The sequence below is a fragment of the Actinomycetota bacterium genome (genome assembly GCA_019347575.1).
GTDB lineage: Bacteria > Actinomycetota > Nitriliruptoria > Nitriliruptorales > Nitriliruptoraceae > JAHWKY01.
Genome location: JAHWKY010000008.1, coordinates 1 through 57,671 on the forward strand (window position 1 = coordinate 1; position 57,671 = coordinate 57,671).

Sequence of the window (57,671 nt, forward strand, 5' to 3'; positions counted from 1 at the left end):
CATCTGGTTCAGCCCGCTGGCGACCTCGCCGATCTCGTCACCACTGACGATCGGGACCCGGGCGGTCAGGTCACCCGACCCGAGGCGCTTGTTGGCCTCCACCAGCGGCCGGACCTGGCGCAGGATCGCGCGCGACACCAGCGCCCCGACCGCGACGATGCCGACGAGCGCGAGCAGCAGGACCAGGGTCAGACGCAGGCCCGTGCCCCGGAGGTCGGCGAAGGCCGACTCGGCGGACAGCGTCACGGCCACCGTCCCGCGGACCTCGCCCTGCAGGCCGTACGGGGCGTAGAGGGTGTGCACCTCGGACCCGTCGATCTCGCCGACGACACGGACGAGGCGGTCCGGTTCGGGTCCGGTGTCCGCTGCCACCTCCGGCGTCGTGCCGGTCGCGGCCAGCGGTCGCCCCGACTCCTCGAACAGCGCCAGGCCGCCACCGTCGAGACGTGCCGCGAGGTCGCCCGCCGCCAGTCCTTCCAGGACGCCGCTGATGTCCTGCGCGACGACGGCTGCGCCGACCGGGGCGCACGGGTCGGTGCCGGAGCAGATCGGGGCGGCGATCGCCAGCAACGCGGACGCGTCGGTGGCGACGAACCCGGCGTGCTTGTTCCCGTCCTCGCTCGCCAGTGCCGCGGCGATGAACGTGGTGCCCGCATCGAACGTGATGCCGCTGGGTGTACCGGCCGATCCCAGCGACGCGAGCGGTCTCCCGTCCGTGTCGAGGACCGCGACCGCGTCGAGCTCGCCCTTCAGAGCGACCACGGACCGGAGCAGGTCCGCCGACGCCGCGGGGTCGCCTTCGGTGACGGCGGCCGCCATCCCCTCGAGGTTGGCGGCGAGGTTGGCCGACTCCAGCAGGTACAGCTCGCGCTGCTGCAGCGTGCTGCGAACCTGGAGGGAAGCCTCCTGGAGGTCGCGGTTGAGGGCCGACTGCGCCCGCGACGCCTGATCGCGGATCATGACGAACGCCCCGAACGCTCCGACGATCACCAACAGGGTCGCGAACGGGATGAGCAGCTTCCAGAACAGCCGCAGCTCACGGAACCGGCGGGTCGGGTTCACGGCTCTCTCCTCTCGGGGGCGCTCACAGCGGCACCCAGAAGTCGTGCAGGAACAGGTCGTAGCCGAACAGGCCGTTGTGGTCGTTCTCGTCGAGGTTGTCGGCCTGGCTGGAGAACACCACGGTGCTGCCATCGGACGAGATGAACGACCACCTCGTGCAGCCGTTCGCTGCCTCGCCGGAGGTCGCCACCGACACCCGGGTGGTGGTCCCGGCGACGCGGTCGCGCACGAACGCGTCGGTACCCGGCGCGCAGTTGACGTTGCCCGTCTCCGGGTGGTGCTCACCGGGCGACTCGGGCGCCAGGTTGGAGGCGGCGGACTCGAACGTGACGTAGCGCCCGTCCGCGGAGATCGAGCTGCGGATCTGGTTGAAGTAGATCCGCTGCTCGATCTGCTGGTCGGCCACCTGCGGCTCCCCCGCGGAGTTGACGGTGGCCATCTCCATCACCCCGGTCTCGAGGTCGTAGACGAACACGTCGGCGACGCTGTTGACGTCGCGGGGCCAGAGGTTGGTCGCCTGCGACGAGAACGCGACGAAGCGGCCGTCGTCGGACACGATCGGCACGTACGTCGCCCCGTTGGCGGGCTGGCCGTCGTAGCCCAGGCTCGCGTGGACGGTCTCGCCGGTGCGCAGGTCGCGTGCGTACACCTGCGGTGCCTGGAGGAATCCGGAGTTGTACTGCGGGCCGCCATCGATCGGCTGGATCTCCCCACCGTCCCACGCGCGGTAGACCACGACGTTGCCGTCGGCGGAGATGCTCGGCATGTTCGCGTCGGCGTGCTCCGGCAGCGACGCCAGCATGGTCTCTCCGGTCCAGCGGTCGTGGCGGTACACCGCGGTGACGCTGCGGCTGTCCAACCCGGTGGGTCCCCATCCATCGGGTTCCTCGACCAGGCCACGCATCCAGCTCCAGAACACCACGTAGCGGCCGTCCGGGGTCATGTCGAACTCGCGCAGGAAGTAGCAGGAGTCCCGGACCGGCGGGCCGTCACGACCGCCGAAGCGCTCGCAGATCGCCGCTTCGACGAGCAGCAACGTCTCGGGCGGGGGCGGGGTCCCTTGCTCGCCGTGGCTCGACACCGACACCCGGGTGGTCTGGCCGGTGTGCCGGTCGCGGACGAACAGGTCCCACTCGTCGTTGGTGTCGTTGGGCACCAGGTTGGTCGCGGCGGACCAGAACGCGACGTAGCGGCCGTCGGCCGAGACCGCGTTGCGGACCGCCGAGCCGCTGCGCTCGTTGCCGGGTTCCCCGTCGGAGTTCACCGAGACCTGCTCGGTCACCCCGGTCACCCGGTCGTAGAGGAACACGTCCTGGTACTCGTCATCTCCCAGCGGGACCTGGCTCTCGGCACAGCGGTACGGCCAGGTCGCGGAGTGGTACGACTCGTACACCACGTAGCGGCCGTCGGCGCTCATCGCCGGGTATTTCGCCGGATGCGGGATCGGGAAGTACGGGTGCACGTCGACCGGCAGGCACGACGCCTCCGACCACGTCGCGTCGCCGAGGTGGGGCACACGCGTGGTGGTGCCGAGCGGGTCGAGAGCGAACCGGATCTCACGCGCCCCGAGCGGGGCGCTGACCTGGAAGAAGTAGGTCGTTCCCGCCTCCGCCGGGAACCGCACCCCCGACGCTCCCGACAGCGTGTCGTCGCAGCCGAGCACGTCGAGATCGTCCAGCGACGCCCCGACGAACACCCCCAGGGCCGTGGCGCTGCCGCGGGCCGCGACATGAGCCGTCAGCCCCACGGTCCGCTCGGTCGTGTAGCGGTACCACAGGGTCGGGCCGGCACGAGCACACGAGTCCGGCTCCCCGGGCTGCCGAGAGGCGCTGGACGCGTCCGTCGTCGCGGTGAACGGCACCGATGGGACCTCGTACGCCTCGTCGAAGGTGTCGTTGTCGGGGGGGTGGGTGACCTCGACGCGCGCCGCCGGAACCACCGGCGGATCAGCCTCGGCCGCCAGCGCCGGCGCGCCCGCCGCCGGTCCCGGCGGAGGGGACACAGCGTCAGCATCCGCCGCCGACGGTGCGGCCAGCCCCAGCACCTCGGCGATGAACGCCTCGGTGAGCTGCGCGATCGTCCCCCGCAACGCGGAGTAATCGAGGGCGACGCCCCCCGACGCCCCGCTCAACAGCTCCCGGTCCGGGGTCGACAGCCCCACCTGCACCGCCCCGAACAGCACCAGCCACGCCGCCAACCCCGCACCGACGAGACGCGACGTGGCGAGCGTCCCGAGGCGACGCGCACCCGCAGCGCGGCGAAGTCGTGGAAGGAGGACGATCACGGCAGCACCGCGAAGTCGTGGAAGAACAGGTCGCCGCCCCAGTCGCCGTTGATGTCGTCCTCAACGAGGTTGTCGGCAGCGCTGAAGTAGACAACGGTGCCACCGTCGGCGGAGATGAACGGGGCGGCCGAGCAGCGGTTGCCCGGCTCGCCGGAGCTCGACACCGAGACGAGCAGGGTCGTACCCGCCACGCGGTCGCGGACGAAGACGTCGCTGCCGGCGGGGCAGTTGCCGGCGGCCGTGTCGGGGCCCTGATCACGCCCCGAGTCCGAGTCGAGGTTGCTCGCGGTGGACTCGAAGGCGATGTAACGGCCGTCAGCGGAGATCGAGGGGAAGTGGTCGGCGTACGCGGTCCGCTCGTCGTCGATCTGCTGCTCCTCGGCGGAGTTGACGCTGACGAGCTCGAGTTCCCCACTCCCGAGGTCGGCGACGAACACGTCCGCGACGCCGTTGCGGTCGTGCGGCACGAGGTTGGTCGCCGACGAGGTGAAGGCAACGTAGCGACCATCGTCGGAGATCTTCGGCGGGCCCATGGAGGCGTCGGCGAGCCGGCCGTCGTGCCCGCGGGTCAGCATCCGCGTCTCGCCGGTGGTCAGGTCGCGCACGAACACCTGCGCCCACCACCGGTCGGGGAGCGGTGGTGGGTAGTCCTCGCGGCCCGGCAGCGGCGGATCGTCCTCCCCGCCCGGCAGGGGCTGGAACTGGTCGTGGACGGCGATGTAGGCGATCCGCGTGCCGTCGCTGGAGATGGTGGGGAAGGCTGCGTCCGCCTGGCTGAGTAGCGAGACCTTGATCGTCTCGCCCGTAACGCGGTCGTTGCGGTAGACGGGCTTGCGATCACGGGGCGCGTCGGCGTCCTCGACGAGACCGACGAGGTCGCTGCCGAACACCACGTAGCGACCGTCGGGGGTCATGTCGACGGTCCGGCGCCAGTGACAGCGGTCACGGACGGGGGGGCCGTCCTTGCCCCCGAAGGTCTCGCACCGGCGGTAGTGAAAGTCGTACCAGGGGTCCAACGGCGGAGGCCGGCCCTCCGCCCCGTCGCTCGACAGCGAGACGCGGGTGGTCTCGCCCGCCACCCGGTCGCGCACGAAGAGATCCCACGTACCGTTGGTGTCGTCGGGGACGAGGTTGGAGGCGTTGGACCAGAACGCGACGAAGCGACCGTCGGCCGAGATCGCCGCGCGATATATGCCGCTGCGCTCGTTGCCGGGTTCCTCCTCCGACGAGACCGACACCATCTCGGTGACGCCGGTGACGCGGTCGTACACGAACACGTCGAGGTAGTCATCCGACCCCAGCGGCACGCGGTGCTCGGGACAGTGGTGGGTGAAGGTCTCCGAGTAGTGGTTCGCGAAGACCGCGAACCGGCCGTCGTCGCTCAGCACCGGCGGCTGCGGTGACATGGGAGCCGGGTACGGCCCGAACTCGACGGGTTCGCAGGACGCGTCCGCGAACGTCTCGTCGCTCTGAGACGGCATGCGCGTGGTCGTCCCCAGCGCGTCGAGGCCGAACCGGACCTGGTTCGCGCCGAGCGGCGCAGCGACCTGGAAGCGGTAGGTCGTACCCGCCTCGGCGAGGAAGCGCACCACGGCCGGTCCCGACGCGCTGCCGTCGCAGCCGAGAGCCTCGAGCCGATCGAGGTCGACCCCGACGAAGACCGCGACCGCGGCGGCGCTGCCACGGGCGACCGAGTGGGCCGTCAGGGCGGCGGTGCGGTCGGCCGTGTAGCGGTACCACAGCGTCGGCCCCGTCGCCGCGCACGAGGACGGCTCCCCGCCCTGCCGTGAGGCCGACGACGGGTCCGTCCGCGCCGCGAACGGCACCGACGACACGGGGTACGCGTCGCCGAAGGCGTCGTTGTCCGGCGCATGCACGACCTCGACTTGGCCGGCAGGTGCCACGACGTCCGGTGCCGTGGTCGGTGCGGCTACCGCACCCGGCGCCGGCTGGGGTGCCGGACCGGAGGGTTCCCTCCCGCCGCTCGTCGCGTCGGCCAGTCCGAGCACCTCGGCGATGAACGCCTCGGTGAGCTGCGCGATGGTCCCCCGCAGCGCGCTGTAGTCCAGGGCGGCGCCGGCCGACGCCCCGCTCAGCAGCTCCCGGTCGGGGGTCGACAGCCCGACCTGCACCGCCCCGAACAGCACCAGCCACGCGGCCATGCCGGCACCGAAGAGACGCGAGGTGGCGAGCGCCCCGAGGTGACGCGCACCCGCGACCCCCGGGCTCCGCTCGGTCCGCTGCGACGCTGCCATGCGATGCTCTCGTACCTCCCCCGGGGCGGTTCGACGCGGGCGCGCCCGGAACCTGCCTCAGCGGGTCACGTGGACCCTCCACGTAGCATCGTTCCATCGCGTGGAACACCCGGTCGTGCCCGGGAACAGGGCCCGCCGCGACGGCGCGAGTTCAGGGCCGCAGCGACGATGCGTCGAGCTCGAGGTCCAGGACCGAGGCGACCCGTGCGATGTCCGCGTCGTGCGCGAGCAGCGTGGCGCCGTGCCGGTCAGCGACCGCCACGATCATGCAGTCGACCATCCCCCGTGGGGTGATCCTCGCCCTACGACAGCCGCGGTAGATCCGAACCGCCCCGTCGAAGTCGGTGACCGCATCGAAGCGCAGCAGATCGAAGCGCTTCAGGAGCCGCCGCAGGTCCGCCTCACGGGCGTCATCGCGTGCGCCGGCGAGGACCTCCATCACCACGGGCTCGGTGACCGCGACGGCGCCATCCTCCGCGATCAGCTCGGCGAGGCGGAGGTCGGCCCGACTGCCGGTGGCGCGGTCGTACTCCACCCACGCCGAGGTGTCGACGAGGATCACGACCCGTCGGGCGGTGGCACGTCCTCGGGTGCTTCGGCGATGGCGTGTGCCCCGCGCATCGCCCTCGCCTCATCGCGCGTCATCGGTTGCCCGGCCAGACGCCGCAGCGCCAGGTCGACCGCCTCGGTCTTGGTGCGCAGCCCGTAGCGGCGCATGATCGCCTCGACGTACGCGTCCTCGATCTCGATGTTGGTCCGGGTCCTCGCCATACACCTATCGTACACGTGAGGTGCACGACAGGTGTACGGCGTACGGTGTGCGGCCGCGGTCGCCGCGCTGAGGTCAGTCCAGCCAGAACGCGTTCGGGGCGCGGCGCCCCGTGAAGTCGGAGACCGGCCGGCCCTCGATCCTGTAGGGGACGCTGCCCATCGTCAGCGGGTCGTAGGTGCCCTGCCCGATCGAGGAGCGGTCGGCGGAGCCGTCGAACACCTCGGCGGTCAGCCGCTCGGCCGCGGTCCGATCACGCTGGAGGTGCAGATCGAACCAGGCTAGCCCTCCTCGGCGATGCGCTGCAGCAGCGACCAGTACCCCGGCACCGCTCCAGCCGCGCCATAGCCAGGTGTGAAGACCAGCCCGGGGTAGTTGCCGCGTTCGAGGGGTGCGAACAGCCGCACCTCGAGTGTCGCGCCGTAGCGGTTGTCGAACGTCGTCTCGAGCATGCGCCCGCGCGTGCCATCCCAGTCGTGGCGGTACACGTCGAGCCAGTAGCGCCAGCCCTCCTCGGTCCCCAGAGCGGCGCCGATCCCGGGCTCCCGCAGCCGCATCATGTAGTCGGGGTTGAGCATCTGGTCGCGCGCGGTGGCCCCGATGTTCTGGGGCGCCATCAACCGCTCGGGCTCGACCGGGGGTGCCGCCTGGAACGCCAGCAGCAGCGCGGCGAGCAGAGCCATTGTGGATCCGTGGCGGTAGCGCATGTCGTCTCCCCTCGTGGAGGTGTGCTACCGGCGGGGCGTGCCCTCACCTGGAACGGCTGGGCTCCACTCGGAACGGTCTGCTGGCACCCGGTCGGGACGGATCAGAACGGCGTAGCAGCAGTCCGCAGCGGCGGGCGGGAAGCTCGACCCCGACGGGTGACGTCACGACAGCTCCCAGTCGACCGGCACCTCCGGGTCGTAGCAGCAGAACGTCCCGGTGCGGACCGAGCGGTCGAGGTGGCGGCCGAGCTCGGGGTGCACCTCCTCGATGCGCCTGACCGCACGCCGGATCCCGCGTGTGACCGAGATGCGGGCCCGCTCGACGTCCGAGGAGACGGGGCGGTCGCGACCCCCCAGCCCGACCGCCCCGGCCAGCTGCTCGGTAAGCAACTGGAGCTCCTCGCGAGCCCTCGCCGCTCGCTCCTGGTCACCGAACTCCTCCGCCTCCTCGATGTCGTCCTGCAGCGCCTCCATGCGGTCGCGATACGCCCGCTTGGCGGCACCGTCAAGGGCCGGCCCTGTACCCGTGCCCGCCTGCGCCTGTAGACCTTCCTGAGCAGCTGCCGCAGATGTGACCTCGGGGCGGTGGCCCGCACGCGCGGCGACGAGCTCCGCCGCGAGCACCTCACGCCCCGGCGCCGCCAGCAGCTCGGCTAGATCGGCGAGGCCCTTTAGGTCGGCGACGTGCGCCGTCCGGCCCTCGAAATCGAGCTTCCAGAACTCCCCGGACCGACTGAACGTGCCCGACGCGACGCCCTCACTGTCGCTCGCGGCTCGTGAGTCGGACGGCGCGCTTCCGGGCCCACGGATCTGCGACAGCAGCACCTCGGCCAGGTGCGGCGGGAACACCAGCTCGCCCGCAGCGACACGACGGATCGCGTCGGCCACCTCCGGTGCACCGGCCGTCTTCAGCAGGTAGCCGGAGGCGCCGGCCTCGACCGCGCCGACCACCTTGGCGCGGTCGTCGAAGGACGACAGGAACAGCACCCTGACCGTCGGGAGCTCGGCGACGATGCGCCGCGTCGCGGCTACCCCGTCGATGCCAGGCAGGTCGACGTCCATCACGACGACGTCAGGTGCCGCGCCGGTGATCGCCTCCACAGCCGACTCACCGTCGTCAGCCTCGGCGATGACCTGACCGGCCCCCTGGCGCTCGATGACCTTCCGCAACGTCTCTCGCCAGAGCGGGTGATCGTCCACGAGCATGACGGTGGGGACCCCGCTGCTGGGGTTCTCGGCTCCGCGTGACGGTTGCATGTGGCCGGCACCTTCCCCCTTGCCGGTTCGACATCGTTCCCACGCGCTCCTGCGTGGCGTCGATCCGGGACGGTCTCTCAGGCCATCGTTCCATCGCGTGGAACGGGCCGCCAGTACGGGGAACGCCTCGAACGTGACGGAGCCGTTCGTTCGAGTCGGCGATCACCTCTCGGGCGGTGGTGGCGAGTAGGTCCTGATCGTCGGGTAGGCGAACTGGACCCGCGGCTCGAGGTGGAACGCGTCGAGGATGGCGCGCCAGATCTGCTGCTCGACGCCCCGACGGGTCCTCACCTCGACGAGGACCCGGCCCGTGAGCAGCACACCCGACGTCTCGACCCGCACGTACACCGTCGGCTCGAGGTGGCGGTAGCGGATCTTGTAGGCCGAGGCGGCCTCGCGGATCTGTCGGCCAGCGGCCTCGCTGACGTCCGGGGAGTGCGCGTTCATCGCCTCGAGGATCAGCTCCTCGGCGCGATGCCAGTCGGACTCGAACGTGACGAGCACCGGCAGCTCGTGCCAGACGTAGCTGAACCCCTCGGTGTAGGACCCGATGGGCTCGGTGAACACCTTGCCGTTCGGGACGTGCACGATGCGGCCGGTGGACTGGTCGGCGTCGACCCAGTTCCCGATCTCGAGCAGCGAGAAGCGGAACATGCGCACGTCGACGACGTCGCCCTTGTGCCCCGCGATCTCGATGCGGTCGTCGACGCGGAGGGGACGACGCAGCACGATGTAGACCCATCCCGCGAAGTTCTTGAGCACGTCCGACAGCGCGATGGCGATACCGGCCGCGGTCAGACCGAGGAACGTGCCGAGACCGCCGAGCGCCTCGAACCAGATCGCGACGACCGCGATGACGCCGACGAGGACGGCGACGTAGGTCGTGCCCTTGCGTGTGCGGTAGAGGATCTCGATGTCGTCCGGTGAGCGTCGGATCAACGCTCGGGCGACGATCGTCCGCCCCAGGATCAGCACGAGGATCACGACCCCCGTGAGGATGAGCTTGGTGTGGGTCGTGGACGACAGCCCGAGCCACTCGGTCAGACCCTCCACGCACCGCCTCCGGAACCGCCGCGTCCGGCGCCTACGGTAGTGCGCTCACGCCGCTGGCTCCGTCAGGGGCGTACGACGTCGCAGACGGAGGTGATCGTGCCGGACGGTGAGGAGGCGAGGCCACCGCTGCTGCTCATCTTCGCCATCACCGCGACGGGGATCACCGGCAACACCCTGGTCGCACCCGTGATCCCCGATCTGGTCGACGGGCTGGGTGCGTCGCGGTCACTGGCGGGACTCGTGCTGTCGGCCGCCACCCTGCCCGGCATCGCACTCGCCCCGGTCATCGGGCTGCTGGCCGACCGGTTCGGTCGCCGCGAGGTGCTCGCCCCGTGCCTCGCGTTGTTCGGAGTCGCCGGGGCGCTCGCCGGCCTCGCTCCGAACTTCTGGGTGCTCATCGTCGCTCGCTTCCTCCAGGGCGCCGGCTCGGCCGGGTTGGTCAACCTCGCGGTGGTCCTCATCGGCGACAACTGGGACGGCACCGAGCGGGCCACGGTGATGGGCCGCAACTCCGCAGTGCTGACCGTCGGTGTCGCGGTCCTGCCCCCGTTGGGAGGTGGCCTCGCCGAGCTCGGCGGGTTCCGCGCCCCGTTCGTGATCTACCCCGTCTCGCTCATCACCGCGTGGGCGGTCCTGCGCTACCTGCCGCGCACGCCACGCAGCGACGTCCGCATCGCCGAGCGCTTCCGTGGTGCGCTGCCCTACCTGCGCGAACCCGGCGCGCTCGCGCTGTTCGCCACCGCCGCGATCCTGTTCGTAACGATCTTCGGTGTGCTGCTGACCGTGCTGCCGCTGTACCTGCAGGACACGTTCGGGATGGGCGCAGGGCTGCGGGGCGTGCTGCTCGGCCTGCCCGCGATCACGGCCACCGTCGTGGCCTTGAACCTCGGCCGCATCACCGCACGTCGGGGGCGGAGAGGCGTCGTGCGGGCATCGCTGGTCGTGTACGCGGTCGCGTTGGCGGCGCTCACGGCCGGCGCGAGCCTGATCGTGATCGTCCCGGCGCTCCTGGTGTTCGGGGCGGGTGAGGGGCTGCTGCTGCCGACCCTGCAGGACGCGGCCGCCGGTCACGCCCCGACCGAGTCACGCGGGACGGTCGTCGCGACCTTCGTCAGCGCGGCGAGGTTCGGTCAGACGGTCGGGCCGATCGGGGCGAGCGCGATGTACGACGACGTCGGGGCGCGGGCGACCTTCGCCGCCGGAGGCGTGCTCCTGACCGCGGCGCTCGCGACCATCGCGCCCCGCGCGGTCTCGCAGCCCGACGCCTCCGTCGAGCCCCGGGTCCCGCAGCGATGACGACGAGGTTGAAGAGTTGGGTACGCGTACACGTACTCAACGCTTCAACGCCGATCAGGTGGGGAGGTAGCGCTTGAGCTCGCGCTTGGCCAGCGACATCTCGTGGACCTCATCGGGTCCGTCGGCCATGCGCAGCGTCCGCGCGTGCACCCACATCATCGCGAGCGGCGTGTCGTCGGTGAACCCCATCGCCCCGTGCGCCTGGATGGCCTTGTCGATGACCCACTCGGCCATGGACGGGGCGACGATCTTGATCGCGCTGACCTCGACGCGCGCACCCTTGACGCCGACGGTGTCCATCAGCCAGGCGGTCTTCATGACGAGCAGGCGCGCCTGCTCGATGCGGACCCGTGCCTGCGCGATCCACTGCTGGATGACGCCCTGCCGGGCGAGCGGCTTGCCGAACGCCTCGCGCGCGATGACGCGTTCGCACATCAGGTCGAAGGCTCGCTCGGCCATCCCGATGAGCCGCATGCAGTGGTGGATGCGCCCCGGTCCGAGCCGAGCCTGCGCCAGGCCGAAGCCGCCTCCCTCCTCACCGATGAGGTTGGACACCGGGACGCGGACGTCCTCGAAAGCCAGCTCGGGATGGCCCCCCTTGGGGTCGAGCGCCCCGTAGACCGGCAGCTCACGCACGATGCGGACACCGGGGGTCTCCATCGGCACGAGCACGAAGCTCTGCTGGTGGTAGGGGTCGGCGTCGGGGTCGGTCTTGCCCATGAAGATGCAGATGGCGGCGTCGGCGTGGCCTGCTCCTGACGTGAACCACTTGCGCCCGTTGATGACGTAGTCGTCGCCGTCGCGCTCGATGCGGCTCTGGATGTTGGTCGCGTCGGAGCTGGCGACGTCGGGCTCGGTCATCGCGAAGCAGGAGCGGATCTCGCCCTCGAGCAGCGGCACGAGCCAGCGCTCCTGCTGCTCCGGCGTGCCGAACTCGGCGAGGATCTCCATGTTGCCGGTGTCGGGCGCGGAGCAGTTGCACGCCTCCGGTGCCAGCATCGGCGAGCGGCCCATGATCTCGCACAGCGGGGCGTACTCGCGGTTGGTCAGCCCGGCGCCCCACTTCTCGTTGGGCAGGAAGAGGTTCCACAGCCCGCGCTTGCGCGCCTCGAGCTTGAGCTCTGCCAGGATCGGCGGCGTCGCGTGCCGGTCACCGCTGGCCTCGAGCTGCTCGCGGTAGACGGGCTCAGCGGGGTAGACGCTCGCGTCCATGAAGTCCGCCAGCTCCTCCTGGAGCTGCTTCGTGCGGTCGGACAGCTCGAACTCCACGGGGCGCCTCCGGGTATGGCGGATGGACCCCGACGCTAGCGCCCGGAAGGCAACAGAAGGGTCCCCCGACGATGCACAGCCGCCGACACCGCGCTGTCGGCGGCGGGTAACAACGAAGCCCGGATCGACGACGCGGAGCGGCGTCGCCAGAGGAAGGACCGCGCTCTCGGCTGCGGGGGGATGGCGAGGGCCGGATCGACGACGCGGAGCGGCGTCGCCAATAAATGGTGTCGCCCCGGTCGACGTCCCCCCCTCTCGGGGGTTCTGCCTACCGGGGCAACGCGGGGGACAGTAGGCGCTCGGTCGACCCTTGGCAAGAGGAGATCCGGACGTGACCGCGGGGCGCACGGAGGAACCGACGCACGTGCGCCACGCGTTCGGGTCGCGCCCTACTCGGAGGCCGGCCCTTCGAAGGCAGGGGGGCGCTTCTCGCGGATGGCGGCCATGCCCTCGCGGACGTCGGGGCCCGAGAAGCCCAGGAACTCGTAGGCGAGGGACGCGTCGAAGGTCGGACCGAACGTCCGCAGCCAGTTGTTGAGGGTCAGCTTGGTGAACCGGATGGCGGACTGGCTGCTGGCGGCGAGCTTGCGGGCGACCTCCAGCGCCCGATCGCGGGTCGCGCCGTCGTCGACGACGAGGGAGACGAGTCCGATGCGCTCGGCTTCCTCCCCCGACACCGGCTCGCACGTCAGCAGGTGGTACTTGGCCTTGGCCATGCCGCACAGCAGCGGCCACACGATGGCGGCGTGGTCGCCTGCGGCGACGCCGAGGCGCGTGTGCCCGTCGATGATGCGCGCGCTGCGCCCCGCGATCGAGATGTCGGCGAGCAGCCCGACGACCAGGCCGGCACCGACGGCCGGACCTTCCATCGCGGAGACGATCGGCTTGGCGCAGTTGATGACGTTGTAGACCAGGTCCCGTGCCTCGCGCAGCACGCGGATGCGTGTGGCGAAGTCGTCGGCCATGTCGCGGACGAGATCCAGGTCGCCCCCGCTCGAGTAGACCTCACCCTCGCCTCGGATGATCGCGACGCGCGTCTCCGGGTCGCGATCGACCTCGAGCCACACCTCCGCGAGCTCGCGGTGACCGTCGTGGTCGAGTGAGTTGAGCCGACCGGGGTTGTCCATGATGATCTCGAGCAGGTGCTGCTCGGGGCGTTCGATGCGCAGGTTGGTGAAGCGTGCGTAGCGATCGTCGGTCACGGCTCGAGCCTCCTCGGATGCGTCGCATCCTGACACACCGGCGCGCACCGACTAGACCACGCGAGCGACCTTGGCAAGAAGAAGATGTAGAAGTTGCTGCATTCCTGACCGAACTACCCGTAGTCTTCCGCGTGGCAGCCACTCCGTCAGGGAGGGATCGCGTGGCACCAGCGAAGAAGTCGGCCAAGAAGAAGACCACCAAGAAGGCCCCGGCCAAGAAGAAGTCGCCTGCGAAGAAGAAGGCGACGAAGAAGAAGGCCCCGGCCAAGAAGAAGTCGACGAAGAAGGCCCCGGCCAAGAAGAAGGCCAGCAAGAAGAAGGCCACGAAGAAGAAGGCCCCGGCCAAGAAGAAGTCGACGAAGAAGGCCCCGGCCAAGAAGAAGGCCACCAAGCGCAAGTCGACGAAGAAGAAGTAACTGGCCAGACCCCACGGAACCCCCGGCACCCGCCGGGGGTTCCCTCGTCTACGGGTGACCCGACCGATCAGTCGAGGTCGCGGACCTCGGCGTACCGCACCATCGCGAGCAGGAACGCGCCGTACAGCCCGAACCCGAGCGCGACCGCCCCGACGAGCCAGGGCCCGTGCGCGGTCCCGCTCAGCTCACGCAGTGCGCCGTCGAGCCCGACACCTCCCGAGTCGAAGGTCAGCGCGGAGTGCACGATGAACGCGCCGACGAGTCCGAAGCCGAGGGCGCGCCCCGCATGCCCGGCCGACCCCAGTGGCTCGAGCCACGCCCGGGTCGCGTCACCGATGCGGCGTTCCTCGAGATCCTCGAGGAAGCTGCGGCTGATGGCTTGGTAGCCCTGGTACGCGGCGATCCCGAGCACGACGACGCCGACGCCCGCGACGATCCACGCTCCCCCGGTCCACTCGAGGACCGTCCTCGTCACCGACCGCTCGCTGCTGGTTCCACCACCCGCACCGACCGCCTCACGTGCGGTGAGCAGGGCGAGACCGGTGTACAGCAGCGCGCGGAACGCGAACGCGACGCGCATGGCCCAGGCGGGGAGGTCACGTTCCTCGCGCGGTCCGCGGTAGGCCTGCACCGCCCGCCACACGGCGTACGCGGCGAAGGCGACCGTAAGCGCGATGAGCAGCGCGCGACCGAACGGCTGCTTGGCGATGGCCTCGATCGCACCCTGGGCACTGGCGTTGCCCGATCCCCGCGATCCGCCGAGCACGACCTGCGCCGCCAGGACGGCCAGGACGGCGTAGAGCAGGCCACGTCCGGCGAGGCCAGCGCGTGCGAGCCGTTCGAGCGTCGCGTCGTCGACCAAGCGTTGCCCCACCGCCCTACCTCCCTCCACGGTCCGCTCGCCGAGCGCTCCTCGGCCCGGCGATGAGTATGCCGAGGCGCGGAGGCGTGGGGCCGCCCCCCGCCCTACCCGCGTCGGTGTCCCTGCCGCTCGTGCGGACGAACGGCCGGGGAGGCTCGGTGCCCTGCCGGGTCGATACTCGGATGAAGCTGCGCTGCGAGAGGTGCTGTGTCCGCCGAGGCTGAACGGCCCGTGCTCGAGCGCGTCGACGCCGACGCGGAGTCTGCGGCTGCCCCGGAAGCCGGACACCAGGAGGGCGCTCGCCGTCGACGCCCGACCGGCGAACCCCCTCCACTACCGGCTGCCCAGCGCTGGCGTGGGTACCGCTGGGGGATCGTGGCCTTCATCGCTGCGGTTGCTTCGCTGTTCGCGCTGGCGTACAGCGACAGCGATGTCGTCGCCCGCGCCGACGAGGCGCTCAACCGGGGCGCGGTGGCGCTGCGCACGGACCTGAGCGTCGCGCTCGCGGAGGTCCTCTCGGGTCTGACCAACGAGTGGACCCTGCGGATCCTGCGGTGGGGGACCATCGCGGTGCTGCTCGCTGTCCGGCGCATCCGTCACCTGCTGGTCTTCGTGGGCGCGATCCTCGTGGTCGAGTGGGCGACCGCCCTCCTCAACTACGCGATCACGCGACCCCGGCCGATGGTCCCGATCGTCGGTGCGTGGGAGGGCTTCAGCCACCCGTCCCGTCCCGTCGCGGGCCTGGTCGTGACGCTCATCGGTATGCGCAGCGTGCTCGTCCCGCCCGGCCCGTGGCGCGGTCGCGTCGCCTCGATCATCGGAGTTCTGACCGCGGTGGTCGGGATCGCGCGCGTCCTGCTGGGCGTCGACCACCCGACCGACGTGCTCGTCGCAGCCGCCCTCGGCGCCGGCGTCGGGTTCCTCGCGTTGCGACTCCTCGCACCGAGCAACATCGTGCCGGTGGTGTACCGGAGGGGGGAGACCGCCCACGTCGACCTGACGCCGGAGCGCCTCGCCGCGATCCGTGACGCCGCCCGCGACCAACTCGGCCTCGCGGTCGCCGACATCGAACTGCACGCGACGGAAGGATCAGCCGGATCGACGCCGCTGCGGGTGCAGCTCGCAGACCCGAGTACGGAGCGAGACACCGTCTTCGCCAAGCTCTACACCCACCACCACGTGCGCTCCGATCGCTCGTACAAGTTGGGGCGCCTGCTGCTCTACGGGGCGTTGGAGGACGAGGCACCGTTCGCGAGCGTGCGCCACCTCGTGCTCTACGAGGACCACATGACGCGGGTCATGCGCGACGCCGGGCTGCCGGTACCGGCGCCGCTCGGGATCATCGAGATCACCCCGGCACGCGAGTACGCGATCCTGTTCGAGTACCTCGCCGACGGTGACGAGCTCGACGCGGTCGAGGTGGACGAGGAGCTGATCGACCAGGCCTGGAGCTGGTCCAGAACCTGTGGGGCGCAGGGATCGCTCACCGCGACCTCAAGCCGGGCAACCTGCTGGTCGTCGACGGGGACCTCCGACTGGTCGACACCGCCTTCGCACAGGTGCGCCCTTCCCCGTGGCGGCAGGCGGTCGATCTCGGGGCGATGATGCTCGTGCTCGCGCTGGGGTCGGACGCCGAGACCGTCTACGCGCGTGCGAGCGAGCGCTTCAGCCAGGAGGAACTCGGCGAGGCGTTCGCGGCCACGCGCGGGTTCGCCATACCGGCTCAGCTCCGCGACAGGCTCGAGGTCGATGGCCGCGACCTGCTCGGCCGCTTCCGCGAGCTGGCGCCCGCGCACGCCCCGATCCGCATGCACCGGTGGGGGCGGCGGCGGATCGCAGCCGCCGTCGGCGTGGTCCTGGCCGCGGCGCTGTTCGGGGGGCTGACGTGGGTGTCGTTCACGACGGCGGGGATGCTGTGAAGACGTCGACTCTCGCCGTCGTGTTCGCGCTGGCGGTCAGCGTCGGCTGTGAAGGCGACCTGCCCGCCTCAGCGCCGACGTGCGATGCCCTCGAGACCGTCGCGACGCAGGCACAGGCGTTGCCCGCTGCCGAGCAGCTCCCCTGCCTGGAGGAGGTCCCCCTCGGCTGGACCGTCACGACGTTCGAGGTCGAGCGCGGCGTCGCCAGCTTCAACCTCAGTCACGACATCGCGGGGAGCGACGTCGTCGTGGTGGCACTGATGGAGCGATGCGTCTCCGCCGAGCAAGCCGAGCCGGTCGAGCTCGCGCCCGGCGAGGACCAGGAGCGGATCCACGTGCAGTCTCAGACCACGTACGAGGCCGAGCGCTTCCACGCGATCGAGGGTGGCTGCATCGTCACGACCCTCGCGTTCGACGGAGAAGGGTGGGGTAACGCGCTCGAGCAGATCGAGCCCGTGCTGACGACCACACCACGTGACGTTCTCGCGGAACGCCTCCGTGAAGCGTCCGATGGCGCGCTGGACCTCGACCGCATGCGACGTTGACCCGGCGGAGGCCACGGCGCCGCCGCGAACCTGGTCACGTCCGTGACGCGGAGCGCTCGACGTCATCTGGCCCCACCGACGCACCGTCCTCACCCTCGCGCCAATCGCTGCGGTGGCGCCACACGAGGTAGGTGAGCCCGCCGAGCGGCACGGGAAGCAGGTAGGTCAGAGTGCGGAAGGCCAGCACAGCGGCCACGACCAGGCTCTTGTCCGCCCCCATCGCCACGAACGCCCCGACGTAGCCCAGCTCGATCATGCCGACCGCTCCTGGCGTCAGGGGGATGGCGGTGACGAGCCGAGCGAACGCGAACCCGGCCAGCGCCTCCGCGAAGCTCAGCTCGTCCGCGCCGACACCAACGAGGCGCAGCGTGGTGTACAGCACAGCGAACAGCGACAGATGTCCGACCACCGTGGCGATCGTCAGGACGTGCCACCGGCGCTGGAGCAGCTCGATGGAGTCCTCGCGGAAGCGTGCCGCCTTGTCGTCCCAGTCCTGGACCGGGCCCTTGCCGGCGAGACCGATGATCTTCGAAGCGACGTTCCCGGCCACCGCGCCGACCCGGCGTGCCAACTCCTCGCTACGGAGCACGAGGTAGAGGAGGACGACCGCGACACCGAGGACGAGCAGTCCGATGACGCTGACGACGGCCAGACGGCCGTTCCCTCCGCCGGTGAGCGCCAGCAGAGCCAGTGCGACGATCGGCATCCCGAGCTTGACGAAGTTGTTCCACACGGCGGTCACGAGCACGTAGCGCCCGATCTCGCCTGGGGCGAAGTCCCACGATGCGAGCATCGCCGTCGACACGCCCACGCCCACTCCCCCGCCGGCGGGGACGGTGTTGGCCACCGCGGTGGACGAGAGGTTGACGGTCGCCGCTTGGCCGAAGCTCAGGCCGGGCAGCGCCGCCATCGTGACCCACCAGTAGGTCACCTGGTTCCACAGCGTCACGGCGGCGAGACCGGTCCACGCGAGCGCGCCGATATCGCGGAGGTGGCGCCACACCTCCCGCATGTCGGTGATCCTCGGAAGGACGCCCACGAAGATCCCGACGACGATCGCGACCGCGAGCGCGGCCTTCAACATCCTCGTCGTGCGTGACGGGTCCGATGAACCGGACACGGGACCTCCCCTGGGACCGCTCCAATGTGCCCGAGCCGATCGTCTGACGTGCCCTGACCACGCGGCCATCCGGGCCGTGACCGGCCCGCAGCTACCTTCCCCGTCACGCCGCCCCATCGTCGGGTGCCAGGAGCGTTCTGTGCCGGAGAAGTACGCGGACTCTCCGATGCGTCGTCAGCGCGTCCGACACGCCTCGGACGTGGTCCGCGTCGCGGTCGGGGTCATCACCCTCGCGCTCGCGTCACTGCCCATCCGACCCGACCGCGTCGGGCGCTCGGAGACCGGCGCCTTCGACCTGATCAACGGCATCACGGACCTCGTCTACGCCCCCGTCTGGGTGGTCATGCAGCTCGGGGCGTTCTTCGCGGTACCGGTGCTGGTCGTGCTCGCGCTGATCCTCGGACGTCGGCGGCTCGCGCTCGACCTGGGTGTCGTCGGCACGGCGTCGTGGCTCATCGGCCGGGTCCTCAAGGACGCGTTCGGCCGGCCGCGCCCCGGTGGGCTGCTCGAGATCGTCACGGTCCGCGGCAGCGAGGCTGTGGGCATGGGCTTCGTCTCGGGCCACACCGCGGTCGCCGTCGGTCTCGCGACAGCGGCGGCCCCTCACCTGCCGCGGCGCTACCGCTGGATCCTGTGGGTGCTGGCGAGCGTGGTCGGGTTGTCGCGGATCTACGTCGGGGCACACCTGCCGCTGGATGTCGTCGGTGGTGCGGGGCTGGGGTTCGCGGTCGGGGCGCTGTTCCGCCTCACCATCGGCACGCCCACCGGTCGCCCCGAACCGGCACGTGTCGAGGCCACCCTCACGAAGCTGGGGTTCGGCATCAGCAGGCTGGAACCAGCTCACGTGCCCGCACACGTCTCCGCTCCCTACCACGCCCACCTCGACGACGGCAGCCAGGTGTTCATCAAGCTGGTCGCGGAGGAGATCCCCGACCGCGACCTGATCTACCGCGCGTGGCGCGCGGTCGCCCGCCGCCGATCGAAGCACGAGCAGCGCTTCCGCTCGCCACGCTCGCAGGTCGATCACGAGGCCGCGCTCGCGCTCGCGGCGGAACGCGCCGGCGTGCGCACACCAGAGGTGATCGCGGCCCGCAGCCTCGACGGAGGAACGGGCCTCCTGGCGTTCCGGTGGGTCGAGGGCCAGTCGATGGAGGCGAGCGCGTCGGTATCGCGCGACGACCTGAGTGCGTTCTGGGAGCAGGTCGACACGCTGCACCGGGCGGGCATCGCTCACGGCGGACTCGTCGGTGCGAACGTGATCCTCGGAGAGGCGGGGCCGTGGCTGGTCGACTTCGGCTACGCCGAGATGCTCGCCGACGACCTGCTCCTCGAGGAGGACGTGCTCGAAGCGCTGATCTCGCTGTCGCTGCGGTACGGACCGGATGAGGTCGTCGCCACCGCGCTCGAGGTGCTCGGACCCGACCGCGTCGACCGGGCTCTGGCTCATGGTGACGACGCCCGCCTCAGCCCGGCGACGACCGAGGAGTTGCGCGACCAGCCGGAGGTGCTCGATCGGCTCGTCGCCGTGCGCGCGTCCACGAGCGTCGCCCCCGAACGCAGCTGACATCCCTGGCGGGGCCGTACCCTCCCTGACCGTGCTGACCGTCGCCAACATCTCCAAGAGCTACGCCGCCCAGGACGTGCTGAACGGGGTGACCCTCCAGGTCGACCGGGGCCGGCGGATCGCCATCGTCGGCCCCAACGGAGCCGGCAAGACGACGCTGCTCCGGATCATCGCCGGCACCGAGCAGCCCGACTCGGGGAGCGTGCAACGCGCGGGCGGCGTGACCGTGGGCTTCCTCCGTCAGGACGTCGCCGAGACGCGCGGCCACTCGGTCCTCGAGGAGGTGCTGCGGGGCGCCGAGGGGCTGCGCCGGCTCGAGGCACGCATGCGCCAGATCGAGGCGCAGCTCGAGGACGCCGACGAGGCGGTGCGCGCACCGCTGCTCGAGGAGTACGGAGCGGTCCAGACCCGCTTCGAGTCGCACGGCGGCTACGACGTCGAGGTCGAGGCGCAGCGCATCCTCGGCGGCCTCGGTTTCACGCCCGAGCGCATCGAACGGGACGTCGGCGAGCTGTCGGGCGGATGGATGATGCGGGTCACGCTCGCCCGACTGCTGCTGTCCTCACCGGACGTGCTCCTCCTCGACGAGCCCAGCAACCACCTCGACCTCGGCTCGGTCGTGTGGCTAGAGGACTTCGTGCGGCGCTACGACGGGGCGGTCGTGCTCGTCAGCCACGACCGGGAGTTCCTCAACAACGTCTGCGATCGGATCGTGGAGCTCGACGGGGGCCACGCGACCACGTACACGGGCAACTACGAGTCGTTCGTGGAACAGCGTCAGCAGCGCATGGAGCAGCTCATCGCCGCACGCAAGGCACAGGATGCCAAGGTGGAGCAGCTGCAGCGCTTCGTCGACCGCTTCCGCTACAAGAAGACCAAGGCGAAACAGGCGCAGGCCAAGCTCACCCAGATCGACCGCATCAAGGCCGAGCGCGTCGACGTGCCGAGCGGTCGGAGCAAGAAGGCGCGCTTCGGCTTCCCCTCGCCGCCCCGCTCCGGACGGGTGGTCGCCGAGCTGAACGGCGTCCGCAAGGCTTTCGGTGACAACGTCGTGTTCCGCTCGCTCGACCTGGTCATCGAGCGGAACCAGCGCGTGGCGCTGATCGGACCCAACGGCGCGGGCAAGTCGACCCTGCTCAAGCTGCTCGCGGGGGTCGAGGAGGTCGACGGTGGCGAGGTCAAGCTCGGAGGCAACGTGCTCCCCGCGTACCACGCCCAGCACGCTCTCGACGTCCTCGACGAGGACCGCACCGTCAGCGAGGAGTTCCGTGCCGCGGTGGACGCCCGTGGCGGTGGTCGGCTCGACGCCCGCCGCATACTCGGTTCGTTCCTCTTCTCCGGCGACGAGGTGGACAAGGAGGTGAGGGTCCTGTCGGGTGGAGAGAAGGCGCGGCTGTCGCTCGCCGAGCTCATGTCGTTCCCGGCCAACCTGCTGCTGCTCGACGAGCCCACCAACCACCTCGACATGACCAGCCGTGACGTGCTCGAGGACGCGCTGCTGGAGTACGAGGGAACCGTCGTGCTGGTGACCCACGACCGGCACCTGATCCGGGCGGTCGCCGACCACATCATCGAGCTCCGCGACGGCGGAGCCACGGTGCACCTCGGGGATTGGGACGACTACCTCGACCGGCTCGGGATCGACGACGAACGGGGTGCCGTCGGTGGGGTCGCCGCCGCGTCTTCGGTGACCGGCAGCGATGCGCCCGCCGATCGCAAGAAGCAGAAGCGGCACGAGGCCGAGCGCCGCAACCGCCTCCACCGCGAGACCAAGCAGCTACGTGACGCGGTCGAGCGGATCGAGCGGTCCCTCGTGGCGGCGGAGCAGGAGGTCGCCGACCTGACCCGCGAGCTGGCCGACCCCGACGTCTACGCGGACGGGGCGCGGGTCAAGGAGCTGGTCCGTCGGCAGGGCGAGGCCAAGGACCGTGCCGCCGCGCTCATGGAGCAGTGGGAGGACGCCTCGGTGGCGCTGGAGGAAGCGACCGCCCGGATCGAGCGCGAGGCCGCGGGGCGCTGACCGGGAGCAGCTACCCGCGCTCAGCGCGGTGAACTGCTCCCGCTCGTGGGGCGAGGTCGACGTCCGGCCACGGGTGTCCTGCACGCCGGCAGGAACCGGTCCGTACGCTGGGGCCATGCCCGCGACACAGCTCACCGATGGCGTGCTGAGCTGGGCCGGCGACCTCGACGAGGGCACCGTCCAGCAGGCGCGCAACACCGCGCAGGTCCCGGTGGTGACGGGGCACGTCGCACTCATGCCCGATGCCCACCTGGGCTACGGGGCGACGGTCGGATCGGTGATCCCGACCGAGGGAGCGATCATCCCCTCGGCCGTGGGGGTGGACATCGGGTGTGGGATGGTCGCGGTCGAGACCGACCTCGACGCGTCCGACCTCCCCGACGACCTGCGGCCGCTGTTGTCGCGCGTAGGGGAAGCGATCCCGGCCGGCGTCGGCCAGGGCCACGACCACGCGCGCGTGGGCGCTGCCTGGCTCGACGAGCAGCCGGACACCCCCGAGCTCGTACAGACGTCGGACCGCGAGCGCCGGCGCGCCGCCGAGCAGTTCGGGACGTTGGGATCGGGCAACCACTTCGTCGAGGTGTGCCTCGACGAGCGGGACACGGTCTGGGCCGTGCTCCACTCGGGCAGCCGCGGGGTGGGCAACACCCTCGCGCAGCGCCACATCGACCGTGCCAAGGGACTGCTGAAGCAGCGACACGAGTCGCTCGCCGACCCCGACCTCGCCTACGTCGTCGAGGGCACCGCCGAGTTCCGTGAGTACGTCAACGACCTCGAGTGGGCCCAGCGCTACGCCTACGCCAACCGCGAGCGCATGGTCGACCTCGTCCTGCACGAGCTGTTCGACGAGGTCGGCAAGGGACGCGAGGTCGATCGGGTGAACTGTCACCACAACTACGCCGCTCGGGAACACCACGACGGTCGCGAGCTGTGGATCACGCGCAAGGGCGCGATCCGTGCCCGCGAGGGCGACCGGGGCGTGATCCCCGGCTCGATGGGCGCGTCGAGCTACATCGTGCGCGGCCTCGGCAACCCTCTCGCCTACGAGTCCGCGGCGCACGGGGCGGGGCGCAAGATGTCGCGGCGGCAGGCCAAGAAGCGCTTCGCGACCACCGACCTGGCCGAGGCGATGGGTGATCGGACCTGGTTGTCGGATCATGCCGGCAAGCTCCTCGACGAGATTCCGGCGGCCTACAAGGACATCGACGAGGTCATGGAGCGCCAGCGCGACCTCGTCCAGGTCGAGCGCCGGCTCCGTCAGGTCCTCAACTACAAGGGCACCTGACCGTCTCTCCGTGGCACTTCGTCCCCCACATCGCCTGGATATCCGACCAGACCGGGGGACGAAGCGCCGAGGGGAGGCGAACTTGAATATCTGGGGGCACTCAGGCGTGCCCACGTATTCAAGCTCGCTCGCGGAGGTAGGCGTCGAGGCCGGGGAGGGCGAACGCGACGCGGCCGTGGCCGTCGGGGCGCAGCAGGCCGCGCTCGATGAGCCGCTGTCGGGCCCAGCCCCACTCCCCCGCTGTGCCGCCGAGCTCCTCGGCGATGCGCCCCGACCGCCGCTCATCCTCACCCAGTGCCGCCACGGCCTCGAGGTAGCGCCGCTCGGTGTCGGGCACCTCGGCGAGCCGGGAGCGGAACACGGCGGCGGCCTCGCGTCTCCCCGCCCGCACCCCCGCCCGCGCCGACTCGACGGAGATGACCTCGTGCTCGCTTCGATCGGCAGCCACGTTCCAGACCTCGTACCCCATGAGCTGGACGAAGTAGGGGTAGCCCCCTGCCGCGTCGAGCACGGACGCCAGCGCATCGCGCGCGAACACGACGCCGTGCTCCTCGGCGGGGATCGTCAGCGCCTCGGTCGCGGCGGCGTCGCTGAGCAACCCGAGCTCGTGCTCGCGCACCCGTTCCGCGTACGTCGACGACGCTGCCCGCATCGCCGAGCGAGCGTGGGCGAGTCCAGCCACCACGGCGAGGATGGGTAGGTGCTGGCCGGGCTCGGGTTCGAACTTCGCGGCACGTTGCAGCGCCGCGAACAGCGGACCCATCTGCTCGGGCGGCATCACCTGGATCTCGTCGATCGTCAGCAGCACGGCGGTGTCGTTGGCCCAGGCCGCCTCGGCCACCGCTTCGAGGACGTCCCCAAGGTCGGTGGCGAGGTCGCCGCTGCGGCCGCGCGCGCTCGCGTCGACCTCGACGCCCAGCTCCAGGCCGGCGTGGACGACGCTGAACGCGGCCAGCACCGCCAGCGCACGCTGGACGTGCTCGCCGACGCGCGCGTCGAGGTCGTGCGCGGTGAGCGTGCGCTGCAGGTCGCGCAGCAGCGGCACGAAGACGTCGCCCGTCCGGCTGGCCTCGACGTCGACGACCCACGCCCCGTCCTCGCGCGCCGCAGCCGTGAGCTCGGCCAGCACTGCGGTCTTGCCCATGCCGCGATCACCGGAGACGAGGCGGGGCTGCTCGTAGATCCCGCGCTGGACACGCCGCAGCGCGGCCTCGAGGTCGGCGAACTCGGGCTCGCGCCCCGCCAGCGCCGGCGGCACGATGCCGAAGCCCGGCACGTAGGGGTTGTCGTCCCGTCGCAACACCCCTCACCACCTCCTGCCAGCGACGCTAACTTTAGCAGCGCTGGCAGACCACGTCCGTGCGGCTCTGTCGCGAGCAGCCACCTCCAGACGTGGAGCGGTTGCTCGGTCCTCGCCTTCGGGGCAGGGAACGGGGGGTCGCGGGGCGAAGCATGCGGTGACACGTCCGACGAGGGATAAACCGTGCGCACCCGCATCCTGACACTGCTCGTGGCCGTCGCGGCCGTGGTCGCCGGCATCGCCGCCGCGCCCGCCCCGACGCTCACGACCTCGTCCGCCGCGCTCGCCAGCGCCCCCGAGGGCAGCACCTGGTACGAGACGTGGATCACGACGCCGGACGGCGAGGACCTCCACGTCGACGTCATGCGCCCCGAGGGCCTCGACGACAGCGTGCAGACCCCGGTGATCCTGGTCGTCAGCCCCTACCTCGGGCTCGGATCCAGCGTGGTTGTCGCCAACGTCCCAAGCTCACAGGCACCCGGCCCGGTCGACCGCTTCTTCGACTTCTACGAGGGCGCGCAGGTCTTCGACCGTGGCTACACCGTCGTGCAGGTGAGCCTGCGCGGCACGGGCGGAAGCTCCGGCTGCCTCGACATCCTCGGTCCCGGCGAGCAGCTCGACGTCGCCACGGCGGTCGAGTTCGCGCGCACCGCCCCGTTCTCCACCGGCCACGTCGGCATGTACGGGAAGAGCTACGACGCCAACACCGGCGCGGTGGCCGCCGCGCTCGGCCCCGAGGGTCTCGACGCCATCGTCGCGCAGGCGATCGCGCCGGACCGCTACCGCGGCTCCTACAACGACCGCGTCCGGCTGCTCCAGTCGCTGCTCTACCCCACGGCCGCGTACGGGCTCCAGGGCGAGGGCGGCTTCTCGTCGCAGAACGACACGCGCTACATCGCCAACTCGGTGAGCCACTCGGCTGACTGTCAGGTCGGCCTGCTCGAGCACTACCTCGACGACGAGTCGGCGCACTTCTGGCGCGTCCGCGACTTCGTCGACCGCGCTCAGCGCTCCGAGGTGCCGACCTTCATCACCACCGGCTACCTCGACAACGCGACCAACATCGGGGCCGGGGCGCTGGACCTGTTCAACTCGCTCCAGGGCCCCAAGAAGCTGTGGATCGGCTGGTGGGAGCACGTCCGCGGCAACGACATGGATGGTGGCCGTCTCCTGATGGGACGCGCGGGCTTCTTCGACGAGGTCATGCGCTTCTTCGACCATCACGTGAAGAAGGTCCCGCTCGAGGATGCCCCGTGGACCGACGACCCGATCATCGCGGCCCAGAGCAACGACGGGACCTGGCGCAGCGAGACCCAGTGGCCCGCGGCTGACGCGGTCGCCCTCGAGGGCGCGCTGCTGTCCGGCACCTTCGAGGACGACGGTCGCAACCAGGGAACGCAGGGAACGGGCTTCGGTCCCGGCGGCTTCGTCACGTTCCAGCCCACCCGCGGGCACGGCACGTGGACGTTCTCACCACCGCTCGAGCACGCCGCACACCTGGGTGGCCTCCCGACCGCGACCGTGGACGTGACTCCGGTCGTCCCGCGTACCAACGTGGTGGTCAACCTCTACGACGTCGCCCCGGACGGCCGCGCGACCTACATCACGCGGGGCGCGGCGCTGGTCGATGCGGCCGGGCCCAAGGACATCACGCTGTGGCCGACCGACTGGAAGTTCGCGGCCGGCCACCGCGTCGGCGTGCTGGTCTCGGGCGCGAACGGCGAGGCCTACACCCACGTGCCGACCCGCACGACCGTGACGGTCAACGGCGGGAGCGTGTCGCTGCCGTGGCTGACGTACGAGCGGGTCAGCGACATCCAGGGCGACTCCAACCCCCGGCTCGAGTCGTTCCTGGCGAGCGCCCCGTTCCCCGTGACCGACGACCCGCCCGAACGCACCAGCGAGGACTTCACGCTCCCCGCCCCACTGCAACCCAAGCCCTGAACGCCTCCCTCCCCCACCCTGGGGGCAGTCGTCTGACTGGCGTCGTCGTTACTCCCGGTACTCCGGGACTTCCGCCAACACAGAGTCCGGGGCAGGCGTGCGAGGGATGAACGACGGCGGTGACGACCGGGGCACGGTCCCACCCACCGACACCCGGACGCCGGTGCCGCAGCCGGTGCCGCTCGACACATCGCCGACGGTCACCCCGACCTCGATCGCGACCACCGAGGCGACCCCGACGCCGCAGGCGGAGCCGGTGTACGAGGAGTTCGCGCTACCGCCTGGGACCGGCCCGCACGACGTCGCCCCGGCCCCCGACGGGACCGTCTGATTCACGGGCCAGCGCAACGGTGTGCTGGGACGGCTCGACCCGGCGACCGGCGAGGTCGAGGAAGTCGACCTCGGCAACGGGTCGGCGCCGCACGGCGTGATCGTCGGACCGGACGGCGCAGCGTGGGTGACCGACGGCGGACGCAACGCGATCCAGCGCGTCGACCATGACAGGCTCGAGGTCGCCGAGTTCCCGCTCCCGAGCGCGAACGCCAACCTCAACACCGCCGCGTTCGACGGCGACGGAACGCTGTGGTTCACGGGTCAGTCCGGCGTCTACGGCAGCGTCGATGGGGCAACCGGCGAGGTGGAGGTCCACGACGCGCCCCGCGGCCGCGGGCCCTACGGCATCGCGTCTACCCCCGACGGGACGGGTACTCGTCGCTGGCGGGCAGCTACATCGCTCGGATCGACGGGCCCGACGGCGGCCTCACGGTCTTCGACGTCCCGACCGACGGCGGCGGAGCGCGCCGCATCTGGAGCGACAGCGGCGGCGACCTGTGGGTGACGGAGTGGTTCGCCGGCAAGCTCGCGCGCTTCGACCCCGACACCGAGACCTGGACCGAGTGGGACCTGCCGACCGACGGGGCGCAGCCGTACGCGGTGTTCGTCGACGACCGCGACCTCGTGTGGGTGACCGACTTCGCCAGCGATGCCCTGGTCCGATTCGACCCCACCACCGAGGAGTTCACCTCGTTCTCGTTCCCCACGCCTGGTGCCGAGGTGCGCCAGCTCCTCGGCCGCCCCGGCGAGGTGTGCGCTGTCGGGTCGGCGGTCGGCACCGCGATCCTTCTGCGTACCGCGGCGTGAGGCCCGCGTGACCGGTCGGACAGGGCCACGAGGGCGTCGCGCCGTCTAGCGTGAGCGACCGTCACGAGCGGACACCGCGGGGAGGCGGCGCGTGTGGATCTCGGTTGAGCAGCCGGCGTGAGGTTCGCGGCGACCCCGACGCTCGACACCGATGGTCCGGTCGCGGAAGCGATGGCCGATCTGTGGTGGCTGATGCTCGCGCTCGGCGCGCTCGTCTTCGTCCTCTTCCTCGCTCTGCTCATCAGGGGACTCCTCCGCGGGGCGCCGGAAGGTGTCGACGACGAGGAGCACCACCGCAGACTGACCCGGCGGTGGATCGGCCTAGGGGGGGTCGCGTTGCCCGCGATCGTGATCTCCGTCGTGTTCGGCGCGACCCTGCGGACGATGGCGGACGTGCCCTCGGACACATCCGTGGATGCGCTCGAGGTGCAGGTCACCGGGCACCAGTTCTGGTACGAGGTCCGCTACCCCCAGCACGGCATCGTCACCGCCAACGAGATCCACCTTCCGGTCGGCCGCCAGATCGAGTTCCGGTTGACGTCCGCGGACGTGATCCACAGCTTCTGGATCCCCGCGCTGGGCGGCAAGCTCGACATGCTCCCCGAGCGGACCAACACGCTCGTCCTGCAGGCAGACGAACCCGGGGTGCACACCAGCCGCTGCGCGGAGTTCTGTGGGCTCCAGCACGCGCTCATGGGCATGGTCGTCGTGGTGGAACCCGCCGACGAGTTCGACGCCTGGGTCGAACGCCACGTCTCGTTCACCGAGCCGGAGTCGCCAGGGGCACGCGAAGGACGCGGGGTGTTCATCAGCGCCGGCTGCGTCGAGTGCCACGCCTTCCGCGGCGGGGAGCAGATCCGTGGTGACGGCCCACCGGGGCCCGACCTCACGTGGCTGACCGAGCGCCGCACGCTGGGTGCGGCCACGATCCCCAACACCGAGCAGAACCTCATCGACTGGATCACCGATCCCCACGTGTTCAAGGAGGGGATCGAGATGCCTGCCAGCACGTTGACCCGCACCCAGCTCGATGCGCTGCTCGCCTACCTCCGAGCCGACGGATGAGCGAGCACGAGCCCTCGGGCAGCGGGGCGGCAACACCGCACGCGGGCCGATCGCCGTCGGGGGCCCGGACCCCCACGATCGAGGAGCCACGGACCCACGAGGAGCTCGACCGGCTGTGGGCCGACCCCCCCGGCTTGTGGGGACAGCTCAAGGCGGTTCAGAACGACAACATCGGCGTGCGGCTGATGCTGACCGGCTTCTTCTTCCTGCTGCTGGGTGGCAGCTTCGACTCGCTGCTCATGCGCGCTCAGCTCGCGTTCCCGGAGAGCGATCTGCTGGGCGCGCAGCTGTACAACGAGCTGTTCACCAACCACGGCTCGGTGACGATGTTCCTCGTCATCTTGCCCATCTTCGAGGGCTTCGCGATCCTGCTGCTGCCGATCATGCTCGGCACCCGCGAGATGCCGTTCCCGCGCCTCGGGGCGTTCGCGTACTGGACGTTCCTGTTCGGGGGCCTGCTGTACTACAGCAGCACACTGTTCCAGCTCGTCCCCGACGCCGGCTGGTTCGCCTACGTCCCGTTGAGCGGACCCGAGTTCTCACCCGACCTTGCGATCGACTTCTGGGTGCTGGGCCTGGGCGTGGCCGAGGTCGGAGCGATCGCCGCTGCGGTCGAGATCATCATCGGCGTGTGCAAGATGCGGGCCCCGGGGATGACCATCACCCGCGTCCCGCTGTTCGCGTGGGCGATGCTGATCACCTCGTTCATGATCCTGTTCGCGTTCACGCCGCTGATCATCGGCAGCCTGCTGCTCGAGCTCGAGCGCGGCTTCGGTGCACGGTTCTTCGACATCAGCCGGGGCGGCAGCTCGCTGCTGTGGCAGCACCTGTTCTGGATCTTCGGACACCCCGAGGTCTACATCCAGTTCCTGCCCGCGACCGGCATCGTGTCGATGATCGTGCCCACCTTCACCCGGCACCGCATGGTCGGCTACGGCTGGATCGTCGGCGCCATGGTGGGGATCGGGTTCCTGTCGTTCGGGCTGTGGGCCCACCACATGTTCGCCACCGGCCTGTCGCCACTGGTTCTGAGCTTCTTCGCAGCGGCGAGCATGGCCATCGCCATCCCGGCCGGGGTGCAGATCTTCGCTTGGCTCGCCACGATCTGGTCGGGGCGGGTGGTGTGGAAGACGCCGTTCCTGTTCGTCGTCGGGTTCCTGGTGATCTTCGTCATCGGAGGGATCACCGGCGTGATGACGGCGGCGGTGCCGTTCGACCTGCAGATCCACGACACCTACTTCGTGGTCGCTCACCTCCACTACGTGCTGATCGGCGGCGTCGCGTTCCCCATCTTCGCCGGCGTCTACTACTGGTGGCCCAAGTTCACCGGGAGGATGCTCAACGAGCGACTCGGACGCTGGAACTTCTGGCTGCTGTTCGTCGGCGTGAACGTCGCGTTCTGGCCCATGCACCGCCTCGGACTGATGGGGATGCCCCGGCGGGTCTACACCTACGAGGCCGGGCTGGGCTGGGACCTGCTCAACCTGATCTCGTCGATCGGGGTCCTGATCATCTTCGCCGGCATCGGCGTGTTCATCCTCAACCTCATCGTCAGCTGGCGCCACGGAGAGGAAGCCGGCCACAACCCCTGGGGCGCCGACAGCCTCGAGTGGGCGGTCGCGTCACCACCAGTCGAACACGGGTGGTCGATCGTGCCGCTGATCCGCAGCCGCCACCCGCTGTGGGACCAGTCGCAGCTCGAGCGCGGCGACCCCAAGCTGGAGCGGTTCGTGCGAGCGCTGGCCGAGTGGCCTCTGCGCTGGCGCGCTGCCGTGGTGGTCGGTACCGCCGACGCCCGACCCCAGGAGGTCTTCCGCGTCGCCGACCCCTCGATCTGGCCCTTCTTCGCCGGTGGCGGTGTGGTGCTGATCTTCCTCGCCGAACTCGCCAAGCTGCGGTGGGGAGCGCTGGTCGGGGCGCTCGTCGTCGTGGTCGCCGCGATCGGCTGGAACTGGCCCCGCGAGGCGCCCATGTCGCCGGAGGAGGAGGCCGAGTTCGAGGAGGAGCACAACGTCGCGGTGAACGCGGGTGGGAGCGTCATCATCGCGCGGTGGGGCGTGGGATTGGCCATCCTGTTCGTCGCGATCGCGTTCTCTGCGCTGCTGCTGAGCTACTTCTACCTGCGGCTCGAGAACCCCGCCTGGCCCCCGTTGGGGGTACCCGACCCTGGGCTGCTGTGGACGGGAACCGCCGGTGCGCTGCTCCTCGCGAGCGGTGTCGCCGTCCACCGCGCCGTGAGTGCGATCGCGCGCGGGCAACGACGACCGTTCCTCGTCGGCCTCGGGGCGACGCTGCTCCTCGGTGTCGCCGGTACCGCGGTCCAGCTGATCGAGGTCGCCCGGTGGGGTGTGGGGCTGCAGGACCACGCCTACGGCTCCATCGTCCTCACCCTCGCCGGGTTCATCATCACGGGCTTCGGCGCCGCCACGATCATGGTGCTCGCGACCCTGTACTGGTCGGTGCGCGGCATCTACAGCGAGCAGCGCTACGCCCCGCTCATCAACGTCTCGCGGTTCTGGACCGCGATGGTCGCGATCTGGCTGGTCGGCTTCGGCACGCTCGCTCTGGGACCCCAGCTCGTATGAGTGCGGAGGAGCGACCTGTGGACGATCCGGCCGAGGCCGACGGGGCGCGCTCGCCGTCGCACGGGACACCCGCGCCGGTCGAGATCGCCACCGACATCCGCCAGCGCAGCATCTGGGCCATCTTCCTGCTCGGCCCGGTCACGTGGTTCGCCCACTTCATGGTCGTCTACCTCGTCGCCGAGGCCGGCTGCACGGGCGACGGTCCGGGCCTGACCGTCTTCGATCCGCCGGTGCCCGTAGCCCTGACGCTGATCGCGACGGTCCCCGCTGTGACGGTGTGCGCGGCCGGCGCGGTGTGGGGGTTCCGCCGCTGGCGCCTCGGGCTGCGCGCACTCGAGGCCGGGCCCGACGAGGCGGAGGAGCTGCCCGACGGACTCGCGGCCGGCCGGGGTCCTCCTGGCCTGGCGTTCGTCGGGTTCCTGCTCAGCACCTTCTTCCTCGTGGCGGTGCTGTACACCGCCGCCCCCGCGACCATCCTCGGACCATGCTGATGGTGACGCTCGCCCACGCTGGCAGACCCGTCGCGCCCCACGACGTGTGGTCGTCGTGGAACCTCGACCCGCTGCTCGTGCTACTGCTCGTCGGGGCGCTGTGGCTGCACCGGCGTGGCCGGGCGCAGGGACCACGACCGCAGGACGTGTGGCGGCATCGCGCGTTCGTGGGCGCCATCGCCGTCCTCGCCGTGGCGCTGCTGTCGCCGCTCGAGGTGACGTCCGGGGCCCTGGCGTCCGCGCACATGGTCCAGCACGTCCTGCTCGTGCTGGTGGCGGCGCCCCTGCTCGCGGTCAGCGCCCCGGCCAGCACCCTGCTGCGCGGGATGCCGCTGCGGGTGCGACGGGCCAGCGGGCTGATCCGTCACGGTCTGGGTGAGCAGCGGTCCGCGTGGCTGCGCTTGCCGACCCACCCGGTGACGGTGCTGGTGCTCCACGTCGGTGTGCTGTGGTTCTGGCACAGTGCGGCGGCCTACGACGCCGCGCTCGGCAACGAGGCCATCCACGCGGCCGAGCACACCAGCTTCCTCGTGACCGCCCTGCTCTTCTGGCGGGTGGTGGTCGGGCCCCGGACCGCAGCGCGCGTCCCCGGTGGTCTCGGCGTGCTACTGGTCTTCGGGGCGGCGATGGCCAGCGTCATGCTGTCGCTGCTGCTGACCTTCGCCCCGACCCCGTGGTACCGGGGGTACACGGGCACCACCGCGGCCTGGGGGCTGGACCAACTCGCCGACCAGCAGCTCGCGGGCGTGCTGATGTGGGTACCGGCCGGAGCGATCCACGTCGGGATCGCCTTGGCTCTGTTCGCGGCGTGGCTGCGGGGCTCCCCCGGCGAGTCCTACGCATCGAGGTAGGCGGAAGTTGACCTGTGAGGTCAAGAACCGCCTACACGGATGCGGTCACGCCCCGAGCGCGTGGACGCCGCCGTCGACGTGGACGATCTCGCCGGTGACCGCGATCGACCAGTCGCTGAGCAGCGCGCACACGGTGCGGGCGACCGGCTCGGGGTCGCGCGCATCCCAGCCCAGCGGGGCGCGGTCGGCCCAGACGTCCTCGAAGCCGCCGAAGCCCTCGATGCTGCGGGCAGCGACCGTGTGCAGGGGACCGGCGGCGACGAGGTTCACGCGCACGCCCCGTGGCCCCAGGTCACGGGCGAGGTAGCGGGCGGTGGACTCGAGCCCGGCCTTGGCGACGCCCATCCAGTCGTAGCCCGGCCACGCCACCGACGCGTCGAAGTCGAGGCCGACCATCGCCGACCGCCCAGTGCTCCCGGCGCCCGTCCCACGCCTGGCCGCCGCCTCCATCAAGGGCGCGAGCGCCCGGCCGAGTGCCGCCAGCGAGTACGTCGAGACGTGGAAGGCGGTGGCGACGTCCTCCCACGGGGCGTCGAGGAAGCCGCCCCCGAGGCACGACGGCGGGGCGAACGCGACCGCGTGGACCACGCCGTCGACGGCACCCCAGCGCTCGTCGAGCTGCTTGGCCACCTGGGCGAGGTCGACCTCGGAGGTGACGTCGAGCTCGAGCACGTCGGGCGTGCTCGGCAGGCGCCTCGCGGTCGTCTCGGTCAGGCGACGGGCACGACCGAAGCTGGTGAGCACGACCTCGGCGCCCTGCTCCTGTGCGAGTCGGGCGACGTGGAACGCGATCGAGCGCGGGTCGAGCACGCCGGTCACGAGCAGGCGCTTCCCATCGAGCAGCATGCTTCCTCCGTTCACGTGGCGGCGTCGCCAAGGGTCGCGTTTTCGGCGACGAAGGCGATGGCGACACCGCCGTCGTGACTGAGCGACAGCGCGAGCAGCGAGGGCTCGCCGCGCACGTACAGCACCGGAGCGCCATCGGGAGCGCTGCGGACCTCGACCTGCTGCCAGCCGAGCTGCAGGTCCCCCAGCGCCTTGCGGGTCGCCTCCTTGGCCGCGAAGCGAGCGGCGAGGCGCGCGACCTCGGTCGCCGACCCGTCGAGGACGTCGCCGCGGCGCGCGTCCGCAAGCTCGGTGGGCGTGAAGATCCGGTCGCGGAAGCCGACCTGACGCGCCAGCACTCCAGCGAGGCGCTCGACCTGCACGATGTCCACCCCCACCCGCATCAGCTGCTCCTCGCGAGCATCCGGTCGGCGCGTGGTGCGCCGCTGAGCTCGACCAGGGCGTCGTGGAGCGCACTCGCGAACTCTCGCCGGGCGGCGGGCGTGTCGTCCGGAGGCAGTAGCGGGGCGCCGTAGCGGACCGACACCGCGCCCCGCCGGGGGCGGGGCGCTCGCCCCACCGGCCACACAGCGGCGCTGCCCGACAGCCCGACCGGGACGACAGCACAGCCGGTCGCGGCGGCGAGGCGCGCCACCCCGCTACGCGGCCGGTGGACGCGACCATCCCGGCTGCGGCCCCCCTCGGGGTAGACGACCACGGCGCAGCCACGTCCCAGCAGCGCCGCGACTTGGTCCATCGCCGCGGCGTCGCCCTCGTCGCGTCGGACCGGGATCAACCCGAGGCGCGGCAGCGCCCGCCCCAGCACCGGCACGCGCGTGAGGTAGTCGGCGCCGAGGAAGTGCAGCGCTCGCCGGCTGGTAGCCCCGATGGCGATGGAGTCGAGGTGCGAGGTGTGGTTGGCCGCGATGAGCACCCCGCCGGTCAGCGGCAGGTACCCGGCGCCCCGCACCTCGAGCCGTAGCCACGACCGCACAACCGGGCCAGCGCTGCGACGTACCCACGACGGGGCGGCAGAGACGGCGGCGGAGGTCATCGGCAGCGCGCTCACTGCGGCAGGTTGTCGTGGACGAAGCCCGGGACACGCGCCCCGCGCAACGACGCGAGCAGCGAGGACAGCACGCGCCGGGTGTCGGACGGGGCGATGATCTCGTCGACGCTGCCCCGCCGCGCGGCCAACGTGACGCCCATCGCGTCCTCGCGGTAGCGCTGCACGAGGTCGTCGCGGACGTCCGGTTCGGCCTCGAGGTCGCGGCGGAAGATCACGTCGACGGCACCCTCGGCACCCATCACGGCCAGCTCCGCGCCGGGCCACGCGACGACCGCGTCGGCGCCGAGCGAGCGCGAGTTCATGACGATGTACGCGCCGCCGAAGGCCTTGCGCAGCACGACCGTGACCCGCGGGACCGTGGCGGAGGCGAACGCGTGCAGCAGCTTGGCGCCCTTGCGGATCACCCCGCCGGACTCCTGCGCCGTTCCGGGGAGGAACCCGGGGACGTCGACGAGCACGACCAGGGGGATGCCGAAGGCGTCGCAGAAGCGCACGAAGCGGGCGCCCTTCTCGCTGGCGCTGAGGTCGAGTACGCCGGCGAGCCAGCGAGCCTGGTTGGCGACCACGCCGACGGTCTCGCCGTCGATGCGGGCGAACCCGGTGACGAGGTTGCGCGCCCAGTCCGGCTGGACCTCCAGGAGCCGTCCACCGTCGGCGATGCCGCGGACCACGTCGCGGACGTCGTAGGGCTCGCGCCCGTCCGCGGGGACGACGCCGTCGAGGTCGACGTCAACGGGAGCCAGTGACGGGGTGACCGGCGGGCGCTCCGACGACGACGAGGGGAGGTAGGCGAGCAGGTCGCGGACGAGCTCGAACGCCGCGGCATCGTCGGGGACGATGAAGTGGGCGCAGCCGCTTCGGGTGGTGTGCAGCTCGGGCCCACCGAGGGTGCGGCTGTCGACGTCCTCGCCGGTGACCGCCTTCACGACGCGTGGTCCGGTGAGGAACATGTACGCCTCGTCGCTCATGACGACGAAGTCCATGAGCGCCGGCGAGTAGACCGCCCCGCCGGCGCAGGGCCCCAGCACGACCGCGACCTGGGGGACACGTCCGGACGCGGCGACGTTGGCACGGAACACCTGCCCGTAGCCGTCGAGCGCGGCGACACCCTCCTGGATGCGCGCCCCGCCCGAGTCGTTGATGCCGACCACCGGGACACCACCGCGCGCGGCCGCGCTGATGGTGCGGGCGATCTTGTCGGCGTGGGCCTCGCCCAGCGAGCCGCCGAGGACGCGCCGGTCCTGCGCGTACAGCCCGACGGGACGACCGTCGATCGTGGCGTTGCCGGCGACGACGCCATCGCCGTCGGGGCGGCGGCGGTCGAGCCCGAACGTGATCGCTCGGTGCTGGCGCTGCGAGCCGAGCTCGATGAACGAGCCGACGTCCACGAACCGGTCGATGCGGCCGCGAGCGCTGTCCTCGGGTACGAACGACGCGCTATGGGCGGCCGGTGTCTCGGCGGTGGCGAGCGACTCACTCACGTAGCGGTTCCTCCTGGGTCGTCAGACGGCGGTCAGGACGAGCACGGCGTTCTGGCCACCGAAGCCGAACGAGTTCGAGACGGCGACGGGCACTGACTGCTCGCGGGCGCTGTCGAGCACGATGTCGAGGTCCACCTCGGGGTCGGGGGAACGCAGGCCCGCCGTCGGCGGGACCAGGCCGTCGCGGATAGCGAGCGCGGTCAGCACCGCCTCGACCGCTCCGGCGGCCCCGAGGAGGTGACCGGTGACGCCCTTGGTGGAACTCACCGCGATGTGGTCGGTCGCGGTGCCGAACACGCTCCGGATCGCACGCGCCTCGGCGGCGTCGTTGAGCGGCGTCGAGGTGCCGTGAGCGTTGATGTGCACGACGTCGTCGGCGCCGAGATCGGCGGCGGCCAGCGCGCGGCGCATGGCGAGCGCAGCGCCGGAGCCGTCCTCTGGCGGTGCGGTGGCGTGGTGGGCGTCCGCGGACGCGCCGACTCCCGCGACGCACGCGACCGGACGCGCCCCGCGGGCTCGTGCGTCCTCCTCGCGTTCGAGCACGACGATGCCGGCGCCCTCCCCCATCACGAAACCGTCACGCTCCACGTCGAACGGCCGCGACGCGGTGGTGGGGTCGGGGTTGCGGGACAGGGCACCCATCTGGTCGAAGGCCGCGACCGACAGGGGCGTGATGCCGCCCTCGACGCCGCCGGCGACGGCGACGTCGGCGCTACCGGATCGCAGCAGGTCGCGCGCGACGTGAATGGCGGTGGCACCGCTGGCGCACGCGGTGTTCACGGTGAGGTTGGGGCCGCGCGCGCCGGTGCGGATCGAGATCGCCCCGGCGGCGGAGTTGGCCAGCATGCGCGGGATGAACAGCGGGCTCACCCGCCCCGGCCCCCGCTCGAGGAACCGGGCGCACTCCTGCTCCCAGGTCGCGGCGCCGCCGATGCCGCATCCGAGCACGACCGCGACGCGATCGGGATCGGGCAGCTCGCCGAGGCCCGCGTCCTTCAGCGCCTCGGCGGCTGCGATGAGCGCGAGGTGGGTGTAGCGGTCCATGCGCCGCCCCGCGCCCCGTCCGAGCTCGGCGTCGGGGTCGAACGCCGGGGCGCGGCACGACAGCGTCACACCGACCCCGGCCGCCGAGAGGGCGTCGTCGTGGGCCGCGGTCGACTTCCCGGCGATGATGGTCTCCCACGTGGCGTCGACCCCGCGGCCTGCGGGCGTGAGCAGCCCCAGTCCGGTGATGACGACGTGGGTCATACCTCCCCCCTCAGGGGGGAGGGGCCGGCGTTGCCGGCCTGGGGGGTGGAGAGAGAACGTCACGCTACGGCTCCGGCCTGCGCGGCGGCCGCGTCCACGGCGTCGCCGACCGTCTCGATCGAGGCGAGCTGCTCGTCCTCGATGCGGATGCCGGTGCGCTCCTCGATGAGCAGGGTCAGCTCGACGAGGTCGAGCGAGTCGAGGTCGAGCGAGTAGAAGGTCGTGTCACGGGTGATCGTCTCCTCGGGGATGGCGAACGTCTCGGTGAGGATGGTCACGAACGTGTCGTACAGCTCCTGCATGGGTCTCTCCCGGTTCGTTTGCGGTTCGTTCGCGGTCCGGCCGTCGTCGACCGGAGGTGTGATCAGGCAGCGGCGCCCCCGTCGACCGGCAGGACCGCGCCGGTGATGGCAGCGGCACCGTCGGAGGCGAGGAACGCCACGGCGGCGGCGACCTCGTCGGGGCGGACGGAGCGGCCGAGCGGGGCCAGCGCCACGAGATCGCGTCGGGCGTCCTCGCCCAGCGAGGCCGTCATGGCGGTCTCGACGAACCCGGGCGCGACGGCGTTGACCGTGATGCCCTTGCGTCCCACCTCGCGGGCCAGCGACTTCGTGAAGCCGATCAGTCCGGCCTTGGCCGCGCCGTAGGCGGTCTGTCCCGCGTTGCCGCGCAACCCGACGATCGAGGACACGTTGACGATGCGGCCCCAGCGCGCTCGCAGCATCGGGCGCAATGCGGCGCGCGAGGCGAGGTAGGCGCCGCGGAGGTCGACGTCGAGCGTGCGGTCCCAGCGCTCCGGTTCGAGCCGCAGGAGCAGTTCGTCGTCGGCGATGCCGGCGTTGTTGACCAGCACGGAGAGGTCGCCGGCCTCGGACGCGCGCATGACCGCCGACGCGACCGAAGTGGGGTCGGTGACGTCGATGGCGACCGACTCGGCGGCGTCGCAGTCGGCGACGACCTTGGCAGCCGCCTCGGCATCCGAGCGGCACCCGACGAGCACGTGGTAGCCAGCGGCGGACAGGCTGCGGCACACGGCGGCGCCGATGCCACCGCTGCCGCCGGTGACGAGCGCCACACGGTCGGGACGAGTGGTCGCGGTCACGGCCCCACCTCCCATCCGCTCAGCAGCGCGGAGCCCCACGTCAGGCCGCCACCGAACGCGGTCACGAGGACCCGTGCCCCGGGCGCGATCCGACCGGCGGCGGCGGCGTCGGCCAGCGCGAGCGGGATGGAGGCCGCGGAGGTGTTGGCGTGCCGGTCGACGGTCACGTGAGCACGAGCCGGATCGATGCCCACCCGTGCGGTGACGGCGTCGAGGATGCGGGCGTTCGCCTGGTGTCCGACGAACAGGTCGACGTCGTCGGGCGTCAGTCCCGCTGCGTCGAGCACCGCCAGCGACGAGGCCGCCATGCGCCGGACCGCGTGGCGGTACACCTCCCGGCCGTGCATGTGCAGGAGGTGGTCGCGGGGCTCGCTCGAACGGGGCGTGCGCGACCCGCCGGCGGGGACGATCAGTAGCTCGGCGAGGTCGCCGTCCGCGCCGAGGTCGAACGGGCCGACCGTGCCCGCACCGGCGGCGAGCACGACCGCACCGGCGCCGTCACCGAAGAGCACGGCGGTCGAGCGGTCGGTCCAGTCGATGATGCGGCTGAGCGTCTCGGCGCCGATCAACACGACCGGCCCACCTCCGGCGGCGACCAGCCCGGCAGCCAACCGGATCCCGTACACGAAGCCCGAGCACGCCGCGTTCAGGTCGAAGGCCGGGGCGGTGGTACCCAGGCGAGCCGCGACCAGCGTCGCCGTCGCCGGCAGGGTGTGATCGGGCGTGCAGGTGGCCACGATGACGGCGCCGAGGTCGGCCGCGGCGAGGTCGGCGTCGGCGAGCGCCGCCTTCCCGGCGGCGAGCGCGAGGTCCGAGGTCGCGACGTGGTCGGCCGCGAGGTGGCGTTGACCGATGCCCGTGCGGTCGCGGACCCACGCGTCGGAGGTGTCAAGGGTCGCCGCGAGCTCGTCGTTGGAAACGGCGCGCTCGGGCAGGTGTGCCCCGATGCCCGCGATCCCCACGGCGATCGCGCCATCGGGGGGCGCGACGGCGGGATCGGTTAGCGTCGCGACAGCCACAGCACCGCCTCTCCGGCCGTGACGGCCTGCGTCGGCGCGGCGAGCGCCCCGCCGATGAACCCACGGACCGCGGATACCAGCTCGCGTCGGCCGCTCGAGCCGTGCACCACGGCGACGACGTCGCCGGCGTGGACGGCGGTGCCGGGGTCGGCGAGGCGCTCGACGCGGCCGTCGACGGGGGTGGTGACGACGGCGCAGGGTGGGACGATGACGGTCACCGGTTCGCTCCTGTGGGGACCAGCGCCCGGTCCGCCAGGCGGTCGGCGAGGCTGGCCAGGCTCTGGGGCGTGTCGATCGAGATCGCGTCGGTTCCCCGCAGGCTCCGGCGGGCGAGCCCGCGGAGCACGCCGCCAGGCCCGACCTCGACGACCAGGTCGAGGTCGAAGGTGGCGAGCCGATCCTGTACCTCGCGCCACCGGACGGGAGCGAGCACGCCCTCGGTCAACCCGCGGCGGACGGCACCGCCCGTCGTGAGGACCCGGGCGTCGACGCCGCTGAGGAGGTCAACGGCTGGATCGGTGAGGTCGGTGCGGCGCAGGTGCGCATCGACGCGGACCATGGCAGGCGTCATCGCGGGTGAGTGGAACGCGCCCTCGACCGTGAGCGGCAGCACCCGAGCGCCGGCCTCGCGTGCACGTTCGACCGCCGCGTCGAGGGCGGCGTGTGGACCCGACAGCACGACCTGACCGGGTGCGTTGCGGTTGGCGACGGTCACCTCCGGCGTGGCGGCGAGCACCGCTTCGACGGTCTCGTCGTCGAGGCCGAGCAGCGCGGTCATCGTGCCGGGGGCGCCGGCGCACGCGGCCGCCATCGCCGCTCCGCGCTCGAGCGCCAGCAGTGCGCCGTCCCGGACCGACAGGCTCCCCGCCGCGACCGTGGCCGCGACCTCGCCCAGGCTGTGACCGGCGACGAGGACCGGGCTGATGCCCGTCTCGGTCAGCGCACGCCACGCCGCGATGCTGACCGCGTAGACGGCGGGTTGCGCAACGGCGGTGCGGGCGCAGGCCTCGGCGTCGTCCCCCAGTGCGCGCAGATCCCGACCGACGATCTCGCTGATCTCGTCGATGGTCCGCTTCGCGGTCGCGTGGCCGTCCCACGCACTGACCATGCCGGCGGCGTGAGAACCCTGGCCGGGGAAGAGGAACGCGGTCCGCAGCTCAGCCACGATGGTCCTCCAGCTCGTGGCGGAGCGCGGCGAGCGTGCGGTAGGTGAGGGTCCTCACCGCGCCGGGCGTGATCCCGAGTTCGGCGCCGACCTCGTCGGCGCTGCGTCCCTCGACGTAGCGCAGGTAGGTCGCGCGGCGCGCCTGCTCACCCTCGATACGACCGAGGATCTCCCAGACGGCGGCACGCTGGTCGGTGGCCACATCAGCGGGTTCGGCCGCGATGGTCGGTCGTGCCTCGGGCACGACCGTCTCCCGGCCGCGGCCGCGGAACCAGTTCTTGAGCGTGTTGTGGGCGATGCGCCACAGCCACGACCGGCGGGTCGACTCACCGCGGAAGCCGTGCCAGCCGCGGTAGGCGCGGGCGAAGGTCTCGGCCGCCAGTTCGTCGCCGTCGGCGTCGCTGCCGGTGCGGGCCCGCAGCCACGCCTGCATGGTCGCCAGCTCGGCCTGGTAGATCTGCTCGAAGCGCTCCTCGGGGGGTTCGGGGCGGGACTGCTCGTCGGGGGCGTTCACGGTTGACGGCCGCCGTACGAGTGGGCGGCCGTGCACGTCAGCGCTCACGCAGCACTCTCTCCGGTCGGGGGCGGCCTCTCCCCCTACTTGACACTGACGTCGACGTCGACGTCACTCCGCACCCCCGGAACGCGCGCTCACCGCGCACCTCGGCCGTTGCAGTGGCAGCTAACCCGCACCCGGAGGACGGGCGATCTCCTTGGCGGTCCGTTGGTTCTCAGGGGCTTCTCAGGTTCGGGGCGCACCTTGTGAGCACTCGCCCCAGCCGCAGGAGGAGATCCGATGCTCGCCCACAAGACGCTCGCCGGCGCAGCCGCCGCCATCGCCCTGGCGGGCGGGGCGGTCGCCATCCCGGCGCTCGCCCAGGACGCGACCGCGCCGGCCCAGGAGGAGTCGGTCACCGAGGAGACGGCCCGTGAGGACCGTCACGCCCAGCGTCGGGCCGCCTTCGCCGAGGCGCTCGCCGAGGAGCTCGATCTGCCGGTCGCGGACGTGCTTGCGACGCCGTTCGCGAAGACGGTGGCCCAGGACCTGCCGCGCGGCGGTTCGCAGACCGGCGGAGGAGGGATGGCTCGCAGGTGATCGGCGACCGGTGCCGCAGGCGTGCAGTCCCCACAGCGATCGTCGGCGTGCTGCTGATCGCGGGTTGCGCCGCGGGCCCATCACGGCTGGCGCGCAGCACGTCCGATGGGTCCCAGGACCGCCCATCGCCAGCCACCACACCGACCCGGCCGCCGTGAGTACCGCCACCTCGTCGGTGAGGAGCCCCGGGATCACCGGCACGCCCACCAGCAGCAGCGTGGCGATCGCGATGCCGCCGACGATGCCCCAGCGCACCAGCTCGCGGGCGGTGGTGCGAGCCTCCTCGATGTCGTCCGCCCCGAGCGCCGTGCCGACCATGGCCTGGGCTGCGATGGCGAAGCCGTCGAGCAGGAAGCTCACCATTATCCACACCTGCCACAGCACCTGGTGGGCGGCAGCCGTGACCGTGCCGATCCGCGCGGCCGCCGCGGTGACCGCGAGCAGACCGAGGAGCAGCGATCCGGTGCGGATGAACAGGTCGCGGCTGATGGCGGCGAGGGCACGGAGCTGGGCGCGGTCGGGCAGCCCGTGGCCCCTGAGCGGGAGGTCCACGCGGCGCAGCAGCAGCGCGAACGCCACCACGGCGGTGACCTCGGCCGCGACCGTGGCCCACGCCACGCCACCGAGGCCGAACCCCAGGCCGAACACGAGCACGGCATCGAGCGCCCCGTTGATGACGTTGGCGACGACGACGATGACCAGCGGGGTGCGGGTGTCGCTGACGCCCCGGAAGGCCCCGTGCCCGACGTAGCCCAGAAGCAGGAACGGCACGCCCACCGCGCGGATCCGCAGGTAGGAGACCGCCGGTTCGACCAGCGCCTCGACCGCCCCCAAGGCCCGGACGAGCGGATCCGCGACGACGGCGATGAGCACGGCGACCGCCACGCCGATGCTCGCGGCGACCACACCGGCGTGCGCGACGCGGCGACCCGCGGCCTCTCGGTCACCCGCGCCGATCGCGCGCGCGACCGTCGCGGTGGTGCCGTAGACGAGGAAGTTGAACACCCAGCTCACCGTGGCGAGCACCGCGACGGCCAGGCCGAGCGCCCCGAGCTCGGCGGTCCCGATGCGTCCCGCGACCGCGGTGTCGACCAGCCCCAGCAGCGGGTCCGCGACGAGCGTGCCGATGGCCGGGATCGCGAGCCCGAGGATCCGCCGCCGCCGCTGCGTCGGCGTCAACGGGGGAGGCGCCAGCGGTCGCGCCAGGCACGCTCGGCGTCGGCGAAGGCGTCGAGCGGAGCCACGACCTCCTCGACCGCTCCGAGCAGCTCCTCGAGCTCACCGGTCGTGACCGCGACCTCGCGCGCGCCGTCGATCGCTGAGGCCGACTCGTCGAGTGCCCGCTCGCACTCCGCCCACACCTGGTGGAGCTCGTCGATCTGCCAGCGGTCCATCCAGTCGCGCGCGTCGGCGATGGCCTGGCCGACCGCGTCGAGGCCCACCCCGACCGGCGCGGGTTCGACACGACCCGTCGGGAGCGTGCCGAGCAGCAGGCGGCGTGCTCCCTCGATGAGGTCGGCACAGTCGACAAACGCCTGCCACGCCGGTCGGAGGTCGTCAGGGAGGGGAGGTCTGCGGCGGAGGATCACGACCGCCGACGGAGGAAGCGTTCGAAGCCGGTGCCCATGGGGTCCTCCGCGATGCGGGCGTCCGGGGGGCGGTCCAGCATCTGGACGCGGTCGGCGGGGCGCCCGTAGAGCCGGTAACGGCCCGCCTCCCAGTCCCAGGCGGGAGCGCCGCGCCGCGTCGCGCGCCACGCGACGGCTCGGCCGATCACGAAGAGCGAGGCGCCGGCGCCGAGACCGATGAGCGCGCCAGCGAGGTCGAGAAGCGCCACGCCTGCGAGTACCAGGGCGGCGGTCACCGCGGTCCACGTGACCGCCATGAACCGGCGCGTGACGCGCTCGCGGCGTTCCCGCGCCGCCTGGACGTCGGCGAGGCGAGTGCGGAACCGGGCGGGGCGATCGACGCGCCCCACGCGGTCGACGAGCCGTCGCGCCGGACCGTCGAGCCGATGGCTGGCGCCCCGGCGGCGGTCCGGGGGAGGACGACGTCCACGACGGTCCGATGCGGTCATCGTCACCGACCGCCTCGCCGGAGCACGATGACGACCTCGTCGAGCAGGAGGCGGTTGGGGACCTCGACCTCGCCGTCGTGCGTCGCGAGACGCACGCTGGCGTGACCGATCGCCGTCACGGTTCCGCGGAAACCGGCGACATCGATCTCGTCCCCCACGCCCACGATCCTCTCGGCGTGGCGGCCGGCGACGATGTGGCCCACGAGGTCGCGTGAGCCCAGTCCGAGTGCCAGCGCCGCGGCGAGGACGAGGCCCCCGATGAGCAGCAGCAGCAGTCCCTGGACCAGGCGTACCTCGACGCCGATCTGGTCGGCGGCGACGAGGGCGGCCAGGATCAGCACCGCCCAGAAGCCGGCCGGGGCGAGGATGTCGGCGGCGGCGGGCTGGTAGCGGGCGAGCACCCGACGTAGCAGCGACCGGAGCGCCACGGCCACGACGTACGCGAGCACGACGATCAGCAGCGCGAGGAACAGGTCCGGCAGCCGCACGAGGAACGTGCGGGTGGCGTCGGTCAGCCCCAGCTGCGTCGTGCGTGGTCCCGTCAGACGCCCCGCCGCGAGGAGGACGGTGACGCCGGTGATGACCCAGAAGGTCGCCCCGGCGACGCGCCCGGCTTCGCGGGTGTCCTCCAGCAGCTTGCGCGCGACGACGTTGACGAGCGCCGCGACCACGGCTGCGAGGGCCGCGCCGACGACGAGGATCAGCGCGGCGGCGATCCACGGCGAGGACGATCCGAAGAGCGCGAGTTCCTGAGCCAGCGGGGCCACCTGATCCTCTCCCGGCGATCGTGCGCAGCGTGCCACACGGTGTCGCGGAGGCCGAGCCAGGGGGGCGCGGGCCCGCGGGGCGGGGTCAGCCCGCGTGGCGCTCGATGTGCGCGTCGATGCGCGCCGTCTGCCGGTCGATGCGTGCGCCCAGGTGCGCACCGAGCCGGTCGATCTCGCCGCGGAGTTCGTCGCGGGTCTGAGCGATCTCGCCGCGCAGCTCGTCGCGCAGCTCGCCCATGTCGCCGCGCAGTTCGTCGCGGGTGCGGGTGCCATCGCCTAGGCACTCAGCGCGGAGATGCCCCATCTCGGATCGAAGCTCGCGTCCGAGGCCGTCCATCCGGGTCACGAGGAAATACAGCAACCCCAGCATCGTCACGAGCTGGGTGCTGATGATCGCCAACGTGTCAGCGGCCACGAGCGCATCGTACGCCGCTATGCCCCCAGCGGTCAGGTGATCGGATCCGCCCTGTGGAGAGCCGCGTGCTCCGGCTGAGGTCCCTATCGACGCCGCGGATGCGGCGTCGCCAGTTACAGGATCTGGCTGAGGAAGAGCTTGGTGCGGTCCTCCTGGGGGTCCTCGAAGAAGTGCTCGGGGGTCCCGACCTCGACGATCTGGCCGTCGGCCATGAACACGACCCGGTCCGCGACGGCGCGGGCGAAGCCCATCTCGTGGGTGACCACGACCATCGTCATACCCGACTCGGCCAGCTCGACCATCGCGTCGAGCACCTCCTTGATCATCTCGGGGTCGAGCGCCGAGGTGGGCTCGTCGAAGAGCATGACCTTGGGCTGCATCGCCAGTGCCCGGGCGATGGCGACGCGTTGCTGCTGACCGCCGGAGAGCTGGCCCGGGAACTTGTGCGCCTGCTCCGGGATCTGGACCCGTTCGAGTTGGCGCATCCCCTCTTCCTCGGCCTTCTTCTTGGGCCACTTGCGCACCTGGCGGGGCGCGAGGGTGACGTTCTCGAGCACGGTCAGGTGCGGGAAGAGGTTGAACGACTGGAACACCATGCCGGTCTCGCGCCGGATCTCCTGGATGTTGCGCACGTCGTCCGACAGCTCGATCCCGTCGACGACGATGCGACCGTTGTCGTGGTGTTCCAGGCGGTTGATGCACCGGATCAAGGTGGACTTGCCCGAGCCCGATGGCCCGATGACGACCACCACCTCCTGCTTGCCGACCACGAGGCTGATGTCCTCCAGCGCCTGGAAGTCGCCGAAGAACTTGTCGACGGTCTCCATCGTGATGACGGCCTCTCCGGTACCGCCAGCCTTGACCGCGTCGGCGCGGAGCTCTTCCATGTTCGGTGTGCTCATCGCGTCCCAACTCCCAGTCGTGTCTCGAGGCGCTGCGAGGCGCGTGACATCGTGAACGTGATGACCCAGTAGATGAGTCCCACGAACGCGAAGGTCTCGGGCTGGTAGCCCTGCGACCGGAACTGCAGCTGGCCGAGGACGACCTCGGTGATGCCGAGCAGGTCCTGGATCCCGATGACCACCAGCAGCGAGGTGTCCTTCAACAGCGAGATGAACTGCCCGATCAGGGCGGGGATCGAGTTGCGCAGCGCCTGGGGCAGCACGATCAGGCGCGTGATCTTGAGCGGCGACAGTCCGACGGCCTGGCCGGCCTCGGTCTGGCCCTTCGGCACCGACTGCAGGCCGCCCCGCACGACCTCTGCCACGTACGCGGCGGTGAACAGGGTGATCACGATGATCGCGCGCGGGATCGGTCCGGGCGCGTTCATACCCGGCGGGAACAGGAACCCGAGGGCGAACTGGCCCATGAACAGCAGCGTGATCAGCGGCACGCCCCGGATCAGCTCGATGTAGCCCACGGCGATCGGCCGGATCAGGGGGAAGGACGAGCGCCGCGCCAGCGCCATGACGACGCCGATCGGGAAGCTCAGGACGATGCCACCTGCGGAGACGACGACCGTAAGGAGCAGTCCACCGAAGCGGTTGATGTTCCCCGGGTCACCGCCCGTCAGCACCAGGAAGGACGCGACCGTCAACACCGTCAGGATCCAGCCGGAGCGCCGCGCGACCCCGTGAGGTAGACGTGGCACGACCCAGCGCGTCGCGTAGCCGATCGCGAACGTCGCCAGCACCAGCAGCGTCGGGGTGATGGTGCGGGTCATGGCGAGGACGGCGCCGACCCCGAGCAACGCCGGTGCGGCGATCTTGAGCGAGCGCTTCCAGTTCGGCACGGCTCCTGCGCGGACGGACAGGCCACCGACCCAACCGCCCGCGGCGGCCACGAGGAAGATCGCGCCCCAGACGTTGGCGAACTCGAGGCCGGTATCGCCGAACCGCCCGCCCACCATGTACACGTGGAGCGGGCCGTCGAAGATGACCTCCCAGCGCGCGTTGAAGAAGGCGTAGGTGATGGCCTTCCACGTGAACCAGCCGAGGATCGCCCCGAACACGATCGTGAGGATCGTGTCCTTGACACTGCCGAACAGGTTCTCCTTGGCCCACGTGCCGAGCCTGCGAGGCGGCACCGGGAGGAGCGGCGTCTCGTCCGCGACCACCGGTTCCTTGGGCGCGTCGTCGATCATCGGGCCGGCCATCAGCGCGTCTCCAGCTGGAGGCGACGGTTGATGATGTTCGCGATCAGCGAGATCCCGAGGCTGAACGTGAGGTACAGACCCATCAGGATCGTGACGGCCTGGATCTGGGGAGCCGCGTTGTTGGCGACCGTCTGGTACACACGGGTTATCTCGAAGAAGCCGATCGCCACCCCCAGCGACGAGTTCTTGGTCAGGTTGAGGTACTGACTGGCGAGCGGCGGGATCATGATCCGGAACGCCTGGGGCAGGATGACGAAGCGGTAGCGCTGGTAGGTGTTGAGCGCGAGGGCGTTGGCCGCCTCACCCTGGCCCTTGTGGACCGCCTGGATCGCCCCGCGGACGATCTCGGCCACGTGGCTGGCGGTGTAGAGGGTCAGCGCGAGAGTCAGCGCGGCGTAGTTGATGAAGACGTTGATGCCGCCGGTGACGAGCCGGCCCTCCACGCTGGGGACGCTGCCGGTCGTGGGCGTGCCCAGCGAGAAGAAGCCGATGAGGATGACCGCGATGAAGGCCACGATCCCGAACAGGCCACCCCGCGACGGCCTGCCGGTCTTCTCGTTGACCCTGCCGCGCCAGCTCACGACCAGAGCGGTGGTCACCATGGCGATCATGATCACCACCAGCACGGTGATGATCGATACCTCGAAGTTGAACCAGGGCACGAAGATGCCGCGGTTGGAGAACACCGCGAGTCCGAGCGGCTCGAGCGGCTCGGTGATCACCGGCAGGCTCAACGTCAGGACCGGGCCGAACGAGAGCAGGATCCACAGCAGGACGGGGATGTTGCGGAAGGTCTCGACGTAGACGGTGCCGAACGCGCGTACGAGGGCGTTGTCGGACAACCGGGAGATACCGATGAGGATGCCGAGGATGGTGCAGACCGGGATACCGAACGCGATCACGCGGATCGTGTTGCCGTACCCGACCATGAACGCCTGCCAGATGGACTGGTTGGGGCGGAAGTCGCTGCCGGGGATGTCGACGCCGTAGGGGCGTTCGAGGAAGCCGTAGCCGGTCGGCAGGCCGGCACGTCGCAGGTTGGTCTGGACGTTGTTGTAGATCCACAGCATGAACGCGATCACCGCGACGGCGACGATGATCTGCCCGACCCAGCGCAGGACGCGGATGTCGCGCCACAGCGGCGGCCGGACCGTGGTGGCGGACGCCACGGGACTACCTCCTTCGCGCCGTGGATCACATGCAGAGTAGGGGGGCGGGCCGTGGCCCGCCCCCCTTTCTGCTAGTCGCCGATCAGGTGATCAACGGTAGGGCGGCGGGTAGTGCAGGCCACCCTCGGTGTACAGCTGGTTCTGGCCCTCGGGCAGGCCCAGCGGCACGATGTTGCGGTCGTAGATCTCCTGGTAGTTGCCGATCGCCTCGATGACGTCGACGGTCCAGCCCTCGTCGATGCCGAGGCCCGATTCGAACTGCGCGTCCTCGCCCGCGCCCTGGCCGATGAAGCGCAGGATCTCGGGGTCGTCACCATCGTAGGTGCCGATGTTCTCCGACGTCAGCCCGAACTCCTCCGCCTGGAAGGTCGCGAACACGACCCACTGCACGATGTCGAAGAAGGCATCGTCGCCCTGACGTGTCGCGGGGCCGAGCGGCTCCTTCGACATGGTCTCGTCGAGGATCCGGACCGAGTCCGGACCACCCGCGAAGGTCTGCTTGAACGAGGCGAGACCCGACTTGTCGGTGGTGTAGCCGTCGCACGCGCCGGCCTCGAACTGCTGGGTGATCTGCTCCTCGTCGGGCAGCAGCAGCGGCTCGTACTCGATCTGGCGCGCCGCGAACACGGTGGCGAGGTTCAGCTCGGTGGTCGTACCCGACTGGACACAGATCACCGTGTTCTGCAGGTCGTCGAGGGTCTGGAACTCGCTGTCGGCGTTGACCAGCATGCCCTGTCCGTCGTAGAAGGTCGTGGCGGTGAACGCCAGACCCAGCGACGAGTCACGGCTGACGGTCCACGTCGTGTTGCGGATCAGCACGTCGACCTCACCCGACTGCAACGCGGTGAACCGCGTGTCCGCGGTGAGATCCACGAACTCGACCGCCTCGGGGTCACCGAGGATCGCCGCGGCGACGCCCTTGCAGTAGTCGGCGTCGAAGCCGGTGTAGGTCCCGCCCTCCTGGAGCGAGAAGCCGGCGAGCTGGCCGTTCACGCCACAGCGCAGCGAGCCGCGGTCGCGGACGACATCGAGTGTGCTGGTGCCCGCCCCGTCCTGACCCGAGGCCTGCGTGCCGTCGGTGCCGTTGACCGCCGTCGGGGACTCGGTGTCGGTCCCCCCGGTGGTGGTGTCGTCGTCATCGTCCCCACCGCACGCCGTGGCCACGAGGCCGAACGCGAGCAGTAGGGCCGGGAGCTTGAGTGACTTCCGGATGCGCACCTGTTCCCTCCCTTGGTGGATGGTGGCTGGTCGCAGGTGCGCCGATCTGGCGTCCCCCACGGACCTACTACGAGCCTAGGAGGATGACGGGCCGCGTGTCACCCTCTCCCGCGCGGCGACCGCATGTCGCGCGAGCCTGGGTGCGTGCCGGCCCCATGCCCTCAGCTCCGGACGAAACGGGCGACGACCTCGATGTGGTGGGTCATGGGGAACAGGTCCAGAGGTACCGCCCGGGTGAGCCGGTAGCCGCTGCGGGTGAGCGCTCTGGTGTCCCGCGCCAGCGCGGCCACGTCGCAGGCGACGTAGGCGATGACCTCCGGTCCGAGCGCGGCCAGGTCGGCCGCGAGGTCCGCGCCTGCGCCCCGCCGGGGCGGGTCGAGCACGACGACATCGGGGCGGCGCACGCCGGGGTCCCGACTCACCTCCCCGACGAACCGTTCCACCGGCGCGGTCACGACCTCGACGTCGACGCCGGCCTCCCCGGCGTTGCGCCGGGCCCACGCGGTGGCCGGGGCGTGCCCCTCGACCGCGGTGACGACCGCCCCGCCCGCAGCGAGCGGCAGCGACAGCAGGCCGACACCGGCGTACAGGTCCCACACGTGTCGCCCCCCGACCGCCCCCACCGCGGTGAGCACCTCCTCGACGATGGCCTCCGCACCGCCCGGGTTCACCTGGAAGAAGCACGATGCGTCGTAGCGGTAGGTGAAGCCGGCGATGATCGAGCTCATGACGCCGTCTCCCCGCAGCGGTGCGACGCTGCCGTCCGGCTGGGCGAGCGCGACGTCGAAGCTGCCCTCGGGGATGTCGAGCGGGCCAGGGCCCGGGTGGAGCACGGCGACCCGTCCCGAGTACGGCGCACGCACCGTCACCTCGGACGCGCCGGTCCGGTCACCGACCTCCTCGCGGAGCAGCTGGGACAGCTCGTGGAGGATGAGGCAGTCGGCGATCGGCACGACCTCGTGCGAGCCGGCGGCGTGGAACCCCAGACGGCCGTCGTCCGCCGCGTGGAACCGGGCCGACTCGCGGTAGCGCACGTCGGGACCGACGGCGCGGATCTCGTCCACCGGCGGAGCCTCGATGCCGCCGAGCCGCTCGAGTTGCTCGCGCACGACGCGCGTCTTCATCACTCGCTGCCGGGCAGGCACGACGTGCTGCAGGTCGCAGCCACCGCACTCGGGGACGTAGGGGCAGGGCGGTTCGACCCGGTCGGGGCTCGGGGTCACCACCTCGACGAGCTCCGCTCGTGCCCACCGCTTCTTGTCCTCCACGACCCGGATGCGCACCCGTTCGCCCGGGATGGCGCGCCCCACGAACACGGCGCGGCCGTCGGGTAACCGTCCCACCGCCTCGCCGCCGTGGGCGATGCCGTGGAGGTCGACCTCGACCGTCGGTTCCTTCTCCTTCACTCGATCTCCACGGCGTCGATGGCTGAGCGGATCAGGTCGAGGTGGGCCCCGCCCCGCTCGGCGTAGGCGTGGATGGCCTCGAGGTCGGAGCTGCGGACGGCCGCCAGGGCCCAGGCGAGCGCCCGCGTGCCCTCGCCGGCGAGTTCGGCGACCGCCACCTCCACCTCCTCGAGGCGGCCCGCCTCGATCGCGTCCCGGATCGACTCGAGCACCCCGCCCGCGTCCTGCTGCCACACCCCGATGTCGCCGGCGACGGGATCGCGCAGCAGATCGACGACGTCGCCGCCGGCCGCCCCAGCCGCTCGCGCCGCGGTGAGGGTGCGGGAGAACACGTCGCCGTAGTGCTCGCCGTCGTCGAGCCGCTCGGTCGGCCCCGGGAAGAGCGGCGCTGCCCGCGGCGTGGCCGTTGCCCCGTCGCCGTCGAGGTCTCCCACGAGGTCGGGGTCGGCGGACAGCAGGTGGACGGCTCGCTCGGCGGCGGCGCGAGCGACGGCGACGTCCGGGGCGTTCGCGGCCTCCTGCAACGCACCGTGCGCCGCCTCCAGGGTCGCGTCGAGCTCCTCGACCGTGTCGACGAGCGCCCCCTTCCGGGGGTCGGGTGCGTCGAGGTCGGGGCCAGTGGGCTCCACCGTCACGCCGTCCTCGGTCCCCAGTTCGGGCGGGGCGCACGCGGCAGCCATCACGACTAGGACCGCCGTCGTGAGCAGCGGAACGAGGGGGAGCGGTCGCACGGGACTCACGGTGTCGCAGCGGTGGTTGTCGCTGGCCGGGACAACAGGAGGGCGAGCCAGCCGTCCTCCTCGGCGCGCTCGAGCAGTACCGCCCCGAGCTGCGCCAGCAGCTCGATCACCTCCGTGCCGCGGTCGGCTCGGATGCCGCTGAGGATCAGGTCGCCGTCAGGGCGTGTGGCCGCGACGAGGTCGGGGGCGAGGTCGATGATGGTGCCGGTCACGAGGTTGGCGAGGACGAGGTCGAAGGTCGTCTCCGCCACCTCGACCGAGCCGACCCGCAGCTCCGGGGTGACGGCGTTGCGGGCCGCGTTGGCGGCGGCTACCTCGACCGCCGTCGGGTCCGTGTCGATGCCCACGGTCCTGGCGGCGCCCAGGCGTTCGGCGGCCAGGGCCAGGATCCCGCTGCCGGTGCCCACGTCGAGGACCTCGCGTCCCACCACCTCCAGCGACTGCAGCAGCTCGAGGCAGCGGCGGGTGGTGGCGTGGTGGCCGGTGCCGAACGCCTGCTCGGGGTCGATCACGATGGTGATGTCCTCCGGCAGGGGAGAGTGGTCGATCCAGCTCGGGGCGATCACGATCCGCCCGACCCGGACGGTACCGAGTTCACGTTTCCACTCGGACAGCCAGTCGCGCTCCTCCTCGACCTCCCAGCGGCCACCGGGCGGCACGGCTTCGTCGTCGCGGCGGTCGAACCACGCCACGGTGGCATCGTCCTGTTCCCACACGCCCAGCGCGTCGGCCTGCCACAGCCGGGTGACCAGCAGGTCCCGCTCGTTGCGGGGCGGGGCGCCGAGCAGGGTGTAGCGGTGCGTGGTCGAGGCCTGATCGGTCATACCTCCCCCCTGGAGGGGGGAGGGGCCGGCGTTGCCGGCCTGGGGGGTGAGGCCTGATCGGTCATCCCTCCCCCCTCGCGGGGGGTGGGGCCGGGGTGGCCGGCCTGGGGGGGGACCCCGGCTCGGTCATACCTCCCCCCTCGAGGGGGGAGGGGCCGGCGTTGCCGGCCTGGGGGGTGAGGCCTGGTGCGTCTTCACGGGTCCTCCTGGAAGAGGTCGCGTGCGCTCGGGCGCGATCCGTACCCGGGTTCGCGTGGCCAGGGCACGCCGGCGCGTTCGGCCGCTGCTATCCCGATGACCAGCGGGAGCAGCGCCGCGAGGGCCCACCCGGGCTGACCGGTCAGGGTCGTGGCGGCCAGACCCTGGGTGGTCAGGGCGGCGACCCCGGTCGCCGCCCACACGGTGTCGCGGCTGACCAGACCGTAGAGGCCGCTGGCGATGGCGACCACCAGGCCGATGACGGTCCACCATTCATCGAGCGCGTCGCCGGAGCCGCAGAGGCGCTCGAGTCCGGGCAGTTCGATGGCCTTGAGCAGCAGCACGCCGTTCACGGTGATGACACCGGTGATCTCCAGCCCGCGGCCAGGCTGGACCCGCCACCGTGCGGTGCGGTGCACGGTGCCGACGACGAGTGCCCCGATGGCCAGCAGCAGGACCGGGTCGAGCCGTGGGACCGGGACGCTGAACTCCGGCCCGATGATGCAGTGCGCGAACCGCTGGGTGTTGGAGGCCGGTAGCGCGAGGACGATCATCCACTGCACCACGCCGAGCGTGACGAGCCGACGCTCCGACAGCGCGTAGCCCGCGGCGAGGAACGCGGCACCGATGCCGAGGAGGAAGCGGTCGAGCTCGGCCCCCTCGGGGTGGATCGCCGCCTGCGCACCGACCGCGACGAGGGCGAGGCCGGCGACGATCGTCGTCGTGCCGAGAGCGCTCGGCTGACGGTCCTGCGTCGCAGCGTGCGCAGCCGGCCCGCTCCGCCCCGCGCGGTCGCGCCACACGCCGCCCGCGACGAGCGCTGCGCCGACGACGAGTTGCACCGCCGCGGCGGCGGTGGTTCCGGGGGTCGCGACCGCCGTGACGGCCGTGACCAGCAACGCGAGCGCAGCAGCGGCGACCAGGCGGATGCCCCGCCGAGCCAGGTCGGTGACCCGGCGGGGCGGCGGCGTGGTCACGCTCCCTCCGGTGGCTGGACGACGCACTAGCTTCTCATGAGTGTGGCCCCGTACGACGGGGGGACGCACGGGGCCACTGGTGCGGCCGAAGCCGCACCGTGCGGAGGATGACACAGAACGTGGTCAGGAACGACACCGACGCGATGCGACATCCGCGCAGCGCACGTCCGTGATGGCCTCGGCTGGCACCCCGGTCGCGGTGTTCGCCGTCGACGGTGAGCTGCTGCTGCGACTCGAGGCGGTGTTCGGTCCGCCGTTGGACTCCTACCTCAACGGCTGGCAGGTGTGGCTCGAGGAGGTCACGGAGGACAACCTCCCCGATGGCGTGCCCGCGCCTGTCGATGACGTGACCCTCGAGTTCCGCCTCCACCCCCCGGCCGGGTTCGAACAACCGGAGGGGTTGTCGCACCACGACCTGTGGGACGAGGTCGCGGTCCCGCTCGCGGACGCGCGGGCCGAGGGCGAGCCGTTCCCGGTGAGCTTCGAGCTGGGCACGGAGACGCGGCGGCTCGACGACGTGTGGACGTTGCTGGAGGTCTTCCCGGCGTACGGTGAGGACGTCACGCCCGACCTGGTTCGGATGTGGGCGCAGGCGTGGCTCGGCCGCGTGGCCCTCGGCGTGGGGCGTGTCGATCACGCCACGCTCGGCGGCCGGTGGAAGCGCGAGGGCAACCGCTTCGATCTCGCCGGCGCCATACGACGATCGCTCGGCCTCGGAGGTGGGGGGGAGTGAGCGTGCCCGGCCGGCGTCGGATGCTGACACCGTAGGAGGGGCATGCCCCGTACCATCCGGGCATGTCATCGGTGGGGTCGTCGGAGGACGAGGGTGCCGCCCACGCTCCCCTCGCACGTGGTGGCGATGACACGGCGGCGTCCGCGCTCCGCCTCGCCGAGGTGGTGCGCGATCACCTCGACCCCGATGCCGGCCTCGACGCCCTCTCCGGCCTGCTCGCACGGATCGCCGGCGTGCTCGGCTACCCCGCCGCGTCCCTGTACCGCCTCGAGGGGCGCGCGCTCGTCAACGTCGCCTCGTCGGGGTTCCCCGATGACGTCCCGCAGCGGCTGCCGCGCGACGCGGGGATCATGGGAGCGGCCGTCACCGCGGACGAGGCGGTGGTGTGCCGCGACTCACAGGCCGATGAGCGGTGGGTCGACGGCAGTGGTGGTGCGCACCGGTCGGGTGTCGCCGTCCCGATGCGTCTGGGCGGCCGAACGTGGGGCGTGCTCGTGATCGAGGCCCTGGAGGTGGATGCGTTCGACCCGGCCACCGTCGTCCAGCTCACCCCCGTCGCGGACGAGCTCGCGTGGGCGCTCGAGGCCATACGGCTGCACGAGCTCGCCCTAGAGCAGGCCCACCACGAGGAGCGCCTGCGCCGGGGCCTCGAGGCGGCCGCCGCCGTGATCTCCGCGGGGCTGCAGGATCCGGATCTCGACATCGCCATCGACCGAATGGTGCGAGAGGTCCGAGAGCAGCTCGGATGGGAGTCGCTGGCTGTGCTCCTCCGCCGTGACGAGACGCTGGAGGTGGCCGCCGCCTACGGGTACGCCGACCATGTGGCGGGGATGCGGTTCTCGATGGCGCGGGGGATCCTCGGGCACGTCGCCATGACGGGACGGCCGTACCTGGCCCGGGACACCCGTGACGATCCGTTCTACGACGCGGTCGTGCACGAGACCCGCAGCGAGATCTGCGCCCCGCTCCGCGTCGCCGGTCAGGTGCGCGGGGTCATCAACGCCGAGAGCCCGATCCCGAACCGGTTCACGCTTGCCGAGCTCGAACTCATGGAGCGCATCGCGGAGCAGATGAGCCTCGTGATCCACAACCTCGAGTTGCTAGGAGCCGAGAAGGAGACCGTGGCACGTCTGCACGAGCTCGACCGCTTCAAGTCGCGCCTGTTGACGCTGGCGTCGCACGAGCTGCGCACACCGCTGACGGTCGTGCTCGGCTTCGCCGAGGTGCTCGCCGAGCACGGCGAGACGCTCGCGCCCGAGAGCGCCCGCGACTACGCGGTCTCGATCCTGCGCCACGCCACGGGCCTCGGACGGCTCGTCGACCACATGCTCATCGCGTCCGAGATCGAACAGGGCAGCCTCGACGTCGTCCCGACGCGGGTGGAGCTGCTGCCGTTGGTGGCCGAGCTCATCTCCGAGATCGATGCGCAGATCGAGGTCCGTCCTGGTCTCGACGAGGTGGCGGTTCGGGCCGACCCCTTCCGTCTGCGGCAGGTCCTCTCTGCGCTCATCGACAACGCGGCGAAGTACGCCGGGGATGGCGTCATCCAACTCGATGCTCGGGTCGACGGTGCCACGACGACGCTGCTGCTGCGGGACGAGGGGCCCGGAATCCCCGGACCGGAGCGTGAGCGGGTCTTCGAGCTGTTCCACCAGATCGGCGAGCACGGCATCGCGGGGCGGCGGGGCGTCGGCCTCGGCCTCACCATCGCCCGCGACCTCGTCAAGCTGATGGACGGCGACCTCCGCCTCGCCTCCGCCGAAGGCTACGGCGTCACCTTCCTGATCGACCTCCCCACCGGGTAACGGCGCCGCGGTTGGCCTACCCCAGAAACCACCGCATCCGATGGTTTCCGAAGTGCAACGGAAACCATCGGATGCGGTGGTTTCTGGAGAGCCGCTTCGCTGCGCTCGCGGCTGGGAACCGCCTACGCACCTTCGTCGCCGGGACGCTCCGGGTCGCGGCCGTACGTGCGGATGTAGTCGGTCTTGCCCAACGGGTCGAGCTCCTTGATGAGCTCGTGCTCGACGATCTCGTGGCGCTCCCCGATGGTGCTCGCGAGCGCGGTGACGATGGCGGCGACCGGCAGTGCGAGCAGCGCCCCGACCGCCCCGAGCAGCGCGGCGCCGGCGAGTACCGAGATGAACGCGACGGCGGGGTGCAGCTCCATCGTGCGTGCGGTGATCTTCGGGGCGACGTAGTAGTTCTCGACCTGCTGGTACACGACGATCGCCGCTACGACCCAGATCGCGTCCGCAGGTTGCTCGCCGGCGAGGGCGATCAGCAGTGGGAGGAAGCCGGCGAGGTAGGTGCCCACGACCGGGATGACGCTCGATACGACGCCGACCCAGACGCCCAGGGCGATGGCGTACTCGAGGCCGACGAGGGTGAACACGACGGCGTGGAACAGCGCCGAGACGATCGCGGTCACCACGCGGCTGTAGACGTACCCACCGGTCTTGGCGACGGCGAGCTCCCACATGGTGAGGAACTCGCGCTGCTCTTCCGGCCGGAGGCGACTCACCAGAGCCCGACGTACCCGCGGCCCGTCGGCCACGAGGTAGAAGGTCACCAGTCCGATGGTGAGCAGCTGGACGAGTCCGCCCAGCAGCGTCCCGCCGATGCCGAGCAACCCACCCGTGACCTGTCCCGCGACGTCCGGAAGCCGGTCGGGCAGGTCGGTCGTGGCGTCGTCGAGCCACGCCGACAGCGACTCACCGATCCCGGGGAGCCGCGCCGCCTGCTCGCTGAGGCCACGCACGAGCTCGGGGCCCTGGTCGACCAGCGTGGTGATCTGGTCGATGACGAGCGGGAGCATCGCGGCGATGAACCCGACCGCCAGGAGGAACGACACGAGGAAGACGACGAACGTGCCGAACCCCCGCCGCATCCCCCGGCGCGCCAGGTACTGCACCGCAGGCTCCATCGCGAAGCTGAGGAACAGGCTGATCAGCAGGATCACGAGGATCGTGTGCAGCCGCCCCACGATGTTGCGGAAGAGGTCGGTCAGCAGCAGCCCGAGCACCACCCCCAGGCCGATGGTGACGGCGGTGCGGAGGTCGGGGCGCAACCGTCCGCCCTGGCCTGGACCCTCGGTGACCGGCTCCATCCCCGTACGCTCCTGGCTGGCGTTCGCTGGAGCGTAGGTCAGCACCCGACAGGAGCGACGTGACAGCGGCGATCCGTACCGAGGGCCTGACCAAGCAGTTCGGCGAGGTCGTGGCGCTCGACGGGCTCGATCTCGAGGTCCGTACCGGCGAGGTCATGGGTTTCCTGGGGCCCAACGGGGCGGGGAAGACCACGACGACGCGGCTGCTGCTCGACCTGCTCCGTCCCACCCGCGGACGAGCCGAGGTCCTCGGTCGCGACACCCGCGTCGATGCGCTCGAGGTGCGGGCCCGGACCGGCTACCTCCCCGGTGATCTCGCGCTCCCGGAGCGCTGGACGACCCACGAGCTGCTGGCCTTCCACGGCCGCCTCCGGGGTGGGCTCGACCGCGGTCACGCCGACGAGCTCGCCGACCGCCTCGGTCTCGATCCGACCCGGCCATTGGGAGACCTCAGTCGCGGCAACCGTCAGAAGGTCGGGATCGTGCAGGCGTTCGCGTCGCGGTCCGACCTGCTCGTCCTCGACGAGCCTTCCAGCAGCCTGGACCCGCTCGTGCAGCGTGAGCTGCTCGATCTCGTGCGCGAGGTCCGCGACGACGGCCGGAGCGTGTTCTTCAGC

Annotated in this window: 58 protein-coding genes (1 of these 58 running past the window's edge); 19 read left to right on the forward strand and 39 right to left on the reverse strand. The window is 71.4% G+C overall.

Annotated features, from left to right (window positions below; translation table 11 throughout):
* From KY469_06760 to KY469_06800, 9 genes are all read right to left on the reverse strand, one after another.
* Positions 1 to 1,062: HAMP domain-containing protein (locus KY469_06760; protein ID MBW3662783.1), on the reverse strand; the 1,062-nt coding region annotated here is incomplete at its 3' end.
* Between the two features lie 22 nt (positions 1,063 to 1,084).
* A complete protein-coding gene (locus KY469_06765) occupies positions 1,085 to 3,346 on the reverse strand; it encodes a hypothetical protein (GenBank protein MBW3662784.1) in 2,262 nt (753 codons plus the stop codon).
* Positions 3,343 to 5,601, reverse strand: a complete 2,259-nt coding sequence (locus KY469_06770) for a hypothetical protein (GenBank protein ID MBW3662785.1) — start codon at positions 5,599 to 5,601, stop codon at positions 3,343 to 3,345. The genes KY469_06765 and KY469_06770 overlap by 4 nt, the downstream gene beginning before the upstream one ends.
* Before the next feature lie 151 nt (positions 5,602 to 5,752).
* Entirely contained in the window at positions 5,753 to 6,163 is a 411-nt protein-coding gene (locus KY469_06775; protein MBW3662786.1) for a PIN domain nuclease, read from the reverse strand.
* Positions 6,160 to 6,372, reverse strand: coding sequence for a type II toxin-antitoxin system VapB family antitoxin (locus tag KY469_06780; GenBank protein ID MBW3662787.1), 213 nt, complete (start codon positions 6,370 to 6,372; stop codon positions 6,160 to 6,162). The genes KY469_06775 and KY469_06780 overlap by 4 nt, the downstream gene beginning before the upstream one ends.
* A 73-nt stretch (positions 6,373 to 6,445) precedes the next feature.
* Positions 6,446 to 6,592 (reverse strand): hypothetical protein, encoded by a 147-nt coding sequence (locus KY469_06785; protein ID MBW3662788.1) that lies wholly within the window; start codon positions 6,590 to 6,592, stop codon positions 6,446 to 6,448.
* A gap of 59 nt (positions 6,593 to 6,651) precedes the next feature.
* Positions 6,652 to 7,077 (reverse strand): hypothetical protein, encoded by a 426-nt coding sequence (locus tag KY469_06790; protein MBW3662789.1) that lies wholly within the window; start codon positions 7,075 to 7,077, stop codon positions 6,652 to 6,654.
* Positions 7,078 to 7,239: 162 nt separating this feature from the next.
* Positions 7,240 to 8,334, reverse strand: coding sequence for a response regulator transcription factor (locus KY469_06795; GenBank protein ID MBW3662790.1), 1,095 nt, complete (start codon positions 8,332 to 8,334; stop codon positions 7,240 to 7,242).
* Positions 8,335 to 8,496: 162 nt separating this feature from the next.
* Positions 8,497 to 9,387, reverse strand: a complete 891-nt coding sequence (locus KY469_06800; protein ID MBW3662791.1) for a mechanosensitive ion channel family protein — start codon at positions 9,385 to 9,387, stop codon at positions 8,497 to 8,499.
* A 96-nt stretch (positions 9,388 to 9,483) separates the two neighbouring features.
* Between KY469_06800 and KY469_06805 the strand changes: the two genes are divergently transcribed.
* The gene (locus KY469_06805) at positions 9,484 to 10,683 is read left to right on the forward strand and encodes an MFS transporter (protein ID MBW3662792.1); all 1,200 of its coding nucleotides are present in this window, start codon (positions 9,484 to 9,486) and stop codon (positions 10,681 to 10,683) included.
* 54 nt (positions 10,684 to 10,737) lie between these two features.
* On the opposite strand, the gene KY469_06810 is transcribed toward KY469_06805, so the two are convergent.
* Together KY469_06810 and KY469_06815 are read right to left on the reverse strand one after the other, a co-directional pair.
* Positions 10,738 to 11,952, reverse strand: a complete 1,215-nt coding sequence (locus tag KY469_06810; protein MBW3662793.1) for an acyl-CoA dehydrogenase family protein — start codon at positions 11,950 to 11,952, stop codon at positions 10,738 to 10,740.
* A 389-nt stretch (positions 11,953 to 12,341) separates the two neighbouring features.
* Positions 12,342 to 13,154: an enoyl-CoA hydratase/isomerase family protein gene (locus KY469_06815; GenBank protein MBW3662794.1), complete on the reverse strand. Its 813-nt coding sequence runs from the start codon at positions 13,152 to 13,154 to the stop codon at positions 12,342 to 12,344.
* A 161-nt stretch (positions 13,155 to 13,315) separates the two neighbouring features.
* On the opposite strand from KY469_06815, the gene KY469_06820 reads away from it, so the two are divergent.
* Positions 13,316 to 13,570, forward strand: coding sequence for a hypothetical protein (locus KY469_06820; GenBank protein ID MBW3662795.1), 255 nt, complete (start codon positions 13,316 to 13,318; stop codon positions 13,568 to 13,570).
* A 67-nt stretch (positions 13,571 to 13,637) separates the two neighbouring features.
* Here the strand turns inward: KY469_06820 and KY469_06825 are convergent, their stop codons facing one another.
* Positions 13,638 to 14,444, reverse strand: a complete 807-nt coding sequence (locus KY469_06825) for a DUF1206 domain-containing protein (protein ID MBW3662796.1) — start codon at positions 14,442 to 14,444, stop codon at positions 13,638 to 13,640.
* Between the two features lie 195 nt (positions 14,445 to 14,639).
* Here KY469_06825 and KY469_06830 point away from each other — a divergent pair, with 195 nt between their 5' ends.
* From KY469_06830 to KY469_06840, 3 genes are read left to right on the forward strand one after another with little or no spacing between them, the layout of a single operon-like run.
* Positions 14,640 to 16,037, forward strand: a complete 1,398-nt coding sequence (locus KY469_06830; protein MBW3662797.1) for a hypothetical protein — start codon at positions 14,640 to 14,642, stop codon at positions 16,035 to 16,037.
* Positions 16,034 to 16,351 carry a hypothetical protein gene (locus KY469_06835; GenBank protein ID MBW3662798.1) on the forward strand — a complete coding sequence of 106 codons (318 nt, stop codon included), beginning with the start codon at positions 16,034 to 16,036 and terminating at the stop codon, positions 16,349 to 16,351. Before KY469_06830 ends, KY469_06835 begins: the two co-directional genes overlap by 4 nt.
* On the forward strand, positions 16,348 to 16,896 hold the full coding sequence (locus tag KY469_06840) for a hypothetical protein (protein ID MBW3662799.1): 549 nt from the start codon (positions 16,348 to 16,350) through the stop codon (positions 16,894 to 16,896). The genes KY469_06835 and KY469_06840 overlap by 4 nt, the downstream gene beginning before the upstream one ends.
* 34 nt (positions 16,897 to 16,930) lie before the next feature.
* Here KY469_06840 and KY469_06845 read toward each other — a convergent pair whose 3' ends face one another.
* Positions 16,931 to 18,016 (reverse strand): YbhN family protein, encoded by a 1,086-nt coding sequence (locus KY469_06845; GenBank protein MBW3662800.1) that lies wholly within the window; start codon positions 18,014 to 18,016, stop codon positions 16,931 to 16,933.
* Positions 18,017 to 18,155: 139 nt separating this feature from the next.
* Between KY469_06845 and KY469_06850 the strand changes: the two genes are divergently transcribed.
* From KY469_06850 to KY469_06860, 3 genes are all read left to right on the forward strand, one after another.
* Positions 18,156 to 19,580, forward strand: coding sequence for a phosphatase PAP2 family protein (locus tag KY469_06850; protein ID MBW3662801.1), 1,425 nt, complete (start codon positions 18,156 to 18,158; stop codon positions 19,578 to 19,580).
* Between the two features lie 31 nt (positions 19,581 to 19,611).
* On the forward strand, positions 19,612 to 21,600 hold the full coding sequence (locus KY469_06855; GenBank protein ID MBW3662802.1) for an ABC-F family ATP-binding cassette domain-containing protein: 1,989 nt from the start codon (positions 19,612 to 19,614) through the stop codon (positions 21,598 to 21,600).
* Between the two features lie 115 nt (positions 21,601 to 21,715).
* Positions 21,716 to 22,885 carry an RtcB family protein gene (locus KY469_06860; protein ID MBW3662803.1) on the forward strand — a complete coding sequence of 390 codons (1,170 nt, stop codon included), beginning with the start codon at positions 21,716 to 21,718 and terminating at the stop codon, positions 22,883 to 22,885.
* Positions 22,886 to 23,003: 118 nt separating this feature from the next.
* On the opposite strand, the gene KY469_06865 is transcribed toward KY469_06860, so the two are convergent.
* Positions 23,004 to 24,188: an ATP-binding protein gene (locus tag KY469_06865; GenBank protein ID MBW3662804.1), complete on the reverse strand. Its 1,185-nt coding sequence runs from the start codon at positions 24,186 to 24,188 to the stop codon at positions 23,004 to 23,006.
* A 180-nt stretch (positions 24,189 to 24,368) separates the two neighbouring features.
* Between KY469_06865 and KY469_06870 the strand changes: the two genes are divergently transcribed.
* The 8 genes from KY469_06870 to KY469_06905 all read left to right on the forward strand — a co-directional run bounded on the left by KY469_06870 (position 24,369) and on the right by KY469_06905 (position 32,261).
* A complete protein-coding gene (locus KY469_06870) occupies positions 24,369 to 26,129 on the forward strand; it encodes a CocE/NonD family hydrolase (GenBank protein MBW3662805.1) in 1,761 nt (586 codons plus the stop codon).
* A gap of 106 nt (positions 26,130 to 26,235) precedes the next feature.
* A complete protein-coding gene (locus KY469_06875) occupies positions 26,236 to 26,460 on the forward strand; it encodes a hypothetical protein (GenBank protein MBW3662806.1) in 225 nt (74 codons plus the stop codon).
* A 21-nt stretch (positions 26,461 to 26,481) separates the two neighbouring features.
* On the forward strand, positions 26,482 to 26,967 hold the full coding sequence (locus KY469_06880) for a hypothetical protein (protein MBW3662807.1): 486 nt from the start codon (positions 26,482 to 26,484) through the stop codon (positions 26,965 to 26,967).
* Entirely contained in the window at positions 26,964 to 27,269 is a 306-nt protein-coding gene (locus KY469_06885; GenBank protein ID MBW3662808.1) for a hypothetical protein, read from the forward strand. Before KY469_06880 ends, KY469_06885 begins: the two co-directional genes overlap by 4 nt.
* Positions 27,270 to 27,386: 117 nt before the next feature.
* Positions 27,387 to 28,334, forward strand: coding sequence for a cytochrome c oxidase subunit II (gene coxB / locus KY469_06890; protein ID MBW3662809.1), 948 nt, complete (start codon positions 27,387 to 27,389; stop codon positions 28,332 to 28,334).
* A complete protein-coding gene (gene ctaD, locus KY469_06895; protein MBW3662810.1) occupies positions 28,331 to 30,919 on the forward strand; it encodes a cytochrome c oxidase subunit I in 2,589 nt (862 codons plus the stop codon). The genes coxB and ctaD overlap by 4 nt, the downstream gene beginning before the upstream one ends.
* A 17-nt stretch (positions 30,920 to 30,936) precedes the next feature.
* Complete coding sequence (locus KY469_06900; protein ID MBW3662811.1) at positions 30,937 to 31,410, forward strand: hypothetical protein; 474 nt, start codon at positions 30,937 to 30,939, stop codon at positions 31,408 to 31,410.
* The gene (locus KY469_06905) at positions 31,410 to 32,261 is read left to right on the forward strand and encodes a cytochrome c oxidase assembly protein (protein ID MBW3662812.1); all 852 of its coding nucleotides are present in this window, start codon (positions 31,410 to 31,412) and stop codon (positions 32,259 to 32,261) included. Before KY469_06900 ends, KY469_06905 begins: the two co-directional genes overlap by 1 nt.
* Positions 32,262 to 32,306: 45 nt before the next feature.
* Here the strand turns inward: KY469_06905 and fabI are convergent, their stop codons facing one another.
* The 24 genes from fabI to KY469_07025 all read right to left on the reverse strand — a co-directional run bounded on the left by fabI (position 32,307) and on the right by KY469_07025 (position 53,212).
* Entirely contained in the window at positions 32,307 to 33,107 is an 801-nt protein-coding gene (fabI, locus tag KY469_06910) for an enoyl-ACP reductase FabI (GenBank protein ID MBW3662813.1), read from the reverse strand.
* 11 nt (positions 33,108 to 33,118) lie between these two features.
* On the reverse strand, positions 33,119 to 33,490 hold the full coding sequence (locus KY469_06915; protein MBW3662814.1) for a holo-ACP synthase: 372 nt from the start codon (positions 33,488 to 33,490) through the stop codon (positions 33,119 to 33,121).
* Positions 33,490 to 34,155, reverse strand: coding sequence for a 1-acyl-sn-glycerol-3-phosphate acyltransferase (locus KY469_06920; GenBank protein MBW3662815.1), 666 nt, complete (start codon positions 34,153 to 34,155; stop codon positions 33,490 to 33,492). The genes KY469_06915 and KY469_06920 overlap by 1 nt, the downstream gene beginning before the upstream one ends.
* The gene (locus KY469_06925; protein ID MBW3662816.1) at positions 34,152 to 35,636 is read right to left on the reverse strand and encodes an acyl-CoA carboxylase subunit beta; all 1,485 of its coding nucleotides are present in this window, start codon (positions 35,634 to 35,636) and stop codon (positions 34,152 to 34,154) included. Before KY469_06925 ends, KY469_06920 begins: the two co-directional genes overlap by 4 nt.
* Before the next feature lie 21 nt (positions 35,637 to 35,657).
* Positions 35,658 to 36,884, reverse strand: coding sequence for a beta-ketoacyl-ACP synthase II (gene fabF / locus KY469_06930; protein MBW3662817.1), 1,227 nt, complete (start codon positions 36,882 to 36,884; stop codon positions 35,658 to 35,660).
* 59 nt (positions 36,885 to 36,943) lie between these two features.
* Positions 36,944 to 37,186: an acyl carrier protein gene (locus KY469_06935; GenBank protein ID MBW3662818.1), complete on the reverse strand. Its 243-nt coding sequence runs from the start codon at positions 37,184 to 37,186 to the stop codon at positions 36,944 to 36,946.
* Between the two features lie 62 nt (positions 37,187 to 37,248).
* Positions 37,249 to 38,001: a 3-oxoacyl-ACP reductase FabG gene (gene fabG, locus KY469_06940; protein ID MBW3662819.1), complete on the reverse strand. Its 753-nt coding sequence runs from the start codon at positions 37,999 to 38,001 to the stop codon at positions 37,249 to 37,251.
* Positions 37,983 to 38,954, reverse strand: coding sequence for a beta-ketoacyl-ACP synthase 3 (locus KY469_06945; GenBank protein MBW3662820.1), 972 nt, complete (start codon positions 38,952 to 38,954; stop codon positions 37,983 to 37,985). Before KY469_06945 ends, fabG begins: the two co-directional genes overlap by 19 nt.
* A gap of 32 nt (positions 38,955 to 38,986) precedes the next feature.
* Entirely contained in the window at positions 38,987 to 39,223 is a 237-nt protein-coding gene (locus tag KY469_06950) for a hypothetical protein (protein MBW3662821.1), read from the reverse strand.
* The gene (locus KY469_06955) at positions 39,220 to 40,170 is read right to left on the reverse strand and encodes an ACP S-malonyltransferase (GenBank protein MBW3662822.1); all 951 of its coding nucleotides are present in this window, start codon (positions 40,168 to 40,170) and stop codon (positions 39,220 to 39,222) included. Before KY469_06955 ends, KY469_06950 begins: the two co-directional genes overlap by 4 nt.
* Positions 40,163 to 40,732, reverse strand: coding sequence for an RNA polymerase sigma factor (locus KY469_06960; GenBank protein MBW3662823.1), 570 nt, complete (start codon positions 40,730 to 40,732; stop codon positions 40,163 to 40,165). The genes KY469_06955 and KY469_06960 overlap by 8 nt, the downstream gene beginning before the upstream one ends.
* A 180-nt stretch (positions 40,733 to 40,912) precedes the next feature.
* Positions 40,913 to 42,445 (reverse strand): MATE family efflux transporter, encoded by a 1,533-nt coding sequence (locus tag KY469_06965; GenBank protein ID MBW3662824.1) that lies wholly within the window; start codon positions 42,443 to 42,445, stop codon positions 40,913 to 40,915.
* A complete protein-coding gene (locus KY469_06970) occupies positions 42,442 to 42,855 on the reverse strand; it encodes a hypothetical protein (protein MBW3662825.1) in 414 nt (137 codons plus the stop codon). The genes KY469_06965 and KY469_06970 overlap by 4 nt, the downstream gene beginning before the upstream one ends.
* Positions 42,852 to 43,343: a hypothetical protein gene (locus KY469_06975; protein MBW3662826.1), complete on the reverse strand. Its 492-nt coding sequence runs from the start codon at positions 43,341 to 43,343 to the stop codon at positions 42,852 to 42,854. The genes KY469_06970 and KY469_06975 overlap by 4 nt, the downstream gene beginning before the upstream one ends.
* A gap of 2 nt (positions 43,344 to 43,345) precedes the next feature.
* A complete protein-coding gene (locus KY469_06980) occupies positions 43,346 to 44,110 on the reverse strand; it encodes a mechanosensitive ion channel family protein (protein MBW3662827.1) in 765 nt (254 codons plus the stop codon).
* 85 nt (positions 44,111 to 44,195) lie between these two features.
* Positions 44,196 to 44,525, reverse strand: a complete 330-nt coding sequence (locus KY469_06985; protein ID MBW3662828.1) for an apolipoprotein A1/A4/E family protein — start codon at positions 44,523 to 44,525, stop codon at positions 44,196 to 44,198.
* Positions 44,526 to 44,638: 113 nt separating this feature from the next.
* Complete coding sequence (locus KY469_06990; protein ID MBW3662829.1) at positions 44,639 to 45,412, reverse strand: amino acid ABC transporter ATP-binding protein; 774 nt, start codon at positions 45,410 to 45,412, stop codon at positions 44,639 to 44,641.
* An 11-nt stretch (positions 45,413 to 45,423) separates the two neighbouring features.
* Positions 45,424 to 46,680, reverse strand: coding sequence for an amino acid ABC transporter permease (locus tag KY469_06995; protein ID MBW3662830.1), 1,257 nt, complete (start codon positions 46,678 to 46,680; stop codon positions 45,424 to 45,426).
* Positions 46,680 to 47,849: an ABC transporter permease subunit gene (locus KY469_07000; GenBank protein ID MBW3662831.1), complete on the reverse strand. Its 1,170-nt coding sequence runs from the start codon at positions 47,847 to 47,849 to the stop codon at positions 46,680 to 46,682. The genes KY469_06995 and KY469_07000 overlap by 1 nt, the downstream gene beginning before the upstream one ends.
* Positions 47,850 to 47,939: 90 nt before the next feature.
* Positions 47,940 to 49,067 (reverse strand): amino acid ABC transporter substrate-binding protein, encoded by a 1,128-nt coding sequence (locus KY469_07005; GenBank protein ID MBW3662832.1) that lies wholly within the window; start codon positions 49,065 to 49,067, stop codon positions 47,940 to 47,942.
* Between the two features lie 161 nt (positions 49,068 to 49,228).
* On the reverse strand, positions 49,229 to 50,473 hold the full coding sequence (locus KY469_07010; protein ID MBW3662833.1) for a class I SAM-dependent RNA methyltransferase: 1,245 nt from the start codon (positions 50,471 to 50,473) through the stop codon (positions 49,229 to 49,231).
* A complete protein-coding gene (locus tag KY469_07015) occupies positions 50,470 to 51,204 on the reverse strand; it encodes a hypothetical protein (protein MBW3662834.1) in 735 nt (244 codons plus the stop codon). The genes KY469_07010 and KY469_07015 overlap by 4 nt, the downstream gene beginning before the upstream one ends.
* A 5-nt stretch (positions 51,205 to 51,209) precedes the next feature.
* Positions 51,210 to 52,037: a 50S ribosomal protein L11 methyltransferase gene (locus KY469_07020; protein ID MBW3662835.1), complete on the reverse strand. Its 828-nt coding sequence runs from the start codon at positions 52,035 to 52,037 to the stop codon at positions 51,210 to 51,212.
* Positions 52,038 to 52,231: 194 nt separating this feature from the next.
* Positions 52,232 to 53,212, reverse strand: coding sequence for a hypothetical protein (locus tag KY469_07025; GenBank protein ID MBW3662836.1), 981 nt, complete (start codon positions 53,210 to 53,212; stop codon positions 52,232 to 52,234).
* A 172-nt stretch (positions 53,213 to 53,384) separates the two neighbouring features.
* Between KY469_07025 and KY469_07030 the strand changes: the two genes are divergently transcribed.
* Both KY469_07030 and KY469_07035 read left to right on the forward strand, forming a co-directional pair.
* Positions 53,385 to 53,945 carry a hypothetical protein gene (locus tag KY469_07030; protein ID MBW3662837.1) on the forward strand — a complete coding sequence of 187 codons (561 nt, stop codon included), beginning with the start codon at positions 53,385 to 53,387 and terminating at the stop codon, positions 53,943 to 53,945.
* Positions 53,946 to 54,007: 62 nt separating this feature from the next.
* Positions 54,008 to 55,750: a GAF domain-containing protein gene (locus tag KY469_07035; GenBank protein MBW3662838.1), complete on the forward strand. Its 1,743-nt coding sequence runs from the start codon at positions 54,008 to 54,010 to the stop codon at positions 55,748 to 55,750.
* Positions 55,751 to 55,872: 122 nt separating this feature from the next.
* Here the strand turns inward: KY469_07035 and KY469_07040 are convergent, their stop codons facing one another.
* Positions 55,873 to 57,054 (reverse strand): AI-2E family transporter, encoded by a 1,182-nt coding sequence (locus KY469_07040; GenBank protein ID MBW3662839.1) that lies wholly within the window; start codon positions 57,052 to 57,054, stop codon positions 55,873 to 55,875.
* A gap of 59 nt (positions 57,055 to 57,113) precedes the next feature.
* On the opposite strand from KY469_07040, the gene KY469_07045 reads away from it, so the two are divergent.
* On the forward strand, positions 57,114 to 57,671 hold the 5' portion of the coding sequence (locus KY469_07045) for an ABC transporter ATP-binding protein (protein ID MBW3662840.1). It continues 360 nt past the right edge of the window; the window shows 558 of its 918 coding nt (coding positions 1-558); its start codon is at positions 57,114 to 57,116; its stop codon lies off the right edge, out of view.

Excerpts from the sequence above, each read along its gene's own strand:
- KY469_06935 (MBW3662818.1), bottom strand. The coding sequence starts at position 37,186 with ATGCAGGAGCTGTACGACACGTTCGTGACCATCCTCACCGAGACGTTC.
- KY469_06990 (MBW3662829.1), bottom strand. The coding sequence starts at position 45,412 with ATGGAAGAGCTCCGCGCCGACGCGGTCAAGGCTGGCGGTACCGGAGAG.
- KY469_06875 (MBW3662806.1), top strand. The coding sequence starts at position 26,236 with ATGAACGACGGCGGTGACGACCGGGGCACGGTCCCACCCACCGACACC.
- fabI (MBW3662813.1), bottom strand. The coding sequence starts at position 33,107 with ATGCTGCTCGATGGGAAGCGCCTGCTCGTGACCGGCGTGCTCGACCCG.
- KY469_07020 (MBW3662835.1), bottom strand. The coding sequence starts at position 52,037 with ATGACCGATCAGGCCTCGACCACGCACCGCTACACCCTGCTCGGCGCC.
- KY469_06835 (MBW3662798.1), top strand. The coding sequence starts at position 16,034 with ATGATGCTCGTGCTCGCGCTGGGGTCGGACGCCGAGACCGTCTACGCG.
- KY469_07030 (MBW3662837.1), top strand. The coding sequence starts at position 53,385 with ATGGCCTCGGCTGGCACCCCGGTCGCGGTGTTCGCCGTCGACGGTGAG.
- KY469_06975 (MBW3662826.1), bottom strand. The coding sequence starts at position 43,343 with ATGACCGCATCGGACCGTCGTGGACGTCGTCCTCCCCCGGACCGCCGC.
- KY469_06795 (MBW3662790.1), bottom strand. The coding sequence starts at position 8,334 with ATGCAACCGTCACGCGGAGCCGAGAACCCCAGCAGCGGGGTCCCCACC.
- fabF (MBW3662817.1), bottom strand. The coding sequence starts at position 36,884 with ATGACCCACGTCGTCATCACCGGACTGGGGCTGCTCACGCCCGCAGGC.
- KY469_06915 (MBW3662814.1), bottom strand. The coding sequence starts at position 33,490 with ATGCGGGTGGGGGTGGACATCGTGCAGGTCGAGCGCCTCGCTGGAGTG.
- KY469_06770 (MBW3662785.1), bottom strand. The coding sequence starts at position 5,601 with ATGGCAGCGTCGCAGCGGACCGAGCGGAGCCCGGGGGTCGCGGGTGCG.
- ctaD (MBW3662810.1), top strand. The coding sequence starts at position 28,331 with ATGAGCGAGCACGAGCCCTCGGGCAGCGGGGCGGCAACACCGCACGCG.
- KY469_06905 (MBW3662812.1), top strand. The coding sequence starts at position 31,410 with ATGGTGACGCTCGCCCACGCTGGCAGACCCGTCGCGCCCCACGACGTG.
- KY469_07035 (MBW3662838.1), top strand. The coding sequence starts at position 54,008 with ATGTCATCGGTGGGGTCGTCGGAGGACGAGGGTGCCGCCCACGCTCCC.
- fabG (MBW3662819.1), bottom strand. The coding sequence starts at position 38,001 with ATGGGAGGTGGGGCCGTGACCGCGACCACTCGTCCCGACCGTGTGGCG.
- KY469_06790 (MBW3662789.1), bottom strand. The coding sequence starts at position 7,077 with ATGCGCTACCGCCACGGATCCACAATGGCTCTGCTCGCCGCGCTGCTG.
- KY469_07040 (MBW3662839.1), bottom strand. The coding sequence starts at position 57,054 with ATGGAGCCGGTCACCGAGGGTCCAGGCCAGGGCGGACGGTTGCGCCCC.
- KY469_06780 (MBW3662787.1), bottom strand. The coding sequence starts at position 6,372 with ATGGCGAGGACCCGGACCAACATCGAGATCGAGGACGCGTACGTCGAG.
- KY469_06860 (MBW3662803.1), top strand. The coding sequence starts at position 21,716 with ATGCCCGCGACACAGCTCACCGATGGCGTGCTGAGCTGGGCCGGCGAC.
- KY469_06995 (MBW3662830.1), bottom strand. The coding sequence starts at position 46,680 with ATGGCCGGCCCGATGATCGACGACGCGCCCAAGGAACCGGTGGTCGCG.